Source organism: Shewanella alkalitolerans (genome assembly GCF_019457575.1).
Lineage (GTDB): Bacteria > Pseudomonadota > Gammaproteobacteria > Enterobacterales > Shewanellaceae > Shewanella > Shewanella loihica.
The window spans coordinates 4,086,838-4,144,508 of record NZ_CP080422.1; the positions used below are offsets into that span (position 1 = coordinate 4,086,838).

The window sequence follows — 57,671 nt, forward strand, 5'->3', positions numbered from 1 at the left end:
CTCTAGGCCGGCAATGTCCCACAGCTCTTCAACCGATTGTGGTGGAATGTACTGATCGATAAGACCGTTAACCACATCAGCCTGGATGTTCACGATAGTGTCTTGAATACTTTCGGCATCCATCAACTCGTTACGCTGAGCATAAACTACCTGACGCTGATCGTTTGCCACGTCATCGAATTCAAGCAGCTGCTTACGAATATCGAAGTTACGTGCCTCAACCTTACGCTGAGCATTCTCGATAGCACGTGATACCCAAGGGTGCTCGATAGCCTCGCCTTTCTCCATACCAAGCTTCTTCATCATAGATGAAACACGCTCAGAGGCGAAAATACGCATCAGGCTGTCTTCCATCGACAGATAGAAGCGTGATGAACCGGCATCACCCTGACGACCTGAACGGCCACGCAGCTGGTTATCGATACGACGCGACTCATGACGCTCGGTACCGAGGATATGCAGACCGCCTGCGGCAACCACTTCGTCGTGTCGCACTTGCCAATCGGCCTTAATCTTAGCCTTCTGTTCGGCGGTTGGATTGTCGAGCGCGTCGATCTCCATGTTCCAGTTACCGCCTAACACGATATCGGTACCACGACCGGCCATGTTAGTTGCGATGGTCACCGCGCCACTGCGACCCGCTTGGGCAACGATCTCGGCTTCACGCTCGTGGAACTTAGCGTTAAGTACCTCGTGAGGGATCTTCGCCTTCTTGAGCATGCTATGGAGCAGCTCAGATTGTTCGATAGAGACAGTACCTACCAGTACTGGCTGGCCACGATCACGACAATCTATGATGTCTTTGATGATGGCATCGTATTTCTCTTCCGCCGTCAGGTAGACCAGATCCGCATGGTCCTTACGTACCATAGGACGGTTGGTCGGGATAACTACGGTATCCAGGCCATAGATGTGTTGGAATTCGAACGCTTCGGTATCGGCAGTACCTGTCATACCGGCCAATTTTTCATACTGACGGAAGAAGTTCTGGAAGGTGATAGACGCCAGCGTCTGGTTTTCATTTTGAATATGAACCCCTTCCTTGGCTTCTACTGCCTGGTGCAGACCTTCCGACCAGCGACGACCCGGCATAGTACGACCCGTGTGCTCATCGACGATGATCACTTCGTTGTCTTGTACTATGTAGTCGACATCTTTTTCAAACAGGGTATGGGCACGTAGCGCCGCGTTGACATGATGCAGCAGTGAGATATTAGCCGCAGAGTAGAGCGAATCGCCTTCGGCCAGCATGCCACGTTCTGTCAGCAGGACTTCTACCTTCTCCTGACCACGCTCCGTCATATGAACCTGCTTGGCCTTCTCGTCGATAGAGTAATCGCCATCACCGATCTCTTCCTCGGTATCTTCCTTGTCCTGACGGATAAGGTGAGGGATCAGGGTGTTGATCTTGATATAAAGCTCAGAGCTGTCTTCTGCGGCGCCCGAGATGATCAGTGGCGTACGCGCCTCATCGATCAGAATCGAGTCGACCTCATCGATCAGTGCATAATGCAATGGGCGCTGCACGCGCTCGTTTGGCGAAAATGCCATGTTGTCGCGCAGGTAATCGAAGCCAAATTCGTTGTTAGTACCATAGGTAATATCAGACGCGTAGGCCATCTTCTTCTCGGCCTGACCCATACCAGCGATGTTTACGCCGACAGTCATACCCAGGAATTCAAATAGAGGGCGGTTGTTTTCCGCGTCGCGACGGGCAAGGTAGTCGTTCACTGTGATCACGTGAACCCCTTTGCCGGTCAGGGCATTCAAATAGGCAGGGAGAGTTGCGGTCAGCGTCTTACCTTCACCGGTACGCATCTCGGCGATACGGTTACTGTCCAGTACCATACCACCCAGTAGCTGCACGTCGAAGTGACGCATCTCAAACACACGCTTAGAGGCTTCGCGCACTACGGCAAAGGCTTCCGGCATGACGTCGTCCAGCGTCTGGCCCGATTCCAATCGCTGCTTAAACTCGGCCGTCTTGGCCTTGAGTTCCTCGTCGGAAAACTTCTCAAAATCCGCTTCGAGGGCATTAATCTTTGTGACAATCTTACCGAGAGTTTTTAGGGTGCGATCGTTACGACTACCAAATATTTTTGTCAGTAATTTACCAAACATCTGAACCACTTTTATGTTGTTGGCTAAGTCCCTGTCGAGTCTAAAAGCCTATTTTAGTTTAACCTGCCTTGCGGTAGACATACTTCTTAGGATCTATCTGCTGTCCACCACGCAACACTTCATAATGCACATGGGGACCGGTCGAACGACCCGTACTCCCCATTTTGGCAATACTTTCGCCTTTTGCGACCACATCACCTACAGCTACTGACAAAGACTTATTGTGTCCATAGCGAGTTCGCAGACCATTGCCATGATCTATCTCGACCAACTCACCATAACCAAACATATTGCCTGCCCATGTTACGACGCCGCCCGCGGTGGCGACAACATCGGCTCCCTCTTTGCCAGCAAAGTCTATGCCTTTATGCATGGTTCTGCGGCCGTTAAAGGGATCATTGCGTAAACCGTAGGGCGAAGACAACCAACCTTTCTGGATGGGACGCCCTGAGATATAACGTTCTTCATCTATATGGAGATTAGATGTCACCGTTTCAAGTAGTGATAATTGAACATTATTGTTATCTATTCGTGACACTAGCCTATCCATGTCCTGGATAAGCTGATCGAGTTCGATGTTGCTGCCCAGTTCGCTCAGGCCACCAACACCGACTTCAGAAGAGAAATCGAATTGATCTTCGAGTTTGTAGTCTTTTGCAACTTGCTGGCCCAGGGCCTCGAGACGTGCAAGCTTGGCCTGCATCTTAGCCACGTGGGTAACCAAGATCGCCAATTGCGATTCGGTCGCGCCTTTAAGCTCGATAAGCTCGTTTTTCTGCTCTTCACGAGCAACACGTTCGTTATCGACGCTGGCCTGCTGTTGCTGAATTTGTTTGGCGTTATGCTGATATAAGCCAGTGCCTGCGGCAATAAGCAAAACCGGTAATAATAGCCAACGCTTACCCGGCTGCCAGCGCGTCGCACCATTCCGACCTTGAATAAAAACTGTTACACTCATAGCCTCATTAAGCCATTTTATTATGTTATGAAAAAGCCCCCGCAGGACCTCAGTCAATTACTGCTTCAGCAGGGTCAATTGCCCTCTATCGCCGAAAAAGCAGAACTACTGCTTCACCTGGATCACTATGTAAAACAGGTGATCACCGGTCCTGTCTCGGAACAACTAAAAGTCGCCAACTTCCGTCAAGGTGTGCTCGTTATCGAAACCAGTACCGCCGCATGGGCCGCGAGAATAAACTTTCAAAAACCCAAACTTTTACAGCAGTTACAAGCCGAAACGCTCCCCATGCTGTCCGCTATCGAGGTTAAAGTCAACCCAAGCCTGAAAATGTATGAGACAAAATCAAAGCAGGCTCACAACCAGATAAGCGAAACCGCTGCGGCGCATATCGACGCCTTGGCCGAGCATATAGAAGGTTCCCTAGGCCAAAAACTAAAACGGCTGGCTGCTTTAGCCAGCCGTTCAAGGCAATCCAAATAGGCGTTACGCCATTACCGCACCCGCAGGTACGGCGAAACTGACTGGTACCTCTTCTTCTTTCTCGAAGCTTACCAATTCCCAAGCATCTTGCTCGGCTAACAGGGCACGAACCAGCTGATTGTTCAGCGCGTGGCCTGTCTTGAACGCACGGAATTCACCGACGATAGCGTGACCGGCGACATAGAGATCACCGAACGCATCGAGAATTTTGTGCTTAACAAACTCGTCCTCATAACGCAGACCATCGGGGTTGAGGACGCGATATTCATCAAGCACAACGGCATTTTCCATGCTGCCACCTAATGCTAGGTTATTAGCACGCAGATATTCGATGTCGCGCATAAACCCAAAGGTTCTGGCGCGGCTGATATCGCGAACGAAGGCAGAAGAGGAAAAATCCATCACCATATGCTGCTGACTTCTGGCGATCTCAGGGTGATTGAAATCGATCGCGAAATCGACTCGAAAACCCTTGAATGGACGCAGTTCGGCCCACTTATCACCATCTTCAACACGCACAGGGCGCTTGATTCTTAGATATTTCTTTGCTGCGCTTTGCTCCTGAATGCCGACAGATTGCAGCAGGAAGACCCATGGGCTGGCGCTGCCATCCATAATGGGGATCTCTGGGGCGTCGACTTCGATTGTCGCGTTGTCTATGCCTAAACCTGCCAGGGCGGCAAACAGATGCTCAATCGTTGAGATACGAACACCTTCGTCATTCACAAGCGCCGTACACATGGTCGTCTCACGCACTTGATCCGCCTTGGCGGCAATCGCCACGCTTGGCGTCAAGTCGGTACGAACCAACACGATCCCTGTATTAACTGGCGCGGGTTTGATCGTCAAAGTCACCTTGTTACCGGAATGCAATCCGACACCGGTGGTCTTAACCATTTCTTTAACAGTTCTTTGAAAAATCATTTAGTTACCCGTTATATCACAACCAAAAAGCGTTTATTTCTGCACAGCAAAGCGGCGCACAAAGGCGCAGCAGGTCGGACATGCTAGCATATCTTTGCCAATTCACCAAAATTTACCGACGAAAATCGTCGTACCACATTCAGGTATATGGCGCCGACTAGCACGCTCCGTCCTGAAACTAGTCAGCTTGCTTGCGCAAAAATGCCGGTATATCTAAGTAATCAAGGTCACTCTTAGGCGCGGCGGCCGCGGCTGGTTGTGCTACCTGCACAACATTACCCGCCCCCATTGCCTGTGGGACAGCTTCTTCCACTGGAAGTTCAATCTTGACCTCAGGTGCTGGCATCGGCTCTGGACGCGGCGCAGGCTTAGAAACCAGTTGAATATCAGGCTTCTTCTCGGCGCCGATACCGGTTGCAACCACGGTTACACGCAGCTCGTCGCTCATCTCTGGATCAATAACCGCACCCACAACCACAGTCGCGTTGTCTGATGCATAAGCCTTAACATGGTTACCCACTGTCTCGAACTCTTCGATGCTCATGTCCATACCGGCGGTGATGTTCACCAATACGCCACGGGCACCCGCCAGATCGATATCTTCCAGCAGCGGGCTGGCCACGGCAGCTTCGGCCGCTTCTTCGGCGCGATCTTCACCGCTGGCGACGCCTGTACCCATCATGGCGTTACCCATCTCAGACATCACAGTCTTAACGTCGGCGAAGTCGACGTTAATCAGACCCGGACGGGTGATCAGCTCGGCAATACCTTGTACTGCGCCGAGCAGCACGTTGTTAGCTGCTGCGAAGGCGTCGAGCAATGAGGTGCCACGGCCTAAAACCTTGAGCAGCTTCTCGTTAGGAATAGTGATCAGCGAGTCCACATGCTTGGCCAGCATCTCGATACCCTGGTCGGCATAAGCCATACGCTTCTTGCCTTCGAATGGGAACGGCTTGGTCACCACGGCAACAGTCAGGATCCCCTCTTCACGGGCGATCTCGGCCACGACAGGTGCGGCACCTGTACCCGTACCACCACCCATGCCGGCGGCGATAAAGATCATGTCCGAGCCCTTGATTGCGCTGCGAATGTTCTCTCTGTCTTCTTCGGCCGCCAGACGGCCGATCTCTGGGTTGGCGCCCGCGCCAAGCCCCTTGGTGACATCGCGACCCAACTGAATGGTCGTACCCGCCGCCGACTTACGTAGCGCCTGGGCATCGGTATTGGTTGCAACGAACTCAACACCCTCGATATTGTGTTTCACCATATGCTCGACGGCGTTACCACCACCGCCACCGACGCCGATGACCTTGATCACCGCCTCATCGGAATGACTATCCATGATCTCAAACATGGTCTTTTCTCCGTTTTAGTCTGCGTTATTAACCTTAAAACTCACCCTTAAACCAGCTCTGGACCCGATTCCAAAGACTGGTCACCCCTTGGCGCTCGGGGCGCTCGAACTGTCGCTCGAGCACACGTCTTGCACCATAATGTAACAACCCAACACCCGTGGAGTAGATGGGCTGGTTCACATATTCAAATAATCCTTTCACCGGCAACGGCTCGGCCACCCTAACCGGCATGCCAAAGGTCGCCTCGGCGACATCTACCGCGCCTTCAATCGATGCGGTACCGCCCGTGAGTACGATACCTGCTGCAACCTGATCTTCCAGGCCGCAGTCGCGCAACTCTTTACGCACCAGCTCGAACAGCTCCTGATATCTTGGCTCGACTACCTCGGCCAAGGTATGGCGCGACATGGTGCGCGACGGACGTCCGCCGACCGATGGCACCTCTATGCTGTCTTCGCGGCTCACCATGGCGCTTCTGGCGCTGGCGTACTGCACCTTAATCTGCTCAGCATGTGACAGCGGCGTACGGAAGATCTTGGCGATATCGCTGGTCACCTGGTTACCGGCCACAGGCACCACGGCGCAGTGACGCAGGGCGCCATTGGTGTAGATGGTGATATCTGTGGTGCCGCCGCCCATATCCACCAGGCAGACGCCAAGGTCTTTCTCATCGTCGGTGAGCACAGCATCAGCCGAGGCGATGGCCGAAAACACCAGGTCATCCACCTTCAAACCGCAACGCTCGACACTCTTGGTAATATTCTTGGCCATGTCGTTGGCGCAGGTAACGATATGCACCTTGGCTTCCATACGCATACCCGACATGCCGATTGGGCTGCGGATACCATCTTGTACGTCGATGGCATATTCCTGTGGCAAGACGTGCAGAATACGACGCTCGGTAGGGATCTTCACCGAACGCGCGGTGTGGATGACGTTGTCTACATCTTCCTGGGTCACCTCTTCGTCGTTAATCGACACCATGCCGTTTTCGTTCTGACACTGGATATGCTTACCCGAGATGCCCAGGTATACCGAGGCTACCTGACAGTCGGCCATCAACTCGGCCTGATCCAGCGCGCGCTGCACACTACGCACGATAGAGTCGAGATCGTTTACCCCGCCCTTATCCATGCCGCGGGAGGGGTGACTGCCGAGGCCGACCACACTGATCTCACCATCGGGTAGTACCTCACCGATGATCACAGCAACTTTGGACGTTCCTATGTCTAATCCAACGATCAGATTTCTATCTTGATTCTTGGTCATTAATTAACGGCTCTCATCTTGTGCTTCATCCCAACCTACGGCCAATCCGGTATCGTAGCGCAAATCGACTCGGGCAACGGGCTTATCCTGTTTCACCAATGTGGGATACACATGGATAAAGCGCTGCACCCTTGCCATCTTATCTTCCCTTCCCAGCTTCAACTCTATGCCATTGGCCAGCACGGCTAACCAGGCATGTCTGGGGCTTAACTCTAAACGGGCCAAATCAAACCCGTTGATCTTCAATAATTCACTTACCTGGCGATAGTTAGTCAACACAGACTTCGCCTGATCTTCCGGGCCGACCAGATTGGGTAACTGGCCTATGCCCTCACGATGGGGCGCCTTAAACACCTGCCCCTGCTCGTTGAGCCAATCTGTCTCGTTCCAGTGGGCGACCGGCGTCTGCTCCACCAGATATACCTTTAACTTTGCCGGCCACTCGCGCCTCACCGAGGCGTGGTAGACCCAGGGCAGATTTTCCAGCGCCTGCTGCACCTGGTTCACATCCGCCGAGAAGAAGCTTCTCTGCATCAGATCCTGCAGCGCACTGCGTATCTCGGCGTCACTGGTAAACTGCCTGTCACCCTTGATCGCCACCGCCTCAATCGGCAGCGCATCGGCGTCGTTTAGTACTAGGTGAAGCTTCCAGCCTCCCATGGATAAACCACAGATCACCAGGAACAGAAAAATCAAGCCGAAACACAGGTACCAATCGACCTGTCCCAACCTGCTTTTCCAACCGCTACCTAGCTCTCTTAAGGACACTGCTTATCGCCCTAACGCATCATTAAATGTATAAAAATCAATCAATTTATTGCCAGAGGGCAGTCCTAAGGAACCGGCCATTATAACTACCTCACCTCTAGCGTCAAAAGCTTCATCGAGGCCAGGGCAAGATGCCCTCAACCTCATTGGTTTTCCGACTCAAACTGCAAACCGGCATCGGCCAGCTGACGACTCAGGGCGCCGATATTGCCGGCCCCTTGGGTCAACAGCAGATCGCCCCCCTGCAACACCCCAGGCAGTATCGTCTGTAGCTGCTCGGGCTCGGCCACGAAGATAGGATCTATCTGGCCACGCTGACGAATCGAGCGGCACAGGGCGCGGCTATCTGCACCAGGTACCGGCGCCTCGCCGGCGCTATAAACATCGAGCAGTAACAGGCAGTCCACCTGGGCCAGCACCTCGACGAAATCGTCATAGAGATCCCGGGTGCGGCTGTATCTGTGTGGCTGATAGATCATCACCAGACGCTTGTCTGGCCAGCCGGAACGCGCCGCCTTGATGGTTGCCGCCACCTCACTGGGGTGATGACCATAGTCATCGACCAGCATCACCTCGCCCGCTGTGGTGGTGAACTCACCCAGCTGCTGGAAGCGACGACCTATGCCCTGGAACTCATCCAGGGCGCGGATGATCGCCTCATCTTCAATCTCATCTTCTGTGGCCACGGCTATGGCCGCCAGGGCATTGAGCACATTGTGACGACCCGGCAGATTAACCCTCAGGTCCAGATCTGCCATCCCTTCACGGCGCACGGTAAAGCGTGAGCTATAACCCTGCTGCTCGAAGTTAAGCGCCTGCACGTCGGCATCTTCGCTAAAACCATAGGTCACTACCTTACGGCCGATGCGGGGCAGTATCTCTCTCACCACGGGATCGTCGATACAGGCCACGGCCACGCCGTAGAACGGCAGGTTATGCAGGAAATCGACGAAAGTGGATTTCAACTTCTCGAAATCCCCCTCATAGGTATCCATATGGTCGGCTTCTATGTTAGTAACCACACTCACCATGGGCTGCAGATGCAGGAAGCTGGCATCGCTCTCGTCGGCCTCGGCGATCAGGTAACGGCTCTTACCCAAACGGGCATTGGTGCCGGCACTGTTCAGCAGGCCGCCGATCACGAAGGTCGGATCCCGCTCAGCCTGACCATAGACGCTGGCGATCAGACTCGTGGTGGTCGTCTTGCCATGGGTACCGGCCACCGCCACACCGTGGCGATAACGCATCAGCTCGGCCAACATCTCTGCCCGGCGAACGATAGGAATGCGTCGCTCCTGGGCCGCTAAAATCTCTGGGTTACTGGCATCGATGGCCGTCGAGACCACCACCACATCGGCGCCCTCGACCTGATCGGCGCTGTGACCTATGAAGATCGCCGCGCCGAGTCGCTTAAGGCGCGCCGTCACGGCATTCTCGGCGATATCGGAACCGCTAAGACGATAACCTTCGTTTACCAAGACCTCGGCAATACCGCCCATACCCGCGCCGCCGATCCCCACAAAGTGGATCCGCTTGACGCGACGCATCTCTGGAATGATGGTTCTTAATTGGGCGTACTTCTCTTCGGTTTTAATCATCTTTTTCCTTACCTGCCAGCGCGATACACACGGCGGCGACCCGCTCTGTGGCATCTAATACGGCAACACTCTTGGCCAGCTGCCCCATCTCGATGAGGGCCTTACGATCTGATGCCAAGATCTGCAGCTTGCTGATCAATTTCTCACTATCTAATACTGTCTGCGGCAGCAAAAATGCGCCGCCCGCTTCCACCAAGACCTGGGCGTTCTTGGTCTGGTGATCGTCTACCGCATGGGGGTAAGGCACCAAGAGACTCGGTAGCCCCACCGCCGCTACCTCTGACACAGTCAAGGCGCCCGCACGGCACAGAATCACATCGGCCCAGCGATAGGCCGCTTCCATATCATCAATAAACTCGGCCACCTTGACGCTGCCGGACTGCCCCAGCTGCAGATATTCCGCCTCCACCTGCGCCTGATTGCCCTTGCCCACCTGATGCCATACCGTCATCGAATGGTGCTGGGCCACGGCCGCCGTCACGCTCGGCATCAGGTCGTTAAATATCTTGGCACCCAAGCTGCCACCGACCACCAACACCCTAAGGGCATCGTCCGGAACGATTGGCTGCTCGCTGCGCCCCAAGGCGATCAACTCGCTGCGGATCGGGTTGCCCACCACCTCGGCATTGCCCTCAAAGGTGTTTTCGAAGGCGCACAGCACTCGGGTAGCGATGCGCGACAACAACTTGTTGGTCATGCCTGGTATGGCATTTTGCTCATGAAGCACCAAGGGAATACCGCTCAGCTTGGCCGCAACCCCACCCGGGCCGCTGGCGAATCCGCCCATGCCGAGCACCACATCGGGTTTAAACTCTTTGATCACCTCACGCGCCTGCATGATGGAACGTAAGATCTTAAAGGGCGCCGCGAGCTTACGGATCAAGCCATTGCCGCGCACCCCCTTGATATCGATAAAATCGATATCGAAACCATGTTGAGGCACCAGACGAGCCTCCATACGATCGGCGGTGCCAAGCCAGCGCACCTGCCAGCCCTGTTTGGCTAACGCTTTGGCCACGGCAAGCGCCGGGAACACGTGTCCGCCCGTGCCGCCCGCCATGATCAAAATACGTTTCTCTGACGCCATCTATTTCACCTTGCCTTGTACTGCCTGGATCAGGCTTAATCTTCTCTCATGATCGATACGGATCAATATCATTGCCGCTGCCGTCATCACCCACAGGCTACTGCCGCCATAACTGATGAAGGGCAGTGTCAGCCCCTTGGTGGGTAGCATGCCTATGCTGGCGCCCACGTTGACCACAGTCTGGAAACAGATCCAGATGCCTATGCCATAGGCCAGATAGCCCTCGAAGGCCCGATCGCCAAGCAGGCACAGGTTACCCAGCTTTATCGCTCTCAGGGCGACAAACAGCAGTACCGACAACACTGCGATAATGCCGAGAAATCCTAGCTCTTCGCCGATCACGGCAAAGATAAAATCTGTGTGGGCCTCGGGCAGGTATTCCAGCTTTTGAATGCTGTTGCCTAAGCCCTGTCCCAGCCAATCGCCGCGGCCGTAGGCCATCAGCGATTGGGTCAGCTGATAACCGCTACCGAAGGGATCCTGCCAAGGGTCCAGAAACGAGGTCACCCGTCGCATACGGTAAGGCTCCAGCAATACCAGACCGACGAAGGCCATGGCCCCGGTCAAGATCAGCGCAAAAAAGTCGAGCAATCTTGCACCGGCTAAAAACAATAAACCTACGGTGCCGACAAACAACACCACCACGGTACCGAGGTCTGGCTGTAGCAAAATCAGAAAGGCATACACGGCAAACACGGCAATCGGCTTATAGAAGCCCTTGGCGTTTTCCCGCACCTCCTGATGACGCCGCACCAGATAACCCGCCATATAGATGGCAAAGGCAAACTTGGCGATCTCGGCCACCTGAATACGAATCGGGCCCACCGATAACCAACGGGTCGCCCCGTTTACCGTGGTGCCCACGATCGGCACAGCCACCAACATGATGCCGACGACCAGCAGCAAGATAGGACTCAGCTGCTGCCAGCTATGCATCTCTATCTGCAACACCACCGCGGCGATCAGGGCGCACCCCATCAGGTAGGCCACATGGCGCCACACGAAGTGGTAGGGGTTGCCCGTCAAACTCGTGGCCTCCGGCATAGAGGCCGACATCACCATGATGAAGCCGAAACTTATCAGGGAGATGATCGCAAACAGCAAAGCTCTGTCATAGAGCTGCATGCCCGGCGCTTCGCGTTGACTAAACAGGTTCGGCAGCGACCAGCTAAGGGAGCTGCCAAACAGGCTTAGTTGACGCTCGTCGCTACGCATGCATCACCTCTTGGGCCAAGGCATTCACCTGGGCACGAAAATCATCGCCCCTGGCCATGAAGTTGGCGTACATATCCAGGCTGGCACAGGCAGGCGACAGCAGGACCAGATCGCCCGGCTTAGCCAGCTGAGCCGCCTGAGCGACTGCCTCTTGCATCGACTCGACGCGAATGGCACCCTCGAACTGCTCGGCAATTTTGTCGCCATCCTGCCCCAGGGTGATCACCTGAGCAACGCCCAGCAGTGAGCCGCGTAGCGCCGAAAAATCGGCGCCCTTGCCGTCACCACCGGCGATTAAAATAATCTGCCCCTCATGGTCGCTCAGCCCCTGCAGGGCCGCTATGGTGGCGCCCACATTGGTCGCCTTGGAATCGTTCACATAGCTCACGCCCTGATGCTTACCCACGAGTTCGCATCTATGGGCCAGCCCCTTGAACTGCTTCGCCACCTCGACCATGGCCGCCTTATCGACACCGGCGCTATCGGCCAGCGCCATGGCAACCAGCAAGTTGGCCTGGTTGTGACTGCCCACCAGTGAAACCTGAGCGCCGGCGACATATTCGGTCGTGCCATGCACCAGGACGCCGTGGTTAACGCCCCACTCGTCTCCCTCAGGAAGAGAGAGGCCAAAGCTGTTCTGGTTCATCGGCTCATTCGGGCGAGTCAGCAGATCGTCGCGGTTGAAGATTGCCAGCTTGGTCTGGTCATACAAACGCAGCTTAGCCTGACGATAACTCTCGAGATCCGAATACCTGTCCATGTGATCTTCACTGATGTTGAGGCAGGTGGCGCTGATGCAGTTGAGGCTGGATGTGGTCTCCAGCTGGAAGCTAGATAGCTCCAGCACAAACAGCTCATGGTCACCATCCAGCAGGTCAAGCACGGGCACGCCGATATTGCCGCCCACGGCCACCTTGAGGCCCGCCTTAGCGGCCATCTCACCCACTAGGGTAGTCACGGTCGACTTACCGTTAGATCCCGTGATGCCGATGACGCAGGCGGGGCGATCTGCCAGCGCTCTGGCGAACAGCTCGACATCGCCGACGATATCTATGCCCATATCCACCGCGGCGCGCACCTCGGCGGTATCCAGCGGGATCCCGGGGCTGACGACGATCTGACTGGCCTGCACCAGGTAGCGGCAATCGAAACCGCCGGTGAGCAACAGCACCTCGGGAAACTCCTGGCTCAGGGTCTCACGACCCGGCGGGTTCTCGCGGCTGTCCATCACCAGTGGCGTGATCCCCTGCTTAATGAGATAACGCACCACAGAGAGCCCTGTGGCCCCCAATCCTAATACTATGTGCGTGTACTGACTCGCCATGGCGTCTTACCTTAACTTTAAGGTTGCTAAGCCTAGCAACACCAGGAAGAGGGAGATGATCCAAAAACGCACAATCACCCTGGGCTCGGGCCAACCTTTCAGCTCGTAGTGGTGATGGATAGGTGCCATCCTGAATATACGTTGGCCGCGTAACTTATAAGAGCCGACCTGCAGGATCACAGAAACCGTCTCCATCACGAATACACCGCCCATGATCACCAAGAGGATCTCCTGACGCACCAACACGGCTATGGTGCCCAGTGCCGCGCCCAGAGAAAGGGATCCCACGTCACCCATGAAAACCTGGGCCGGATAGGTGTTGAACCACAAAAAGCCCAATCCCGCACCGACGATGGCGGTACAGACGATCACTAGCTCGCCCGAGCCAGGCAAATAAGGTATATGCAGATAGTTGGCAAACTGCACGTGGCCAGACAGATAGGCGATCAGCGCAAAAGCAGCCGCCACCATCACGGTCGGCATAATCGCCAGACCATCCAGACCATCGGTCAGGTTCACCGCGTTGCTCGAGCCCACTATAGTGAAGTAGGCCAGCAGGATGAAGAAGGCGCCCAGCTGTGGCATCACATCCTTAAAGAAGGGCAGGACCAGTTGGGTTTCACCTTCACTGCCCGCCGAGGCGTACAGATAGAAGGCGATGGCCAAGGCCGCCAGGGACTGCAAGATATACTTCCAGCGCGCGATAAGTCCCTTGGTGTCCTTGCGCACCACCTTGCGATAATCGTCGATGAAGCCGATAAGGCCAAAGGCGCCCAGCACGAAAAGCATGACCCACACGTAGCGGCTACCCAGATCGCCCCACAGCAATACGCTGATGAAGACGCCGGCCAAGATCAACAGGCCACCCATGGTCGGTGTGCCGCGCTTGGCAAAATGCGACTCGGGTCCTTCGTTACGGACCACCTGACCTATCTGCAGCAGTTGCAGACGCTCGATCATCTTAGGCCCCCACCACAGGCTAAACACCATGGCGGTCAACAGCCCCAGGATCGCCCTGAAGGTCACATATGAGAAAACGTTAAACCCGGTATAAAACTGGGTTAGATACTCAGCCAGATAAACCAGCATTAAAACAACTCCTTGCGCTCAAAAGCGGCAATGAGGGCCTCGACAACCCGCTCCATTCTGGCGCTTCGAGACCCCTTAACTAACACAGTCACCTTGCCGGTTAACTGGTTAAAATAACTAACTAAATCAACAACCAATGCATCTAAGTCGGTGAAATGCTTGCCGGCGAAAGCCTCGCTACTCGCCCGACTCAACTCTCCCAGTGAATACAAGGCATCGATCCCCTGCTGCTTGGCCTTCTCGCCCAGCTGCCGATGTAAAAGGGACGCATTGTCACCTAATTCGCCCAAATCGCCCAGCACTAAACAGCGATTTCCTTCAATTTCTTGAAGCCAGTCGATTGCCGCTCCCACCGAGGCCGGATTGGCGTTATAGGTGTCGTCGATCAGCAAGAAACGTCCCAGACGTGTCGGCTGCATACGCCCCTTCACGGGTTGCAACCGCATAAGCCCTTGAACTATCTCATCCAGCGACAATCCCAGCGCCAGGCAGATGCTGGTCGCCGCCAGGGCGTTACTCACCTGATGACGGCCCGACAGCGGCAGGCTGACGGTACGTTGCTCATCCCGATACGCGATTCGAAAGCGATAACAGCCCAAGGCGTCGGCGCTGAGCTCATCGGCGCTGACATCTGCAGGATTCCCCTGGGATGAAAAACTCAACTGGGTATGGCTAGCGGCCGCGCGGCGCATCACATCGGCAAATGCGTCGTCGGCATTGATCACGGCGACGCCATCCTTAGCCAGGTGGAGGAAGATCTCAGACTTAGCCTTAGCCACGCCTTCGAGCGAGCCAAAACCCTCTAAATGCGCCGAGGCGACATTATTAACCATCGCCACATCGGGTTGCACTAAAGATGAAGTGTAATTAATCTCGCCGAGATGATTGGCACCCAGTTCGAACACGCCATATTCGTGTTGCGGCTCGAGGCGCAGCAGGGTCAAAGGCACGCCCACTTCGTTGTTGAAATTGCCCGCGGTATAGAGCACCTGATGCTGGGTCGACAATATGGTCGCTACCATCTCCTTGACGCTGGTCTTGCCGTTCGAGCCGGTCAGGGCCACGCTCTTGGGCGCGACGCACTGCTTCACATGAGCACCAATCTGGCCCATGGCTTTCTGGCTGTTAGCCACTATGAGTTGCGGCGCGGCAATCGGTAGTTCACGCTCAACCAGCAGGGCGCTGGCGCCATCCATCACCGCCTTGGCGGCAAAATCATGGGCATCGAAACGTTCACCTTTTAAGGCGACAAACAGAGTCTGCGCATCCACCACCCGGCTATCGCTCGATACCTTGCTGACGCTTAAATCGTCGCCGATATGCTTGGCATTCAGTACCTTGGCGAGCTCTGACAGTTTAAGTGGGATCATTTGCCGCCCCTCGCAATTGCTGCCGCCAGGGCGCGTTCATCATAATCCAGGCGTTTGCCGGCGATCTCCTGATAGGTCTCATGGCCCTTACCGGCCAGCAAAATGAGGTCGCCACTGGAGGCCAGGGTCACCACCTCGCGGATCGCCTGTTGTCTATCGACCTGAGTCAGGGCGATCTGCGGCTTGTTGAGCCCGGCCAATACATCTTGAATGATCGTCATGGGATCTTCGCTGCGAGCATTGTCGCTGGTCACCATGACGCAGTCGGCATTCTCCTCGGCGGCGCGGGCCATCAGTGGGCGTTTACCCTTGTCACGATCGCCACCACAACCAAAGACGCACCATAGCTTGCCGCGGCAATGACCACGCAGGGCTCGTAGCGCCTGCTCAATGGCGTCCGGCGTATGGGCGTAATCCACAACCAGGGTGACGCCTTCTTGCGTGGTGAAACGCTCCATGCGTCCCGCCACAGGCTTGAGGCTGGACACCTGAGTCAACAGCTGCGCCATGGCGTAGCCGCTCAGATAGAGGGCGCCCAAGGCCGCCACCAGGTTAGACAGATTAAAGATACCCAGCAGGGGCGAGTCGATCTTCGCCTCGCCTTCGGGCCAGACTAAGGTCGCGCTGACGCCCTGGCTATGCTGCTTCACCTCTTTGGTATAGATAGCGGCTCCTTCCTGGCCTTGAATACTAAAGCCCACCAAGCCCTTACAGCGTTTATCCTGGATCCACTGACGCCCAACAGGATCGTCAAGGTTGATCAGGCCATGACTCAACGAGCTGAATCTAAACAGGCGCTGCTTGGCCGCACCATAGGCATCCATAGAGCCGTGATAATCCAGATGATCCCGACTCAGGTTAGTAAACACGGCCACATCGAAGGGCACGGCGTCAACCCGTCCCTGTACCAGGCCATGACTGGACACCTCCATGGCGCACACGGCGGTGCCCTGGCGGTCAAAATCTTCTAGCTGGCGCATCACGGTAATGGGATCCGCCGTGGTGTTACCGCTGTCGACCAGCTGGCCCCACAGGCCATTACCTAGGGTGCCCATGACGGCGGCGGGCTTACCCAGGCCGTCGCTTAGCTGAGCAATCAACTGGGTCACGGACGTCTTACCATTGGTGCCGGTTACGCCGATCAGCTTGATCCTATCCCGTCCCAGCACGTAGAGCTGAGAGGCGAGCGCCGACAGCTGACGCTGCAACTGAAAGAAATAGATACGCAGGCCGTTATCCTGACTCACCTTGCCATGCTCTGCCGGGTCGTCGGTATGAATAAGTGCCGCTACGGCTCCTTGCGACAGGGCGGTATCGACATAGTCTCTACCATCAACCCTGTGACCGGGGACGGCGACAAACACGCTGCCCTGGCCTATCTCGCGACTATCCAGCGTCAGATGGCTGAGGGACTCACCACCGGCATAATGAAACCAGGGGGCTAGGAGATCGCATAGCTGCATTATTCGCCCCTCCTGACATTACCGGCCAATTGAACTTTTTCTCGAGCGCTAATCGGCTCAACATTTAACATCTGTAGTGCCCCTGACATCACTTTGGCAAACACGGGAGCGGCCACATCGCCGCCATAATAACGATCGCCCTTGGGCTCATTGACTACCACCACCATGGCGAGTCTCGGATTGTGTACCGGTGCGACCCCGGCAAACAGGGCGACATAATCTTCACCATAGCCACCGGCCACGGCCTTACGGGCGGTCCCCGTCTTACCCGCAACCGGGTAGCCGTCGATATGGGCCTTCTTGGCGGTGCCGCCAGGCTCGGTCACCCCGATCAGCATCTGCATCACGCTGCGGGCCACCTCGGGTGAGATCACCTGCTCGCCCTCGGGTTCCTTCTTCAGCTTGAGGATCGAAGAGGGATAGAGCACGCCGCCGCTACCCAACATGGCGTACATGCGGGCGATCTGCAGTGGTGTTACGGTCAGGGCATAACCGAAGGAGAGAGTTGCCCGCTCAAAATCGGACCAACGACGACGGTCATGAATAAGACCGGCGCTCTCGCCCGGCAGGTTGATGCCAGAATAATTACCCAGCCCCATGGCCTGGTAGTAACCCAGCAGCTCCTGTACCGGCATAGACAAGGCGATCTGTGTCATCCCCACGTTACTGGAGTGCACCAAGACATCGGCCAGCGACATGTCGCCATAGTTGCGACCGTCACGCACTATCTTGCCGCCGATACGCACGCGGCCCGGATGTGTCTTGAAGATCTGATCTTCCTTGATGGTGCCGGCCTCGAGCGCCGCGGCGACCACGAAGGGCTTGATGGTGGAACCCGGCTCATAGGCGTCGGTCAGGGCGCGGTTCCGCATGCGATAGCTTTGCAGGTTATCGCGGGAGTTAGGGTTGTAGCTAGGGGTGTTCGCCATGGCCAACACCTCGCCGGTGTGCACGTCGAGCACCACGATAGAGGCCGAGGTAGCCTGGTTGATCTCGGTAGCGCGCTTGATCTCGCGGTAGGCCAGCTGCTGAATGCGCTGATCGATACTGAGCACCAGATCGTTAGAGCTCTCGCCGGTCTGCACCGTGTCCAGACGCTCCACCACGTGGCCGTCGCGGGACTTACGCACCTTGTGCTTGGTGGGGGTACCCGTCAGCCAATCGTTGTAGGTGCTCTCAATCCCTTCGATACCCTTATCGTCGATATTGGTCAGGCCCACCAGCTGCGCGCTGATCTCACTGGTAGGATAGTAGCGGCGTGATTCGGCCTTAAGGTAGACACCGGGCAGCTTGAGCTGCTTAATATACTCGGCCACCGCAGGTGTGACCTGACGCTTGAGGTAAGTAAAACGTTTCTTAGGGTTGGTCTGCACCCGCGCCAGGATCTCCTCCTTGGGCTCATGCAGCACGTCGGCCAGCGCCTGCCAGCGGCGCATATCGGCGAAGCCGTTACGATCATGCACCACCTTAGGATCGGCGTAGACCGCCTTGACCGGCACGCTCACCGCCAGCATCTCACCGTTGCGGTCGGTGATCATGCCACGGTGCACCTCGTTACTCGTGGTACGCAGGGTGCGCATGTCACTCTCGTGACGCAGTTTTTCCGGCTCGATGATCTGAATATAGGCGGCGCGGCCCACCAGGCTGGTAAACAGCAGACACACGAAACCGACCACGACGTAGAGACGCCAGTGGATCAGCTGTGGTTTCTGTTTACGTTTCGCCTGCTTGCTCATGGTACTCTCACCACCACTTCTTCGTTGGGTAACGGCCGCTTCATCTCCAGCTCTTTCGTGGCAATCCGTGTCACCCTGCTATGTTCCGACTGCGACTGCTCTTCCAGCAACAGGTTGCGCCATTCGATATCCAAGCGGTCACGCTCCTGCAGCAACTGATCCCACTGGCTAGTGTACTTGCGACTGGAATGGCTGGTGTAAACCACCAAAATGGCATTCGCAATCACAATAAAAGCCATCAAAAGCACCCACTTGTGGTGCCAAAGATCGAGTAATACGATACGAGTCAGGTTAAGTTGTGACTTACTCACTAGCGTTCCCCTAGTCTCTTACGTCTGCTCGACAGGATTAGTAGTCTAATCGCTCGGCAACCCGCAACACTGAGCTACGCGCCCTGGCATTGCGGTCAATCTCTTCGGCCGACGGCTTAATCGCCTTACCCACGGCCTTGAGTAATCGTGTCTTATTTATTTCGGCCTCGGTCAGCGGTAACCCGTGGGGCACTGACTCACCTTGGCTATGGCGGCGAATAAAACGCTTCACCATACGGTCTTCCAGCGAATGGAAGCTGATCACCGACAGACGTCCCTGGGGCGCCAATACGGTAACCGCTCCTTCCAGCGCCTGATCGATCTGCTCCAGCTCGCTGTTGATATAGATACGGATCGCCTGGAATACACGGGTCGCCGGGTGCTTGTTGCGCTCCTTGCTCTTGCTCACACGGGCGATCAGATCCGCCAGCTCCTTGGTACGCAAGAAAGGCGTCTTGTCTCGATCGGCGGCGATACAACGGGCGATATGGCGGGCGTTCTTCTCCTCGCCATAGGTCTTAAATACCCAGGCCATATCTTCTATCTCGGCGCGGGCCAGCCACTCGGCGGCGGTCTCCCCCTGGGAGTTGTCCATGCGCATATCCAGCGGACCGTCACGCAGGAAACTAAAGCCGCGCTCGGCATCGTCTAGCTGAGGGGAAGAGACCCCAAAATCGAACAGAATGCCGTCGATCTTGCCTCTGAGGCCGAGATCGTCGACATATTGGGCCAGCTGGCCAAAACCACCGTGTACGATAGAGAAACGCGCATCATCAGCAAATTGCTCTGCGGCGGCGATCGCCTGAGGATCTCGGTCGATGGCAACCAGGCGACCATTAGGGCCCAATTGCTTGAGCACTTCGCGAGAGTGTCCGCCGCGGCCGAAGGTGCCATCGATATAGATGCCCTCTGGCTTGATGTTGAGTCCGGCTACCGTTTCCGTCAGCAGCACGGATAAATGCGCAAATTCTTGAGTCATCGCTCTCTTCTTTAACTTATGGTTATTCTCTTATCACAAAGAGAAGTCCGCCAAACGCTCACTATTGGCAAAGGCATCGCTTTGAATCGTTTCACGGCTAAGTTCAATCTGTTGCTGCCAGGCCGCCTCATCCCACAGCTCAAACTTGTTCAATTGCCCCACCAGCATGGCGTGCTTATCCAGGTTGGCATATTGGCGTAGCGGTGGGGGCAGTAGCAGGCGACCATTGCTGTCTAACTCGCACTCATGGGCATAACCGAGTAACAAGCGCTTCATCGCGCGTTCCGGGCCCTGGGTATCTGACAGCAGTAACAGCTTGGCTTCTATCGCTTTCCAAGCCTCGAGTGGATAGATGAGCAAACAGGCGGCATCGAAATCGACCGTGATCACCAGCTGGCTGTTAAAATCGACGTGCAGGCGCTCGCGGTATCGCTTTGGGATCGCGATCCGGCCTTTGGCGTCAAGATTAATAGCACTCGCTCCACGAAACACGTTAGCTCGTCCTTGTTTTTCTGGTTAATAGATCCACAAATATCCACAATTTCCCACAAATGCTAAGTTTAGAGATAGTGTGCAAGCATTGTCAAGGGATGCCACCATTTATAAAGCCAGTATTCAAGCGGGTTCGCAGCCAGTTTGTAAATTTGTAACTACAGCCAAACCAGGGACAATTTGTGGGAATTTCAGGGTCAAATATGTTGAAAAAACAAACAGAAGTGGAGGGCCTACAGGCTTTGGTGGATCGATAAGTGGATCGCCGTCCCAAATTCAGGCCATGATCTGTGGGATCGACGCGAGCAGATGAAACCGACCCGTCTGTTCGACCCTAAGCAGTTGGAGTCACGCCCATTATGCCTTGCCCAAAGGCGGCTTGATCCCTATGATGGCCAATAAAAACACAAAATCATGCTGACACCCAAACAGAGCCGCTGGCTTCGAAAATCACACAAATGGTTGACCCTGTTTCTGGGGGCACAACTCCTCATCTGGTTAATTTCCGGCCTTTATATGGTGATCATGGATATCGACTATATCCATGGCGATCATCTCGTTGACGAGTCCAGACTCACGTTGGACGCTAGTCAGCTAACCATATCGCCCGAGACGATCTTCTCACGTTATCCCGATGCCACCAGACTAGAGTTGCTCCCGACGGCGCTCGGCCCGGTCTATAAACTCAGGCTCGACGGCAAAGCTCTCTATCTCTCGGGCCAAGATGGCAAGCCGCTCGAGCCGCTAAGCCAGCAGGATGCGATGCAGCTTGCTGGCTTGCTTCATCCCGGCGACCTATCAAACGCCAGCAGTGAACTGTTAACCGAATCGGCACCGGCCGAGATAGGCGGACGAGGCCTACCCCTGTGGCAGATAAACCTTAACGATGCCTTCGACTCACGCCTCTACATCTCGGCCAGCACCGGCGAGTTGGTGGCCAAGCGCCACGACTTCTGGCGCCTATTCGACTTCATGTGGATGCTGCACATCATGGACTATGACACAAGGGAAGATGTGCACAATCCGCTATTGACCGGCTTTAGTCTGCTCGCCCTACTGACGGCGCTTTCCGGCGCCCTGCTACTGCTCATCGCCTTTAAACGGGGCGAGGAGGAGCCGGCATGAGACTTAGTATGATTAGCGCGAGAAGTTTACACCGCATCCTAGGACTCATAGTCGGTGCCCAGCTTCTCATCTGGACCCTGACCGGCCTGGCCTTTAACCTAATCGACGAGCAGCTGTTAGATGCCAATTCCATGCGCGCCAAGCCTGGTAACCAAGCGCAAAACAGCGTCAGGTTAATTCAACCGACGGTGACGCTAGTAGAAATTACAAACCAACTGACAAATAGGAACGCTGAGCAATTAAGCCTTAAGCGTGTCGAGCTGGCCACGCTGCTGGAGCGCCCCATCTATCGTCTGAGGACGAGCGCCGGCACCCTCGCCTTTTGGGGCGATACCGGCGAAGCGGTGAATTTGAATAACGAGCAGTTGATAAGGCTCGCCCAGGAGAGTTATATAGGGGAAGCAAGGCTCTCTTCGCCCATTGTCGATAAAGAAGCAGCGCAGCGCTATGGCGGCAACTCGGCCTTCTACCGCTTCGATACCCAGGATGAGCATGGCACGCAGATCTTCATCGATGGCCAGAGCGGTGAGGTCAAGGCCCACGAAAACCAGGGCTCGCGATTCAAGCAGCTGCTCTTCATGCTGCACTTTATCGACTATTTCCCGAATAATGGCGTGAGCTTCAATCACCTGGCGACCCAGCTGATTGCCTTTGCCGCCCTGCTGCTCGGCCTCAGCGGCGCCTGGGTGCTGGTGCGCAAATTGGCCGCCGGTGACTATTTTAGCTGGCAGGTAAATAGAAGCGCAGACAAGGGAGAGCGACAATTAACCATACTCTCCCCGGACGGTGAGCCACTTGAAAGCCTCATACTGTCGCCGGGTAATCTGCTAGATAATCTTAATCACGACAGAATTCGCATCCCCAGCCAGTGTGGCGGTGGGGGTCAGTGCGGCATGTGCCGTGTCCGCTTCCTGGAGCTGGCGCCGCAGGCGACCGTCGAAGAGCAAGCCCGCCTCAAGCAGGAACATTTAGCCCAGGGCATTCGCCTCAGCTGTCAGCATAATTGCCACCAAGGCAAGATAGCGCTTACCAGCCGTGCACAGCTCAGGTTCTGGCAGAAGGCACAGAGTGATGCCGAGCAGGCAGTGAGTCCGGCTAAGGCCTCCTCGTAAACGAAGGCAGCCTCTTGATCGAAAGCCGCCCTCCTGAACGAAACGGCCACTTTGAACGAATATAGCGAACAAGATGTCTAAATTTTAAGCAGAAGCAGCCGATAAATAGGTTAGAGGAGTTACACCTAACCTAAAGAGGAGGAGAGATGGTTGCCCTAGATAGCCTGTACGCCATGTTAGCCAGACCGGTACAACGTGCGATAACACGTAAACGCGTGGTGGATCAGACTGAGCACATAGATGCCATCCATGCCGACAGTCATGAGGCGCCCCAGTCGCAGCTGCCGCCCCATCTGGAGCGTCGTCGCCAGACTGACAGGCGCATCAATCCCAGACCCGGACGCGACGATCGCCGCGGCCAGGCGAGACGCCTACAGGCGCAGAAACAGGCCGAAGAAGAGGCCGAAAAGGAAGCGCTGGATTCACCACTGCCCCGCATCGATATCGACGTCTAGTATCGACGTCTAGTATCGACTGCTAATATCAACACCTAATATCAGCGTCTGGCAATTAGCCCACTGATTCGCTGGTCACCTGAGCGACCGCGCGTTTCCATCCAAGATACAAGGCTTCACGTTCATCGTCGGCGATGGCTGGCTTAAAGCAGCGCTCCACACCCGCCTTGTGTTTCAATTCGGCCGTCGATTGCCAGAAGCCTACCGCGAGTCCCGCCAGGAAGGCCGCCCCCATCGCCGTGGTTTCCGTCACCTTAGGTCGCTGCACCTCGACATCGGTAATATCCGCCTGGAACTGCATCAGAAAATCGTTGGCGACCGCGCCACCATCCACCTTGAGCTGTTTCAGCTGCACGCCACTGTCTTTGGTCATGGCATCGAGCAGATCCCGGCTCTGATAAGCAATCGCCTCGAGGGCTGCACGGATGATATGGTTGCGATTCGCGCCCCTGGAGAGGCCGACCAAGGCACCGCGGGCACTGGCATCCCAGTAAGGCGCCCCCAGTCCCACGAACGCCGGCACCAGATACACGCCGTTGTTGTCATTGACCTTGAGGGCAAAATATTCCGTGTCCTGGGCGTCGCGGATCAGCCCCAGCTCATCCCGCAGCCACTGAATGGTGGCACCGCCCATGAAGACCGAGCCCTCCAGGGCATAGTTAACCTCGCCCTTTGGCCCCACGGCTATGGTGGTCAACAGGCCATGGTTAGACTGCACCGCCTGCAGACCTGTATTCATCAACAGGAAACAGCCTGTGCCATAGGTGTTCTTGGCCATCCCCTCGTCGATACACAGCTGACCGAAGAGGGCCGATTGTTGATCCCCCGCCATGCCCGCTACTGGGATCTCGCCCCCCTCCCCGGCGATACGTGTCTTGCCATACACGGCGCAGGAGGGCTTCACCTCGGGCAGGATACTCGCGGGAATATCCAGCGCCTCGAGCAGCACAGGATCCCAGGCCTGTTGGTGAATGTTGTACAGCATGGTGCGTGAAGCATTGGTAGGGTCGGTCACATGCACCTTACCCTCGGTAAGTTTCCACACCAGCCAGGTATCTATGGTGCCAAACAGCAGCTCGCCGGCCTCGGCCTTCTCTCTGGCGCCCTCGACATTGTCGAGGATCCAACGGATCTTGGTGGCCGAGAAATAGGGGTCTAACACCAAGCCGGTATTCTGCCTGATGTAATCCTCATAGCCCGCCTCCCTCAGAGATTCACACAGGGGTTGGCTGCGGCGACACTGCCAGACGATGGCGTTGTAGATGGGTTTACCCGTGCTTTTGTCCCACAGAACAGTGGTTTCACGCTGATTGGTGATGCCGATGCTGGCAACCTCGTCGCTGTGGATCCCCGCCCTAGCGAGGGCCTCGATTAGGGTCGAGCTCTGGGAGGCCCAGATCTCCATGGGATCGTGTTCCACCCACCCCGCCTTAGGATAGATCTGGGAAAACTCTCGCTGGGAGATGGCGACGACATTGGCGTCGTGATCGAAGATGATGGTACGCGAACTAGTCGTGCCCTGATCGAGCGCGATGACATACTTCTGCTGCACGAACGCCTCCGCTACTGCTGGTTAGGCTGGTTCGGATCGAGCTCTGGCTCTGGCTCAGACTCGACTTGCTCGGCGGCCTCTAACTGCTCGTCACAGGCGTGGGCGGGCAGATACCAAAACTCGGCTATCTTACCGTCCTGCACGCGGAAATTACCTATGCTGCACTGGCTGAGTTGCTCACCATCGTTCTCCCAGGTCACACGCTCTACCGTGCTGACATAGTGAGAAGAGTCGATCAGCTCGAGTATGGTGGCCTGGGCGCCGGTGAGGGTCTCGAAATAGTCTGTCATGGCGGCGCCAAATTGCGCCTTATCCGAGGTTTCAACCTCTATCTTGCTGCCAGAGATATGCATCCAGCGCACATCGTCCGACACATGGGTCAGCATTTTCTCGACACTGTGCTGGTTATAGGCGTCGATAAACCCTTTCACCACTTGCGTCGCACTCGGGTCGGCGAAGGCCGATATCGGCAGTAATGCTATGCTTGCAGCCAGAAGATAGGGTTTCATGGGACACCTCTTATTGTTGGTTCATCGCGCCTATCGCCCCGCTCTGTTGGCTGTGGGGCAATAGTGGATCGATTAGCGCTAAAAATATGTTGATAATTAGACGAATATAATCCGATGAAGTTCAGATAGCCAACAAATATTCAGATAAAAAAATGCCCCACATAGGTGAGGCATTTTCGTTTAACTTAACTAGCCCTTGGGCTTTAAGTTGCACTAGGGCATTAAGTTACATCTTGTAGCTTAACTGAGCGCCCAGCAACCAGACATCGCCACCCGCTTCACCGTTAAAGCTCACCTGAGCCAGGTTCATCAGGTTCATGGTCTCGTTGATCGGCGCATCACCGTGGGCCTTGATGTAAGTCACGGCAAAGTCCAAAGTCAGGTTCTTAGAGGCTTGATAGCCAGCACCCGCACTGAACCACAGACGGTCTGAATCGGGGATAGTGATGGTGCGATACTCATCTTCTACCGCCGTCTTATCCAGCGCCACACCACCTCGTACCAGCCACTTATCGCTTAGCTGATAGCTGGTGCCTAGGGCGAAACGCCAGTTGTCTTTAAAGTTCTCAACCTTCACCAGGTCCGACTCCAGGCCGCCAACAGGCTTCTGCTCGCCTGGGAAGTAAGCCACCAGTTGATCGAACACGCTCCACTGGGTCCAGTTAATGCTGGCATGCATCGCCCAGTTGTCGGTGAGCTGATGGTAAGAGGCCAACTCGGCAAAGGCTGGTAGCTCGAGTGGCATATAACCCTCGATCTCCACATCCTGACCACCGTTGTAGATCAGGCCAGAGGCATGACCGTCGAGTTCCAGCTCGACGCCACTGTGATAGGCCAGACCGATACGGTGCGCCGGGTTGATCTGCCAGCTGGCACCCAGCTGCCAACCGTAGCCAATATCATCGCCTTCCATCGATTTCAGGCTAGTGCCACCTGGTGGTAGTGCGCCTGCGATCTCGGCAGGCAGAGTAGGGATCGCCTTGATGCCATCGACCCAAGCCGGCGTAGAGGCGCCAATCTTACCTTCGCCATAGACGATACGCAGGCCCGCACCGACAGAAACGGCCTCAGACACCTTGTAAGCCAGATTTGGATTAAACTCCACAGTGGTCACTGAGGTTTCTTTACCAAAGATAGCGGTAGGATGGGTGCTCGGCACCTCGGTCGCCAGACCATAGTTAGAGTTGACCGCTAAACCCCAGGTCCACTGGTCGTTAAGCTGGTTTGAGTAGTAAAAGTTAGGCACCAGGGCGTCGTCAGCCACATCCAGGGCATCAGCGTTCATGGTCACGCCCTGAGGCCCCAACACAGGTGAAGCCAGAGTCACGTCCCCCTCTACATCGACGTTTGGCATCACATAGATACCACCCAGCGACAGCTGACGTCCCTCGAGGTAGGTCAACATAGCAGGGTTGCGCGCCTGAGCGGCGGCGTTGTCGGCCATGGCCGCCTCACCCGCAAAGGCACGGCCTAGACCCGTGGCAGAATATTCGGCAAGTTGAAATCCAGCGGCCTGAACTTGAGATAGCGGCGTGGCGATGGCAGCAACTACAGCTAAAGATAAAATATGCTTCTTCATCATGGCTCTCTTGTTATTATGACAACCTAGAGCAAAGGCTCCAGATATTGAGTGAGCCGCAGTCTACTGATGCAGAATATCTTTACAAGCAAATAATGAATTTAAGCGAATAATGCTGGCCAAAACGCCTAAATAGCATACAAAAACCAGCTAAAACCGACTTTTAAACGCCAACCAAAGTACAAAAATGTGATCCACGTTCACTTAATGGAGTTTGCAAAAATCAACAACTCCAAATAAAAACCAATAATATCAACCAATTAAAATAAAGACATTTAATTAACACCTGTACGCCTGAAAACAGTAAACCCACCAGCATAAATCACTAGCTAATTGTGCATATGACTAGCTAACGGCTGGAGACCACAATAAACAACTGAAAAATATAGACTTAACAAGATTCATTGCCACTAATGTAAACAAAAAGCCGACCACAGCAAATTGCGATCGGCTCTATTCGATAACCCTAAGGTACAGATGTACGCCTAATTTCTAGTACGTCAAACTCCTAAAGCGTCTAATCCCTAAAACATGTATCGGGCGCAATGAGTTAGGCCTTCTTAGCATTAGGTGCGCCAGCTGGGGATTTCAGTTTCATAAGCCGCTATCGCCTCGCCGTAACCCAAGCTTATGCCTATGGCATCCAGGCCGTTTAGCAGGTTATGGCGTGCCGACGGGGCGATTTCGAAGCTAAAGCTTGCGCCCGAAGGAGAGGTCACAGTCTGGGCCTGCAGATCCACGCTCACCTGAGCACCCTCTTCTGCTTCAACCTCTCGCATCAACTGCACCACCTCCGCCTCGGTAAGACGAACCGGCAACAGGCCGTTGTTGATGGCATTGCCATAGAAGATATCGGCAAAACTTGGCGCTATGACCACCTTGAGGCCAAAATCGGCCAGAGCCCAGGGCGCATGTTCGCGGCTCGAGCCACAGCCAAAGTTCTCCTTAGCCAGCAAGATAGAGGCTCCCTGGTAACGGGGCTGGTTCAGGCTGAACTCAGGGTTCGGTTGATCGCCGGCATCGTCCAGATAACGCCAGTCGTGGAACAGGTGAACCCCAAAGCCATCACGGGTGACCTTAGAGAGAAACTGCTTAGGGATGATCTGATCCGTATCGATATTGGCACTGTCGATGATCACCGCAAGCCCTGTGTGTGTGGTAAATGGTTGCATCGCTCCCTCCTAGTATGGCTTGCGAATATCGACGAAATGACCGGCAATCGCCGCTGCGGCGGCCATGGCAGGGCTCACCAGATGAGTGCGGCTACCGCGACCCTGACGACCCTCGAAGTTACGGTTACTGGTCGAGGCGCAGCGATCCCCCGCCTCTAGCCTGTCATCGTTCATCGCCAGACACATGGAGCAACCCGGCAGACGCCATTCAAACCCGGCGTCGATGAAGATCTTATCCAGGCCTTCCGCCTCCGCCTGCTCCTTCACCAAGCCTGAGCCCGGCACCACGATAGCCGTGACACCGGTGGCCACCTTACGTCCCTTGGCCTGCTGGGCCGCCGAGCGCAGATCTTCGATGCGCGAGTTGGTACAGGAGCCGATAAACACCTTGTTGATACTCACATCTGTCATCTGAGTGCCAGGGGTGAGCGCCACATAGTCCAGCGCCTTCTCGATACTCGCCTTCACCGTCGGGTTTGTCTCATCTTCTGGGTTAGGCACACACTGATCGATCGCCACCACCTGACCCGGGTTGGTCCCCCAGGTCAGCTGAGGCGCGATATCGCTCGCCTCCAGCACCACATGGGCATCGAACACGGCATCCTCGTCCGACTTCAGCGCCTTCCAGGCGGCGACCGCCTGCTGCCAAGCTTCGCCCTTTGGCGCAAATTCACGGCCTTCTAGGTAATCAATGGTGGTCTGATCCGGCGCTATCATGCCCGCCTTGGCGCCCATCTCGATCGCCATGTTACAGACTGTCATGCGTCCTTCCATCGACAGGGCGGCAATCGCCTCGCCGCAGAACTCCACCACATAACCCGTGCCGCCATCCATGCCTATCTTGCCTATGATGGCCAGCACGATATCTTTGGCGGTGATCCCATCGGCCACCTGGCCGCGCACCTCGATCTTCATGGTCTTGGCTTTCAGCTGGCGCAGGGTTTGGGTGGCCATCACATGCTCCACCTCAGAGGTGCCAATGCCGAAGGCCAGGGCACCGAAGGCGCCATGGGTCGCCGTGTGCGAGTCGCCGCATACAATCACAGTGCCCGGCAGGGTGATACCAAGCTCGGGGCCCATAACGTGGACAATCCCCTGATTCTTATGATGAATATCGTATAGACGCACGCCAAACTCTTTACAGTTTTGTGCCAGAGTCTCCACCTGAGTGCGCGCCATGGGGCTGAGTGCATCCAGGCTGGCGCTCTTGGTCGAGGTGTTGTGATCCATGGTGGCAAAGGTCTTCTCTGGCGCCCTTAATTTACGTCCGGCGACTTTCAGGCCGCTGAAGGCCTGAGGCGAGGTCACCTCATGCACCAGATGGCGATCCACATAGATAAGCGGCGCCTCCCCTTCGGGGGCTGCTACGATATGGCTGTCCCATACCTTTTCATACAGTGTCTTCGCCATTAGTTTGCCTCTCTGACTGCTTGGGCTATATAGTCGCCCATCTCGCGGGTTGATTTTGCCTTGTCACGCTGATCCGCGCTCAAGAGTTCTCCAGTTAAATAGCCATCGCTCAACGCCTTGGCGACCGCATCTTCAATCGCCTTGGCCGCCGCTTCCTCCTTGAGGCTATGACGCAGCAGCAGCGCCGCAGACAGGATCTGTGCGATCGGGTTGGCAATGCCCTGGCCGGCGATATCCGGCGCGCTGCCACCAGCTGGTTCATACAGACCAAAGCCATCGCTGTTGAGACTCACCGAAGAAAGCAAGCCCATGGAGCCAGTCAACATGGCGATCTCATCTGAGATGATGTCGCCAAACAGGTTAGAGCAGAGCATCACATCGAAATCGAAGGGGCGACGCAGCAGCTGCATAGTGGCGTTGTCGATATAGATATGCTCCAGCTCCACATCCGGGAACTCCTTGGCCACCTCTTCGACCACTTCACGCCACAACACAGAGCAAGCCAGTACGTTGGCCTTATCCACAGAGGTCACCTTCTTACGACGACCTCGGGCTGCCTCGAAGGCGATCTTGGCGATGCGACGCACCTCGCGGCGGCTATAGCGCATGGTGTCGAAGGCCTCTTCCTGCTCGCCCTCACCCTGGCGCCCCTTGGGCTTACCGAAGTAGATGCCACCGGTCAGCTCGCGCACGCAAAGCACGTCGAAGCCCTGGGCCGAGATATCGCTACGCAGCGGCGACATATGCTCCAGGCCAACATGTAGCTTGGCCGGACGCATATTACAAAACAGCTCGAAGTGTCCCCGTAGCGGCAGCAAGGCGCCGCGCTCTGGCTGATCGTTTGGGGGTAGATGCTCCCACTTAGGGCCTCCTACCGAGCCGAACAAGATAGCGTCGGCCGCCTCGCAGCCCTTCAGGGTAGACTCGGGTAGCGGACAACCATGATTGTCTATGGCCGCGCCTCCCACATCATATTCGCTATACTCGATATCCAACGAGAAACGCTCTTCCACCGCCTTAAGCACCTTGCGTGCTTCGACCATAACCTCGGGGCCGATCCCATCACCGGCCAATACCGCGACTTGATAACTCATACCTCAAGAGACTCCCTGCAATTAATTGTCTTTATGCTGTTTAATTCGAAATTGGTTATACGCCGCCTAACTCGGTGCGCGCCTGTTTTAACTTATGCTTGTTCTCGGCCACCTTGTCGGCGCGCCAGGTCAGATTCATCACGTGGATCAGCGCCGCTGCCGAGGCCTCGACCACATCGGTCGCCAGGCCCACACCATGGAAGCTCTGATCATGATACTTGGCGGTGATATCCACCTGTCCCAGGGCGTCTTGCCCCTGCCCCTTGGCGCTAAGTTGGTAGCTGCTGATGTTGATCTCACAGCCGCTGGCGCGGGCAATCGCCTTGTAGGCCGCATCGACCGGTCCGTTACCCGTTGCCGCCTCGGTCACCGCCTTGCCGTCTATGCTTAGGGTTACTGTTGCGGTGGCCTGTCCCTGAGTCGAATCTGAGTGCACCACCAGCTGCTGCAAACCATAGTGGTTTTCATCTTCCGCCTGGGCCTCTACATACACCAAGGCCTCCAGGTCATAGTCGAACACCTGCCCCTTCTTGTCTGCCAGCTTCAGGAAGGCCTCGTACAGTGTGTCCATGTCGTAGTCTTGCTCGCCATAGCCCATCTCTTCCATGCGATGTTTGATCACGTGGCGGCCGGAGCGGGAGGTCATATTCAGGTTGTTGCGGTTCAAACCGATACTCTCTGGCGTCATGATCTCGTAAGTGTTTTGCGACTTCAGCACACCATCCTGATGGATACCCGAGGAGTGGGTAAAGGCGTTGGCGCCGACGATCGCCTTGTTTGCCTGTACCGGCATGTTACACAGCTGGCTCACCAGATTAGAGGTGCGGTGGATCTCTTTGGCATTGATCCCCGTCTCTAGCCCCAGGCTGGCCTTTCGGGTGGCGATGATCATGGCGATCTCTTCCAGGGAGCAGTTACCGGCGCGCTCGCCGATGCCATTGACGGTACACTCGATCTGACGCGCCCCATGCTGCACCGCGGTGATAGAGTTTGCCACCGACAAGCCCAAGTCGTCGTGACAGTGCACTGAGATCACCGCCTGATCGATATTCGGTACCCTGTCAAACAGATTTTGAATGATGCCGCCAAATTCGCTCGGCACCGTATAACCTACTGTGTCGGGAATGTTAATGGTCTTGGCGCCCGCCTTGATGGCTGCCTCGACCATGCGGCACAGGTTATCTATTGGGGTACGACCGGCATCCTCACAGGAGAACTCCACATCGTCGGTGAAGCGGCGGGCATATTTCACCGCGCCAACCGCCATATCCAACACCTGGTCAAAGGAGCGCTTAAGCTTGCTTTCCACGTGTATGGTCGAGGTCGAGATAAAGGTATGGATACGGAACTGCTCCGCCACCGACAAGGACTGGGCCGCGGCGTCGATATCTTTCTCAAGCGCCCTGGCAAGCGCACAGACCCGGCTATTCTTGATAGTACGGGCAATGGTCTGCACCGATTCGAAATCCCCCGGCGATGAGACGGGAAACCCCACCTCCATGACATCCACTCCCAGACGCTCAAGTGACAGTGCTATCTGTAGCTTTTCCTTAACCGTTAAACTCGCCGCTAATGCTTGCTCACCATCTCGTAAGGTCGTATCAAATATTATCACTCGGTTAGACATCTGGTTTCTCCATGGTACGTCTAGGCTCTAATTTTGGGTGTTCGTCGAATCCATAAACAAAAAAACCCCGCGTTGTTGGGCGCGGGGTTTATGAATGCTGAATGTGTTATTAAGCGTGCAACACTACATTCTCCGCGCAGGACCTGCGAGAATGAGAATAAGGAGGCTGAGGAGTGCACGGTTAATAGTCGTCATTGTATTCAGTAAAAGTAATTAATTATTCGTTTCGCTTCGAAAGATTGATTAATATTTAACGTGTGTCTGTTCAATAGTCAACCCCATATTTTTCATGTTTGCCACATTAGACCAGATAAAAATCTTGATTAACTGCGCAAATCTAACCATTTATTTGCTCACAAGAGTGACTAAGTGATTAAATTCAGCATACTAGGTCATTTGCCGAGCAATCCCTCTGATTCCAATCGCAGGCGCTATTTTTTATGCAATTGCTGATGAAAAATCAGTATAATGCCGCCAAAGGAAACAGAAACAGCACACTCGTTCCGGAGCTTTTAAAAATGGATTTTCGTCTCATAGTGTTAAGTCTCAGCCTCTGGCTGATCCCAGCTTATGGGGACACTATGACAGAGTTAGATGAGTTGGCCCAAACCGTCTACCAATATCCCAACAAGACACTGACACAGATCTCGGCGCTGGAACAACGCCTGGATCAGGAAGCCACGTCTGAAGAAAATCGTCTGCGCCTCTCGCTGCTCAAGTGCGAGGCCTTCGTGCAGCTGGGTGAAAACGAGGCCGCCATCAATCTGGGCCGCATGAGTGAGGCCAAGGCCAAGTCGCTCAAGCTCAATCAGCTCAGCCCCTACTTTCTCAACTGTATGGCCGCGGCCTATATCGATTATGGTGACCTCAGACAGGCGCTGACCCTACTGGACTCGGCCATCTACCTCTCTCGCGAGCAACAGCAGCCCCAGTCCTTAGTCAACGGCCTGATGCTGCGCGGCAAGATAGATACCCATATCGAGAGCCAGAGCAGCGCGCTGGAAGATCTACGCCTCGCTCAAGATATCTACCCGGATACCGAGAAGCAGAGACCTCAATGGCTCACCCCGCCGAGGCCCTATGTGCAACTGGCCATGGCCGAGCTGCTGCGAACCAAGGGCCTCTACAACCAGGCGTTCAACAATGCCAAGGGCGCGCTGGATAGCGAGCAAACCACGGGAAAGGTGAGGCTAACAGTGCTACTCACCCTGGCCAAGATCGCCCACTACAACCAAGAAGTGAAGTTCAGGGACGACATGGTGCTCGAGGCCAAGATCCTGCTACCCGAACTCGCCACGGCGACCGAGCTAGCCGAGAGTTATACCCAGCTGGCGGAAATCGAGTTTCTAAGGGGAAATGATAAGAGCGCCATCCAGCTGCTCAATATCGCCCTCAACACCTTCGACAAGCAGAAGAAGATCAACGACAGCCTGAGGGCCAATCGTCTACTGGCCAATATTCAATTGGCGAACGGCGAGCAGGCCCTGGGGACAGAGCTGATGCAGAAGGCGATCGCCATCGGCGAGCGCACCAATCAGTTTGACGAACTCGTCTATTGCTATGGCATCCTGAGCCGCTACTTTGCCGACATAGGCCAATACAAGGACGCCTATCAGTATCAGCTGAAACGCTTCGAGATGGCCCAGCGCAGCTATGAGTTTCTCAAAGACACACGACTGCTGCAGATCAAGGCCCAGCTGGGGCGCTATCAGCAGCTGGCCCAGGACAATCAGCCTAAGCCCATCAAGCTCGATGCCCACATCAGCGACAGCTATGGTCTTATCGGCATCCTTGTGCTCTTCCTGCTGCTGACGCTGTTTATTCTGCTCAACCGTATAAGAATGCCTAAGACGCCGCTGCAGGTGAGCCAGAGAGATGAGCCGATGAGCACCCAGGAGAAGATGGAGGCCCTGCTGACCAGCGCCAAGCAGATAGGTTTTCCTATCACCATCTTGCTGATCAACCCCAGTCATCTGGCCAAGGCCGATGTCGACAGGCTACTGACCCGTTTGTCACAGAAGATCCGCCAGCAGGATATCTTGCTGAGCACCAGCGCCGATCAGATATTGATCATGCTGCCCTTCACCTCGCTGGCGGGCGCCCAGCTTATCGCCCGCCAGCTGAGCGCCATCATAGAACCGCTACAAAATGGCGCCCGGGTTAACATGGGGATGGCGGTGATGCAGCATCACGACACCCTCTCATCTCTGGTTAAAAGGGCCAGTGTCGATCAGCTGAGTAAATACAGCGGTCAGCAGGCACACTAAGTCTGGTAGTAAGCAGCACCTGAATTTACAGAGTCTTGGTAAGCAGAGCCTTAGTTAGCGAAATATTGGCTAGCTACGGGTGAGGTAGTCGTTGATCTCGTCGAGAAACTCGCCGCCGAAACGATTCAGCTTAGTCTCGCCCACGCCGTTCACCGCCAGCATCTCGCCGGGGCTGGTCGGCAGCATGGCGGCCATCTCCGCCAATGTGGCGTCGTTAAACACCAGATAGGGCGGCACATCCAACTCTTCTGCCAGGCTGCGACGCAGCTGCTTCAGACGGGCAAACAACTTCCTGTCGTAGTTAATCGGTGCCCGGCTACTGCTGCGACGCTTCACATGTGTGGTGATGCTGATACGCGGCTCGGCGAGCTGCAACGGCAGCTCCCCCTTGAGCACGGCCCGCGCCTGGGGATTGAGCTTAATGGCCGAGCCTCTGGTGATATCCTGACTGGCGAAACCCAGATGAATGATCTGACGTATGATACTGAGCCAGAACTCATGGCTCTTCTCCTTGCCTATGCCCCAGGTCGACAGCTTGTCATGGCCACGGTCGACCACAGAGGCCGCCTTGGAGCCGCGCAGCACCTCGATAAGATGATTCACACCAAACTTCTGCTGCAGGCGGAAGATGCAGGAGAGCACCTTCTGGGCATCCTCGACACCGTCGTACCGTTTAGGAGGGTCTAAGCAGATATCACAGTTACCGCAGGGCTCGGACGCACTCTCATCGAAATAATGCAGTAGCACCTGACGGCGACAGGTTTGCGCTTCTGCAAAGGCCGCCATGGTGTTGAGCTTGTGGTATTCCACCTGCTGCTGCGGACCTGGCTCCTGCTGCTCGATGAGATGGCGCACCCGGCCGATGTCTGCCGGGTCGAACAGCATAAAGGCCTCGGCATCCAAACCATCACGGCCGGCACGGCCCGTCTCCTGGTAATAGGCCTCGACGCTCTTGGGAATATCGTAATGCACCACGAAGCGCACGTTGGATTTGTTGATCCCCATGCCAAAAGCCACGGTGGCCACCACGATATCTAATTGATCTTTTAGGAAACGCTCCTGAATATCGGCGCGCTCCTCCTGGGTCTTGCCCGCGTGGTAGGCGTCGGCATGATAGCCCTGCATACGCAGACGCTCAGCCACCTCATCCACCCGGCGGCGACTACTACAGTAGATGATGCCACTGTTGCCGTTCTGCGCCTGAATGAACTGCCTGAGCTGATTGGCGGCGTTGAGCTTCTCCGCCACGGTATAACGAATGTTGGGGCGATCGAAGCTGGTGAGCAGCTCAAAGGGCGTTATACCTAGGCGCTGGCAGATATCCTCTCGCGTCGCCTTGTCGGCGGTAGCCGTCAGCGCCATCATGGGCACCTGAGGAAACAGCTGCTTCAGCTGACCCAGGGCCGCATATTCTGGCCTGAAATCATGACCCCACTGAGAGATACAGTGGGCCTCGTCGATGGCAAACAGGGAGAGCGGCAGGTTGTGCAGACGCTCGATGAAACTGTCGGTCAGCAGACGTTCGGGTGACACATACAAGAGCTTGAGCTCACCGTTATGCAGCTGGCGATAGATGGTCATGGCCTCTTCCCGCGACTGCGACGAGTTGAGGTAGGCCGCAGCGACGCCCATCTGTTTCAGGCTATCGACCTGATCTTTCATTAAAGAGATCAGCGGCGATACCACCAGGGTCAGTCCGGGTAAGACGAGTGCCGGCAGCTGATAACACAGGCTCTTACCACCGCCGGTAGGCATGATAACCAGGGCATCCTGGTCGCCACAGACCTGCTCTATCACCTCACGCTGACCCATCCTGAAGGTACGATAACCAAACACCGTCTGCAGGCAGGCGGCAAGTGGATCGCTTTCGGTCACGTCGGGAGAGGTTATGGCTAAGTCCATGGCACTCAGTAATCTTTAATTTGGCCGCTTATTCTAATCAAGCCGGCTCGGCTTGTCTCATCTATCCGGGTATTAATTACCCCTCGCGCCCATAGATTGATGAAATTTTATTCGCAGGCTTGCCTCGCCCCTTGTATTAGCGATAGATTAAATGCTCTAACCATTAGGCTAACGAATGCCCAAACTTTACCCGCTTGTCTCCAGCAAGCAGCGTAGGACAAAACAAGGAGTGCCCCTATGACGACGCCCATACAAGCGCAGACCCTGGCCAGCGTAGCCGATATCTTCGATACCAAGGTACCCTTTCATAACCTCTTGGGGATGGATATCAAGCGTTACGACCTGCAGGGCGTCGAGGTCGAGGTGAAGATGAAGAAAGACCTCATCGGCAACATTCACCAGCAGATCCTCCACGGCGGCGTGACCGCTACCGTGCTGGATGTGGTGGGCGGCCTGACGGCCTTCTCTGGCCTGGTAGCCAGCCGGGACGATTGGTGCTTAGAAGATCTGCAGCAGCGCCTAAAAACCTTAGGCACCATAGATCTGCGTATCGATTATCTCAGACCGGGGCGCGGCGAGATCTTTACCGGCACGGGCACAGTGATCAGGGCCGGTAACCGGGTCTCCGTCTGCCGCATGGAGCTGCACAACGAGAAGGGCTCGCATATCGCCTTCGGCACTGGCACCTACATGGTGGGCTAGCCAGCTAATCCCCCTGTAAAATACCGTCAATTTAGTGAGACGCGCTGGCAAGAGACTGCTCCAGCGCGAGGCGCAAAAAGAATGCTTATGGCCGCTTGAGTCACGCGGCTTAGGCGCCTACAATGCCACTCCCGCACTTTTTCTAAATCCTAAGCTATGGCCGATATTGAGTATCGTAAAGGGGTAGCGCTCGCCATCTGCGCCTACTGCCTCTGGGGCTTTGCTCCCCTCTATTTTAAGCTGCTAAACCATGTGTCGGCGACCGAGATCCTGCTGCATCGCGTGATCTGGTCCTTCGTCTTCATGTTGATCTTGATGCAATTTATCGGTGGTTTCGCCAAGCTGCGCGCCCTTTTCCGGCAGCCCAAACAGCTTGGCGTGTTAGCGCTCACCTCGGTTCTGATCGCCGGCAACTGGTTGCTGTTCATCTGGGCGATCAACAATGACCATATGCTCGACGCCAGCCTGGGCTACTTCATCAACCCCCTCATCAACGTATTGCTGGGCATGGTGTTCCTGCAGGAACGTCTACGTAAGCTACAGTGGGCAGCCGTCTCCTTGGCCTGCGCCGGCGTGTTGATCCAGTTAATCTCTTTTGGCTCGATTCCTGTGGTATCTCTGGGGCTTGCTGCCTCATTCGGCGTTTACGGCTTGCTGCGCAAGAAGGTCAATGTCGACGCCAAGACGGGACTGCTGGTAGAGACGGCCATCTTAGTGCCTGTGGCCCTGCTCTATCTGGCGATGAATCTCGATAGCACCAGCATCCTGGAAAACAGCTGGCAGATGAACCTGCTGCTGATGGCGGCCGGGATTGTCACCTCTATTCCCCTGCTCTGCTTTGCCGGCGCGGCCACACGTATCCCATTGTCTATGCTGGGCTTCTTTCAATATATCGGCCCCAGCATCATGTTTATCATGGCCGTCAGCCTGTTTAACGAGCCCTTCGATCTCGAAAAGGGGATCACCTTCGCCTTCATCTGGAGTGCGCTGGTGATCTTTACCCTGGACCTGGCGTTAAAGAGTCGGCGTAAGCAGGCTGGCTAACAAAGCCTCCGGCTGCTCCAGACTCAAGATCAACAGATAGCCCTCGGTCGTCGGCAAAACCAATACCTGGCCGTCGCCGGTGACCGACAGTAGGGCCTTATCTGTCCTGTCGCTGGCATCTGCCAGCGTAAACCACCCCAGCGAATAACCCGGCATGCCCACACCGTTGCTGCGATAGCTCAGCTTAGGCGCATCATCTTCTCCCAAGCTGACGATTTTAGCCTCAGCCGGCACTAGGCTTTGACGCGGTAACTCGACCCGGTAGAGGGGAATATCCACCAGCATAGTGCTTGAAGTAAGGCGAACGCTGGTATCATGGGCCTTGTAGAACACCCAGGAGAGCAGGCCCAATACGGCGATCACCATCCCCGCAGAGGCATATTTCGCCTTCTTAGGTAAGGGCTTCACCATCAGCAGCACTAGCACCAAGGCGACACCCAGCAGCATAGACAGGAAGATCCCGCTGGTTGCAGAATCTAAGGTTGTGAGTTGAAAGACTTGAGTATCCATCTCTAAATATCCTCTTGAAACATTTGGGCATGCAAGCAGATCATCCCTGAGCCCACCCCTAACATGAACCGATAGCTTGAGTGTGGCGCTCTCGACATATTATGTCAATAAATGTTAAGGTGAGTTAACTTGGACCCAAACAAAAAAGACCACCCCAAGGGTGGCCTCTTTCATCGGACGCGTTTAGCCTTATTGAAGATCTAAGGCGAGAATCTTCGACTTGCGCTGGTAGTTATACAGCTGCTTCTTCTTGTTTGGCAGGGCATCGACCTCGACGATCTGAAAGCCATGCTCGAGGAACCAGTGAATGCTACGGGTCGTCAGCGCAAACAGGCGAGCATAACCACGCACCTTGGCCTGACCTATGATGTTCTTCAGCAAGATGCTGCCACGGTCGGCATCACGATAATCAGGATGCACCACCAGGCAGGCAAACTCTCCGGCGTTGTCCTCCTCGAAGGGATAGAGGGCCGCACAGCCGATCACCAAGCCATCACGCTCGATCAGCATAAACTGCTCTATCTCCATCTCCAGCTGCTCACGGGAGCGGCGCACCAAGACCCCTGCTTGCTCCAGCGGACGGATGAGATCCAAGACACCACCGATATCGGCAATGGTGGCTCTGCGCAGGCGCTCGGCGCTCTCGGTCACTATCTGGGTACCGATACCGTCGCGGGAGAACAGCTCCTGCAGCAGGGCGCCATCATCGAGATAGCTGACGAAGTGGCAGCGGGCCACGCCATTACGGCATGCATCTATGCTGGCCTGTAAGAAGGCCCGTGTGCCCACACACCAGTTGTCTTCATCGGTCAGCTCAGACAAGATGCGCTGGGCATCGGTCGGCATCAGCTCGGCAATCACCTCGCCGTTACTGTCGAGTATCCCCTCCTTGGCACTGAAGCCTATCATCTTATCGGCCTTGAGCTTCACCGCGATCTGGGTCGCGACCTCTTCGGCGGTCAGGTTAAAACACTCGCCGGTCACAGAGGCCGCCACAGGTCCCAGGAGCACTATGCCGTGGTTGTCCAGCTGACGTCTGAGGCCCGCCACGTCGATACGTCTCACCTTGCCACTCAAGCAGTAGTCGACGCCGTTATCGACCCCTAAGGGCTGGGCTATCACGAAGTTACCGCTGACCACGTTGATCTGCGCCCCTTGCATCGGGGTATTGCTCAGGCTCATCGACAGACGTGCGGTGATGTCCAGCTGCAGACCGCCCACAACCTGTTTGATCACCCTAAAGGACTCTTCATCGCTGATGCGCACCCCGTTGTAATACTCAGGGGAGAGATTATGCGCGGCCAAGGCCTCATCGATTTGCGGCCTGGCGCCATGCACCAGAACTATCTTGATCCCCAGGCTGTGAAGCAGGGCAATATCGTTGATGATGGAGCGAAACTGACTCTGCGCCAGCGCCTCACCGCCCAACATGACCACAAATGTCTTGCCCCTATGTGCATTCACATAGGAAGCAGAATGACGAAACCCCTCGACTAACTCAGTAGTGCGCACCCGCGTAACCTCAACAATAAATATGTGACAATATCGCCACCTGGCGAATAACAAGCCGATTTTATTGCATTTAAATTCACATTAAAAGCATTTGTTGTCATCGAAAGCGATATTTTTTCATCACAAAGAGACAATCTGATTAAGCATAGCAGAACAGATTAAGATCAGAGGCTTAGGTAAAGGCCGGAATCCGTCGGCGCGCAGGGTTATCACCTGGGAACTTATCTAAAAAATAGAAATGAGCTGGCCAACGCCATGGGGAAATTTAGGGCAAAAAAAAGCCCCTGCAATGAGGGGCTTTTTCCAAAAAACGTGAATCAAGAATTACTTGATTTTCGCTTCTTTGTAGATAACGTGCTGACGGATAACGGGATCAAATTTCTTGATCTCCATCTTTTCAGGCATGTTACGCTTGTTTTTCTCAGTCGTGTAGAAGTGACCTGTTTTAGCGCTAGAAACTAGCTTGATCTTCTCACGGTTACCTTTAGCTTTAGCCATGGCTTATTACACCTTCTCGCCGCGGGCACGAAGTTCAGCAACAACAACTTCGATACCTTTCTTATCGATAATACGCATACCTTTAGTAGATACACGTAGCTGTACGAAACGCTTTTCGTCTTCTAACCAGAAACGGTGGTTCTGTAGGTTAGGTAAAAAACGACGACGAGTCGCGTTCTTAGCGTGCGAACGGTTGTTACCAACCATCGGCTTCTTGCCAGTAACTTGGCATACTCTTGACATGTCAATCTTCTCCAAAAACAATTTAACGCTCGAGCATTAATGTACCTCGAATATGGCCGTCGCCCGAGGCACACAAAGAGGGCGCATTTTATACAGGATCTAAAATCAAAGATCAAGGGATATTCAATCTATCCATCCCCTCTCTGCAAACGAAACTATCTCACGATCGCCTACAACCATATGGTCTAGCAGCGAAACATCTATAGTCGCCAACGCGTATTTCAATCGCTCAGTAATTCGCCGATCAGCATGACTGGGCTCAGCCACCCCGGAGGGATGGTTGTGGCACACAATTACCGCTGCGGCTTTTTTCTCAAGCACTAGGCTTACCACTTCTCGTGGATAAACCGAGGCTGAATCTATGGTGCCACGGAACAATTCGACGAACTGAATCACCCTATGCTGGCTATCGAGCAATAAGATGGCAAACACTTCGTAGGCACGATCCGCCAATTGTCTCATTAAATAGTCCCGAGTTAAATCAGGATCTGACAAAATCTTTCCTCTTTGTAGATTTTCTTGCGCGATCCGCTTGCTTAACTCGATGGCAGCCTGCAATTGAGCATACTTTACTGGGCCGATCCCCTGAATATCACACAGCTCACTCAAGGAGGCGCTAAACAGCGCTCTGAGGCCACCGAAGTGGGTTAACATGACTCTGGCCAGGGACACGGCGCTTTGTCCCTTGAGGCCGTTTCTGAGCAGCACCGCCAGCAACTCGGCATCGGAGAGCTGAGCGACACCACTGCGCAGCAGTTTTTCTCTGGGCCCCTCTCCCTGAGGCCAATCTTTGATTGCCATAAACACTCCTTGTCTCGGCGCCATCTGCACACCTAGGCTTTAGAGTATGGTCTAGTTTTTAAAAACTTGTATCCTCAACCTCAGCAGGATTGTGGTATGGTTAGCGGGCAAAATTAAACGCGATTAGTGATCAACATGAGTCTAACCAATAAAAAGATATTGCTGGGAATTGGCGGCGGCATTGCTGCCTATAAGTCTGCCGATCTGGTCCGCCGCCTGAAAGAACGCGGCGCCGATGTGCGTGTCGTCATGAGCCAAAGCGCGCAGGAATTTATCACGCCGCTGACCCTGCAGGCACTGTCGGGCCATCCCATTGCCACCGACCTGTTAGACCCGGCGGCCGAAGCCGCCATGGGGCATATCGAACTCGCCCGCTGGGCCGACTTAGTGTTGATAGCCCCGGCAACCGCCAACCTGATCGCCCGCATTAATGCCGGCATGGCCGATGAGTTGATCACCACCACCTGCCTGGCCACAGAAGCGCCAGTGGTGCTCTGCCCGGCGATGAATCAGCAGATGTATCGCAACGTCGCCACCCAGGACAATCTGGATAACCTGAGAAAGCGCGGCCTCACCATCTGGGGACCTGCTTCGGGTAGTCAGGCCTGCGGCGAAGTCGGCCCAGGCCGCATGGAAGAGCCCCTGGTGATCGCCGAGCGCGTCGAACACTTCTTTGCGCCAAAGCTGCTTCAGGGAATATCGATACTGCTGACGGCGGGCCCGACCCGCGAGGCGATCGATCCCGTGCGTTACATCTCTAACCACAGCTCGGGCAAGATGGGCTTTGCCCTGGCACGCGCGGCGGCCGAGATGGGCGCTAAGGTGACGCTGGTCTCCGGCCCGGTCAATCTTGAGACGCCGATGAATGTCAATCGCCTCAACGTCGCCTCGACCCAAGAGATGCTCGACGCCGTGATGCAGCAGGTACACCACAGCGATATCTTCATCGGCTGCGCCGCGGTCTGCGACTATCGCACCGCGGATATTGCCGACGAGAAAATTAAGAAATCTGCCACAGAGATGTCACTTGCGCTTGTACGCAATCCTGATATCTTAGCCACGGTCGCGGCCCATGAGGCACGTCCCTTCACGGTAGGATTTGCCGCCGAGACGCAGGATGTAGACCATTACGCCAAAGACAAGTTGACCCGCAAGAAACTGGATATGATCGCCGCCAATGACGTATCCGACCCGGCCATCGGCTTCAACAGCGATAGCAATGCCTTGAAGGTCTTCTGGCAAGGAGGCGAGCACGCCCTGCCTGCCACAGATAAATATACCCTGGCGAAGCAACTACTCACCCTAATCGCACAGCAGATGAAGACAGCATGAAGACGCCCATAGAACTCAAGATCCTCGATTCTCGCATCGGCTCACAGTTTCCGCTTCCCGCCTATGCGACCCCGGGCAGTGCCGGCATGGATCTGCGTGCCATGATAGAGACCACCATGGTGATTCAACCGGGCGAAACCCAGCTGATCCCAACCGGGATCGCCGTACATGTTGCCGATCCCAGCCTGGCGGCCGTCATCCTGCCGCGCTCCGGCATGGGCCACAAACATGGCATAGTGCTGGGCAACCTAGTCGGTCTTATCGACTCTGACTATCAGGGTCCCCTGATGGTCTCTTGCTGGAACCGCAGCAACGAGCCTTTCACCTTGGAGATTGGCGATCGCCTGGCGCAACTCGTGTTTGTGCCTGTGGTACAAGCCGAATTTAAATTGGTCGACGAATTCGACACCTCAGATCGAGGCGAAGGCGGTTTCGGCCACTCGGGTACTCGATAATTAGGTACCTATTAGCCAAATTCTCGATAACACGGCACTCACAACCTAGACACGCCGCATAGAATAATTAGAGAGTCATGGGCAGCGCCTGCCCATCGGCTCCTGTAGTAATTAAGTAAAGGATACTTAGATGGCTGCAAGCCCTAAAATCAACCGACGCGAACATATTCTTCAATGTCTGGCTACCATGCTAGAAACCAGTCCCGGTCAACGAATCACCACGGCAAAACTTGCCGCCGAGGTGGGCGTGTCTGAGGCGGCGCTCTATCGCCACTTTCCCAGCAAGGCGAGAATGTTCGAGGGGCTGATCGACTTTATCGAAGAATCGCTGCTATCGCGCATCAACCTCATCATGGATGAAGAGAAAGACACCATGAGACGCTGTCAGTTGCTGCTGCAACTATTGCTGGTATTTGCCGAGCGCAACCCAGGGATCTCACGCGTACTCAACGGTGACGCCCTATTGGGAGAGAATGAGCGACTGCGTAACCGTACCGGCCAGATCTTCTCTAAGGTTGAGACTCACCTGAAACAGATCCTCAGAGAGAAAACCCTGAGAGAAGGCAAAGGCTTTAACCTGGACGAGGCAATCCTGGCTAACCTGCTGCTGGCCGTGGCCGAAGGCCGCATCGCCCAATTCGTGCGCAGCGACTTCAAAAACAAGCCCACAGAACACTTCGCCGAACAGTGGCAGTTTATTCAGCAGCAGCTACTTCAGAGTTAACTAATATCAATAAAAACAGCGACCTGTCATACACGGGTCGCCATGCTTTTCTAGACAAAAGTATTGCACTAGTAGATCCATTGCTTTACCCTCCTTGACGCAACAAAAAAATAAAATCTATATAACAATTTACGCGCACAAGGATGTTATATGAAACTAATTCAGTCGTTTAGTTTAGCCTGCCTCTGCCTTCTCGCTAGCCAGGTCACAGCCGCAACTAAAGATACAGCAGAACTTTTTAGCCGTTCGGCAGAGTTTTCCAACGTGAAAATCTCCCCCGACGGAGATTACCTCAGCGCCATCACCTCCCATGATGGTAAACATATGCTGATGATTCTCGATGCCAAAACCAAGAAAGCAATCCACGTGGTGCGCTTTCCTGACAACGCGCAGGTCGGCGCTTATGAATGGGTCAACAAAGATCGAATCGTCCTCGCTAAGGAATACCTAAAGGGCTGGAGCGACCATCCCATCTATTATGGTGAGCTGATGGCAGTCAATGCCGACGGTTCTAAACCAATTTATCTTATTGGTTATAAAGGTAGCGGCCGTCAGACGGGATCACGCATTAGCAAGAATACGCCTATCAGAGCGACTGCCTATATTCTCGACCCGCTAGCAGAAGATGAGCAATATATGCTGGTTAAGGCACTACCTTGGGGCTCGGGAGGCAGTAACACTGAGGAAAACCTACAGCAAGTCTACCGCGTCGATGTCTACTCGGGGGCTCGCAGAAAAGTGGCTACCGCGCCAATCTCCTACGCAAATTTCTTACCCGACCATGATGGCGATATCCGCTTCGTCAGCGGTACACGCGACTACATCACATCAAAACTTTACTATCGAAAAGATGGCGAGTGGGTCGACACCGAAAAGCTAAATCTTAATCTCAATGACATGAGTCCAATCGCGTTCGGCGGTGACGAGAACAGCGTCTATGTGCTCGGCAGCGAAAACGGCCAGCCTAAAGGGGTCTATTTAGTCGACATCAAGAGTGGTACTAAGCAGCTTATCAGCCAAGACAAGGTTGTCGATCCCAGCAATGTGTGGATCAATCGCATCAATAAGCAACTCTACGCGGTCGAATATGAAAACGGCTATCCTACCTATGAGTTTGTCGACAAAGGCGAAAAACTCGCCGCCACGCTCAAGCAGTTGATTGCAGCATTGCCAGGCCATCAGGTTCATCTGGTCAGCCAGACCAACGATATGAGTAAATTGGTCATCAAGGCCTTCAATGACAGAAATCCTGGCGACTACTACATATTCGATGCCACCAATAAGAAGCTCGAATATTTAGCGTCACAGAAAAAGTGGTTAGATCCCGATAAGATGGCCGAGATGAAGCCTATCAGCTTTACCGCCAGAGACGGTAAGGTGATCAGCGGCTATCTCACACTGCCCTATGGCAAAGAGGCCAAGAATCTGCCGCTCGTGGTCAATCCTCACGGTGGTCCTCATGGTCCAAGAGACTGGTGGGGCTTTGACGACCAGAACCAGTTGATCGCCAGTCAAGGCGCTGCCGTACTGCAGGTAAACTTCCGCGGTTCGGGTGGCTATGGGACTGCATTTGAACATGCTGGTCACCAGAAATGGGGCACAGAGATCCAGTACGATATTATCGATGCCACCAAATATGTCATCGAACAAGGCTTTGTGGACAAAGAGCGAATCTGTATTGTCGGCGGCAGCTTTGGCGGCTACTCGGCGCTACAAAGCCCAATCCTGGCACCGGATCTCTTTAAGTGCGCCATCGGCTTCGCCGGCGTCTACGATCTCGAGCTGATGTTCAGTGAAGGGGACGTACAGGGCCGCCGCGCGGGTGAGCGTTACCTGAAGCAGGTACTAGGCGAGAACGAAGCCATGCTTGAGCAGATGTCGCCTAGCAAGAACGTCGACAAACTCAAGGTTAACTTGCTACTGGTTCACGGTGGTGAAGATGAGCGAGCGCCAATCGAACAGCTCGAAGCGCTGGAAGAGGGACTCAAGAAGAACAACTACCCTTATGAGAAACTGGTTATGGACGATGAGGGCCACGGCTTCTATAACGACGAACATAGGGCGAAATACTACCGTCAGATGATGAGCTTCCTCAAAGACAACCTGAAGCTCTAAACCCCTTAAAAACCCCAAAAGCCGATTGCCACAATCGGCTTTTTTGTTAATCCCCTAGTAATTCTGGGTATAAATTACCCGCAATTCAGGGTATCCTCCCTGACCCGCCGCCCTATGTTTGCTGGCGCCGGACAGGCTATAATGAATATCTTAAAGGTTAATTTGTTAAAAACATTAGTAAATTAACCTTACTGAAATAGACCACTATCTGATGGTGGAGGACACGATGGCATTAAGTGAAGCAGCACAGCAGGTGCAAACTGCATTATTAGAGCGTGGTCTCGAGACGCCCATGGTCCCCTGCGGACTGAGCAGCGAGGCGCGCAAAGAGAAAATTGAGCACCATATGCGCGAGATCTTAACCTTAATGTCACTGGATCTGCGCGACGACAGCCTGGTCGAGACCCCTAAGCGTATCGCCAAGATGTATGTGGATGAGATCTTCTCGGGCCTGGACTACGAGAACTTCCCCAAAATCACGGTTATCGAAAACAAGATGGGCTTCGATGAGATGGTCAAGGTCAACGACATCAGCCTCACCAGCACCTGTGAACACCACCTGGTGACCATAGATGGCGTCGCTACCGTGGCCTACCTGCCACGCAAGAACATCATAGGCCTGTCTAAGATCAACCGTATCGTGCGCTTCTTTGCCCAGCGCCCTCAGGTGCAAGAGCGCCTGACACAACAGGTATTGGTGGCGCTACAGACACTGCTTGAGACCAAAGATGTGGCGGTCAAGATGGATGCGGTGCACTACTGCGTTAAATCCCGCGGCGTGATGGACTCTACCAGCACCACAACCACCACGGCCCTGGGCGGCATCTTCAAGTCAAATCCGGCCACCCGCGCCGAGTTCCTAAGCAATTAAGCCAATGGCTTTGAGCGAACTCCACTCAATAAAAAACGCTGCCTAGGCAGCGTTTTTTTGTATCACAACAATTGATACCGATTAGATACCGTATTGGTCGCGATAGGCACTTACCGACGCCAACTGATCTTCCATGCCAGGCTTTTCCGACAGGTAGTTGATCAGATCTTCCAGCTTGATGATAGAGACGATGTTGCAGCCGAAATCGCGCTCGACTTCCTGGATCGCCGACAGCTCGCCCTTGCCTTTCTCTTGACGATCCAGCGCAATCAACACGCCCGCCAACTCGGCATTGTGGGCCTCGATGATCTCCATAGATTCGCGAATCGCGGTGCCTGCGGTGATCACATCATCCACCAGCATCACACGGCCCTTAAGCTCGCTGCCCACCAGGCTGCCACCCTCACCGTGATCTTTTTTCTCCTTACGATTAAAGCAGTAAGGCATGTCGATATCATGGTGATCGCACAGAGCCACCGCTGTGGTGGTCGCGATAGGAATCCCTTTGTAGGCCGGGCCAAATAGCAGGTCATACTCGATACCCGAATCCACCAGCGCCGCCGCATAGAAGCGACCCAGACGCGCCAGATCACGCCCGGTGTTAAACAGGCCGGCATTAAAGAAGTAAGGGCTAGTGCGGCCTGACTTTAACGTAAATTCGCCAAAACGTAATACCTGACGCTCAAGGGCAAACTCAATAAACTCACGTTGATAGGCTTTCACAATCTCTCCTTTTTAAAATGTAGGGGTACGCTCAATTCGATTTAAAAAAAGGACCCCGTAGGGTCCTGATCAACAAAATAATGATTAACTCAATGCCGCCTTCTGCACATCGACGATCTCGCGAATGCCGTGCTTGGCCAGATCCAGCAGGCTGAGTAATTCTTCATGGCTAAAGGGTTCGCCCTCGGCAGTGCCCTGTATCTCGATGATCTTACCTGTCTCTGTCATCACCACGTTCATGTCTGTCTCGGCGGCGCTATCTTCCACATACTCGAGATCGCAGATAGGCTCGCCCTTGTAGATGCCTACGCTGACGGCGGCAATCAAAAACTTAAGTGGGTTGGTCTTAATCAGTCCCTTACCACGAGCCCAGTTGAGCGCATCAACTAGGGCTACACAGGCACCGGTAATGGCTGCGGTGCGGGTGCCACCATCGGCCTGGATCACGTCACAGTCAATCACGATAGTGTTCTCACCCAGCGCCTTCATGTCTACCGCAGCGCGTAGGGCGCGGCCGATTAGACGCTGGATCTCCTGGGTACGACCAGACTGCTTGCCACGGGCAGCCTCACGATCCATACGGCTGTGAGTCGAACGCGGTAACATACCATATTCGGCGGTTACCCAACCTTGGCCCTGACCTTTCAGGAAACGTGGCACCCCTTCGGTGAAGCTCGCGGTGCACAGCACCTTAGTTTCGCCAAATTCGATTAATACAGAACCTTCTGCATGGGCAGTGAACTGTCGCGTAATGGTTACCGGACGAGATTGAGCTGGGGTTCTGTCACTTGGGCGCATTGGCATTTCCTGTTTGAAATAGAGATAAGCAGATTTGGCTGCATATTATAGGGGCTTGCGCGCTTCGATGCCATGTTAATCATGACCCAAAGCGTAAAGGGAGGAGAGTTTGCTTTAACCCTGCATCTCATCAGACTATAATCCAAGGTCACTAAATCGATTTAAACTATTGGAATTACCCATGATCCAAAGCATGACAGCCTATGCTCGCATCGAGCACAAAGCACAATGGGGCACCGCCTCCTGGGAGATCCGCTCGGTCAATCAACGTTACCTGGAAACCTACCTGCGACTGCCAGAACAGCTGCGCAGCCTGGAGCCTGTCCTCAGAGACCGTCTGCGTAAACGTTTAAATCGCGGCAAGATCGAGGTCAACCTGCGCTACGATCTTGGCGAAGAAAAGAATAACGACCTGCAACTCAATCAGGCGCTGGCCAGCCAGATCATTCAGGCAGCCAACTGGGTCAAGCAGGAAGCCGGTCAAGGCGAGATCAACATTGTCGACGTGCTGCGCTGGCCGGGCGTGATGTCAGGCAGCGAGCAGGACATGGATGCCATCGGCAAGGAGCTACTGTCCGCCTTCGACAGCGCGGTCGATCAGTTTATCGAGGCCCGTGGCCGCGAAGGCGACGCCATCAAGACCATGCTGGAAACCCGCCTGCTGGCCATCGAGGGCCAGGTCGCCATTGTCCGCGAACACATGCCTACTGTGATGCAGTGGCAGCGCGACAAGCTCACCAACCGTTTAGCCGAGATCCAGGGCGAACTGGATCCCGCTCGTCTAGAGCAGGAGATGGTTCTGCTGGCGCAGAAGATGGACGTCGCCGAAGAGATGGACAGACTCGACGCCCACGTCGCCGAGACCCGCCGCATCCTCAAGAAAGGCGGCGCCCAGGGCCGACGACTCGACTTCATGATGCAGGAGTTTAACCGCGAGTCCAACACCCTGGCCTCCAAGTCCATCAGCTCAGAAGTCACCGCTGCTGCAGTAGAACTAAAAGTGCTTATCGAGCAGATGAGAGAGCAGATCCAGAACGTGGAATAAGCTCAATAAAATTCAAGCTCTAGCTTTAATTCCGGCTAGAGCTCTTCTCCTTCCCCCGAAATAAATCGTGTCACATCCTCGATACGAACGCTTCAAGTTGTGACTTATAGTCCGTAGACCGATAAGTCACACCGATTCAAGATACAAATCATATCCCTCTGATATTTAGGCATAATCATGAATGTGATTTTGAGCCGTTTCGGACAAAGACTAAAACAAATACGAACTCAACAAAGATTAAGCCAAGAACAGCTGGCTGAAATCTGCGAACTAGATCGAACATATATCAGTGGTATAGAACGTGGCGTTCGTAATGTTGCACTAATCAATATCGTAAAATTAGCCAATGGTTTAAAGGTAAGCGCCTCATCTCTACTTGAATTTGATGTTGAGACCAAACATGACTAGGCGTGCTTTTTATTCAGCTCCACTTGATGAATTTCTTTTAGAAAATCCCCAAGCCATTTTGGGCAAAATATCGCAACCCCATACCCAAGACATTAAGCATCAACAAACCTCCGCATGGACAGTGCAAATTACTGCAATTCAGACAGCTCTGGTCAATATTCCATCAGATAAAGGCTGGATATTCTTTGAGTTTCTTATCCCTCGCATGGGTCGTCGTGCAGATGTTGTCCTCATTTATTCTGGCATTATATTTGTGCTGGAATTTAAAATTGGTGCATCTAATTATTTATCCCAAGATCTCCGCCAAACTCATGGCTACGCATTAGATCTAAAAAACTTTCACAGAGGAAGTCATGGTAAATGTATTATTCCTATTCTGGTAGCAACCGCGACAGAAAGCTCATTTAGCGATATCTGCTTCGCAGCAGATCATGTTGCTTCGCCAATATGCATTAATATTGATCAACTACATCCAACCATTACCCAAATATCCATTCAGTACAAACAACCTGATTTTAGGGGAGATGAATGGGCTAAAACGGGGTATATGCCAACACCAACAATTGTCGAAGCAGCTCAAGCTTTATATGCATCTCACAATGTAGGAGACATTGCTCGGAATGAAGCCGACAATCAGAACTTAGGCAAAACTTGCAATGAATTAATCCAACTAATTCACCAGTCACGAACACAAAAATCAAAAGTTATCTGCTTTGTAACAGGAGTTCCAGGCGCAGGGAAAACATTGATAGGTGTTAATCTTGCCAACGCTCATTCTATTCCTGAAGAAGATGAGTATTCGGTTTTCTTAAGCGGTAATGGCCCTCTAGTGACTGTATTACAAGAAGCATTGGCTAATGATGCATCCAAAAGAACAAACTCTACAAAAGCCCGAGAGCGGCAGAAAACCAGTCAGTTTATTCAAAATATTCATCGTTTTAGAGATGAGGCTCTCGATGGCTCAATCCCCCCAGAAAAAGTAGTTATCTTTGATGAAGCACAACGAGCATGGAATCTAGAGCAAACCTCCAAATTTATGCAAACTAAACGCGGTCATCTCAACTTCAATCAGTCAGAACCTGAATTTCTCATATCAGTCATGGATAGACATCAAGATTGGGCTGTGATTATTGCGCTTATTGGAGGTGGGCAAGAGATAAACACTGGTGAAGCTGGGTTGAGAGGCTGGCTAGACGCTCTTGAAAACCACTTCACTAACTGGGATGTATACTGCTCACCGAACATTCTTACGGGTAATTATGTATCTACAGGTGTTTCGTCTGATCACTTAGAAAACGTGAACATACGACAAAACCTACATTTAGCAACTTCAATGCGATCTTTCAGAGCTGAGAAACTATCTGACTTCGTACACCATGTTATCGCTGGTGATGGAAAGAAAGCTAAGGAATTAAGCGACCAATTGCAGCAGGTATACCCACTAAAAATCACCCGAGACTTAAATGAAGCCAAAAAATGGCTACGAGCTCAAACACGAGCCAATGAAAGCAAAGGGCTTCTCGCGTCCTCCAATGCTATTCGTCTAAAAGCCGAAGGAATACATGTTAAAAATCGCTTTGATCCAGCAGCATGGTATTTAAATCCTCAAGAGGATATCCGCTCATGCCATTTTCTCGAGGAGTGCGCGACTGAGTTTGATATCCAAGGCCTAGAACTGGATTGGTGCTTAGTAGGTTGGGATGCCGATTACCGTCATAACGGTAGTAAGTTTGAACATTGGAAATTTAAAGGAACAAAATGGCAACATCGCAACAAGGATGAGGATAAACGCTACCTTGAGAATGCTTATCGAGTTCTATTAACTAGAGCAAGACAAGGAATGGTAGTATTTATTCCAGAAGGAAGCGATATAGATTCAACAAGAAAAAAATCATTCTATTTACACACATATCAGTATCTTCTGGATTGTGGCTTTAGAACGATTTAACCAGAACCTCACCATTCCACAAATTACTGGATATCGTTCAGCCTTTAGCTTTGCTAAGTTAAAGGCTCAAAAAAGTCATCGATTGAAGATTTATTTAAACTTAATCCCAGTAGTGCAAAATTAACTTCAGCAAAGATGGAGACCCCATGTCACAACGGAGTAAATGGCCTCAATTACTGGTGATTCTGATCGCCCTGGCGCTGCTTATCCCTGGACTCAGCCTACCTATGCTGAGCCTAGATGGCCAGGCGGACAAATCTAAATTTGCCCAGACAAGCATAGAACTGATGACAGAAGACGGTGAGATGCGTGGACTACTGGGGTCGGTATCCGCCTTTCTCGGCTTTAACGAGCTTGAGGGGCAGGTGGAAATTTATCGTAAGCACCGCAGCATACTGGGGACGGTGCAAGATCTGATGCAGAGCGGTAACCTGCTGGTTGGCATCATGATAGCCACCTTCTCGGTGATCATTCCCACCCTCAAGCTACTGGCGCAGGCGGTACTGGTTTTTGCACGGGGCAGCACGGCTACCCTGCTCACACGCCTTATCGATGCCATAGGTAAATGGAGCATGGCCGATGTATTTGTGGTGGCCATCATAATCAGCTACCTCGCCGGTAACGCCGAGGATCAGATGGGCGAACTGATCATAATGCACGCCCAACTCGAAATCGGCTTCTGGTTTTTCACCGGTTACTGTCTGTTTGCCATCGCTTCCAACATCATGATGAGCAAACCTAAAACCACCTCGGCCTAACCCGGCATCTAGCGCACTCTATTGAGAAAAATGAAGTCTGAGCCAAGAAATACTCAAGAGATCTAACGCAATAAAAAAGCCCCCATATTGTTATAACGCAATAGGGGGCTTGATTCGTTATAGGCAGGCTAGACCCTTAACCCCCACATATCGAAGGTCTCCTGACAGAGCTGCTCCCTAAAATCGGGGTGGGCGATATCGATCAAAGCCCGTGCGCGCTCTCGCAATGACTTGCCGCGCAAGTTAGCCGCACCATATTCGGTGACTATGTAGTGCACATGGGCTCGAGTGGTGACCACACCAGCACCGGGTGAGAGTACCGAGGCGATTCTCGACACCTTGCCGCCCGCCGCCGTACTGGGCAGGGCGATCACCGAGCGCCCTCCTTCCGAGAGACCGGCGCCGCGGATAAAATCCATCTGGCCACCGACGCCGGAATAGATGCGGGTACCGAGAGAGTCGGCGCAGATCTGCCCCGAGATATCCACCTGCAACGCCGAGTTAATCGCCATCACATTAGGGTTCTTGCGAATGATCGAGGTGTCGTTGACCTGTTCGATATCCATGAAAACCACGGAAGGGTTATCGTCCACATAGTCATACAGTCGCTGACTGCCCAGGGCGAAACCTGTGACCAGCTTGCCTGGATGCACCTTCTTGCGACTGTTGTTGATCACCCCCTGCTCGACCAGATTCAACACACCATCGGAAAACAGCTCGGTATGCACCCCAAGGTCTTTATGCTCAGTGAGGCAGGAGAGTACCGCATCTGGGATGGCGCCTATGCCCATCTGCAGGCAGTCGCCGTCACGCACCAACTTGGCGACGTGCCGACCGATTGCCAAGCTGGTCTCGTCGCTGGCCGCCAGCGGATGTTGCGGCAGCGGCATGCTCTGCTCGAACACGGCGGCAAACTTGTCGTAATGGATGAAGCCATCACCATGAGTGCGTGGCATGCAGGGGTTGATATGGGCGATGACCTTGCCCGCCACCTGACAGGCCGCCAACGTCGCCTCCACAGATATTCCGAGCGAACAGATACCATGCTTATCCGGCGGCGATACCTGAACGATCGCCGTGTCTATGGGCTGCTCGCCGGAGCGGAACAGCTTAGGCACCTCGGAGAGAAAGATGGGCACATAATCGGCGTCTCCCTGCTGCAACAGCAGGCGGGTCGGCAAGCCGCCGAAGAAACAGCGATGACGCAGATGCCCTTTTAGCCTAGGGTCGCTGAGGGACTCGGCGCACTCGGTATGCAGTTGCAACAGGGTCAAGTCTTGCCGGGTCAAGGCATGCTCAGCCAAGGCATCAAGTAAAAGCTTGGGGGTGGCGCCCATGGAGTGGGTCCAAAGGGTCTCACCGCTCTGGATCAGGGCAACGGCTTCTCGCGCAGTATTACAGATAATGGGTGGCATCTATCTCACCTATAGTCGGAAAACTGAGTGCAGTGTACGAACTAACTTAACGCTTTGATAGCAAACTTATCAATGAGTTCACCTTAAGTTGATCTTAAGCAAGAGAGTATCGACTCGACGCGAAATATCGGTGCGAAATAAATGCATCGGCGGCACAAAAAGGGGCCGAACGGCCCCCTTTATCACGCACTATTTTAGGTAAGCCTTGAGGCTATCCCCTTGGGTCAACAGACTCTTATAGAGGGTAAACTGGTTGGCCGCACGCTCGAGATTATGATTCTCATGGTGAATATGAAAATAGACATCGCCATTGAGGTGATCCGTTAAGAAACGTACCCCTATCATCAGGCAGATCACCCTGGCGCCCAGCCAGAGGCTTTGACGCTCGACATCGCTCAGCACCTCACCCAGCTCGCTCAAATAACCGCGGCAGATGGCGGCAAAGATAGGCTCCCGCACCTCGACCCTGGTGAGATTGGTGGAGTCCTCGGCCTCTGGCGAGGTAAAGGTACGCACCATGTCGCCGAAGTCATACATCAGGTGTCCCTGCATGCAGGTATCGAGATCGATGATCGCCATGCTGCTCATGTCGCGCTTATCAAACAGCATGTTATTGATCTTAGTATCGTTATGGCAGACACGTGGCGGCAGCTGCGCCTCGACTTCGCTAAGCTCGCTCAGAAGCTCATCTTGAGAAAGAGCAAAGTCCACCCAGGCCTGACACTCTTTGAGACGCCCCTGACTGTCTTTGGCGACCGCCGCTTGCAGCTGGGCGATACGCCCGGGCAGGTGATGAAACTTGGCAATCACATCCTCAAGCTGACGGGCATCGAGATCGCTCAGTGCGCGGGAGAAGTGACCGAAGGCCTTGGCCGCTGATTCTGCCTGGTCCGCGTCGGCGACCACCTCTATGCTATGGCTGAAGGGCAGATAGGTTATGGCGCGCCAAAAACCGTGCTCGCCTAAGTCCAGCGCCAGCTCGCCCTGTGAGTCTATCACCGGCTTCACCACACTCAAGCGATACTCGCCAGCCTCATGTTTCGCGAGCAGATGCTCTGCCACCTTCTGGGCGTTGCTCACCAGTGCGTGGGGTTGAGTAAAGACTTCCGTGTTGAGGCGCTGCAGCACAAACTCGCCCTCTGGCCAGCGCACGAGAAAAGTATCATTGATATGACCGTTCCCAAGGGGACTCACTTTGGCCGAAGCGGTTACGCCAAAGTGCGGCAACACCTGCTGCCTTATAAAATCAATCACCCAGTAACTCCATTAATTTTTGTTTTACCCAATCAATATCTTGCGGATAGGTCACCCCTAACCAGGTGTCCAAGGTTTGACTCACGAATACCTTTTTAGCCTTCGCCTTATCGGTTAAGGCGGCTTGCACCACGGCGGGAAGATAACATTCACTGTCAGCCTTATGCCCCTGCTGGGTCACAAATTCCACCAAGGCCTCACCCAAAAGATCGAAGATGTCCGGGGTAAAGCCCCAACAGGTCATCGAGGCCATCGCCTCGAGCGCCAGATTGCCCTGTCGTCCCTGATGCGAGCCCACCAGATTATCACCTTGCCAAGCAATATTCAGCCACTCTTCGACAGAAATCAGCAGATTATCCTGGGTAACACAGATGCCGCGATTAACGCCGCCATGATCCGACAGCGTCTCCTTGAGGGGATAGGCGACCATCTGCCACTGATTCGGCCGCAGCTTAAAGCCCTGAGCGAGCAGGGCGAAGGCCTGATCGCCATAGTAATCGTCGGCATTGATCACCGCCATGGGACCGGATACAAATTTACGAGCACTCCACAGGGCATGAGCCGTGCCCCAGGGCTTAGTTCTGCTACTGACCAACTCGGCGAGGTTAGCGCCGTTCGCAGACGCGCCACCGAACTCAGGCAGATCTGTCAGCTGCTGCACACAGAAATGCAGCGCAAAATGAGACGGCAAGCCTGCCAGGCGCGCCTGAATACTCGGGATCAGCTCGGCGCGGGTCACTATCACGGCCGCCGAGAAGCCCGCCTGAATGGCGCTGGCGATCGACAGCTGCAACATGGTCTCACCCTTGGGCCCTAGCTCAGCGAGCTGTTTGTCGCCGCCGAAACGACTCCCCAGGCCCGCCGCCATGATCACTAAGGTCAGGGATAGATTGTCATCATCCCCATTGGACACTGCATCAGTTAACTTCATCGACATCAAACCACACGAGCCCATTGGCTCGTCTTAAAAAAGAAGACAGGGGCGGCTGTGTCACCGCCCATGTCATAACTCATAGATTAAGGGAATCAGAGATAAGGCCTGAAGGCCGGCTCCTTGGCCAGCGCCGCCTGACTGCCCTTGAGGCTAAACTCGTAGCCGCACAGGGTCAGGCTGCCGCGCATGGCAATATCATTGATGATGGCGGGCGTATCCAGCGGTGAGAAGCGCGCCTGGGTCGAGGTGTCGGCCAGCAGACTTACCATCATTGGTCGATAGCTCACGCCATTATTAAAGGTCAGGTTCTTACAACTGCTGTCACCCTCGGCGCTGGCGAGGGACCAGATGGTGCCGGGCTCGCCCCGCTCACCCAGCCAGCTGAGCATCAATACCTTGCCCTCGAGTTGCACCTTAAAGCCATCTGGCATCGCCACCTGCTTGATGTTTGTCGCAGGCCCCTGGGCTATCTGCGTCTCAGGCTCTGACTCTGCTGCGACTTGTTCGGTAGCATCATCGCCCCCAAGCCAGAACAGGCTGCCAAGCAACAGCGACAGGCAACCGAAGCCTAGCAGGGCGCCGCGAGGATGGCCCTTGATGGCGATTAAGGTTGTACCAAACAGCTTAGCCAGCTGCGCCCCGAGCGTATTAACTCCTTGCGCCAACCTGTCCTGGGGTTGGCTATCTTGGGACTGGCTAGCTTGGAAATAATTATCTTTTGGGCCGTCACTTCGATAGACCTGCTGCGCATCGAGATCAGACGCTATGGCCGATGCCTGCTCAAACCCAGGCTCATTGTCCTGCGCCAGTTCTTGCCCTAATGCGTGTTCTGGAGCATGAGCAAACGCAGGCGAATCCCCCGCCAGGGTCGGCTCAACCCGGGTGCGGCGCTGATTACTCGCCATCAAGGGGCCACTGTAGCCCAGGCTATCGAAGGGGGCAGATGTCTTAGGCTGAGGACGAGAAACGATAAAGCCCACCGCTAAAACACTCAAGATGAGGGCGACCCAGTTCGGCCAGGCCTGCTCGGCAAAGACCAGACTGGCGGCCAGCAGCAGTGGCCCGGGGACGACCGCCAATGCCAGCAGACGCTGGGCGGTTATCAGGCGACGACTAGCGCTAAGTAGCGAGACGGCAATTAATGGCAGGGCCAACAGCAACAAGATGCCATGACCGGCAAACAGCAGGGAGAAGAGGTAGATGAGACAGAGTGAGGCACCACTAATGACAAGAAA

At 54.3% G+C, this 57,671-nt stretch carries 52 protein-coding genes (2 of these 52 only partly in view); 16 read left to right on the plus strand and 36 right to left on the minus strand.

Features of this window, described 5'->3' with window-relative positions:
- A protein-coding gene (gene secA / locus K0J45_RS17685) for a preprotein translocase subunit SecA (RefSeq protein ID WP_220043501.1) crosses the window boundary here: on the minus strand, positions 1 to 2,121 show its 5' portion. Its footprint begins 603 nt before the window's first position; only the first 2,121 of its 2,724 coding nucleotides appear in the window; the start codon lies at positions 2,119 to 2,121; its stop codon lies beyond the left edge, outside the window.
- A gap of 58 nt (positions 2,122 to 2,179) precedes the next feature.
- Positions 2,180 to 3,079 carry a M23 family metallopeptidase gene (locus K0J45_RS17690; protein ID WP_011867242.1) on the minus strand — a complete coding sequence of 300 codons (900 nt, stop codon included), beginning with the start codon at positions 3,077 to 3,079 and terminating at the stop codon, positions 2,180 to 2,182.
- Positions 3,080 to 3,106: 27 nt separating this feature from the next.
- Between K0J45_RS17690 and K0J45_RS17695 the strand changes: the two genes are divergently transcribed.
- The gene (locus K0J45_RS17695; RefSeq protein ID WP_144201747.1) at positions 3,107 to 3,562 is read left to right on the plus strand and encodes a DUF721 domain-containing protein; all 456 of its coding nucleotides are present in this window, start codon (positions 3,107 to 3,109) and stop codon (positions 3,560 to 3,562) included.
- Positions 3,563 to 3,565: 3 nt separating this feature from the next.
- Here the strand turns inward: K0J45_RS17695 and lpxC are convergent, their stop codons facing one another.
- The 15 genes from lpxC to mraZ form a co-directional block, all read right to left on the minus strand.
- Complete coding sequence (gene lpxC / locus K0J45_RS17700; RefSeq protein ID WP_220043502.1) at positions 3,566 to 4,486, minus strand: UDP-3-O-acyl-N-acetylglucosamine deacetylase; 921 nt, start codon at positions 4,484 to 4,486, stop codon at positions 3,566 to 3,568.
- Between the two features lie 178 nt (positions 4,487 to 4,664).
- Positions 4,665 to 5,840, minus strand: a complete 1,176-nt coding sequence (gene ftsZ / locus K0J45_RS17705) for a cell division protein FtsZ (protein WP_011867245.1) — start codon at positions 5,838 to 5,840, stop codon at positions 4,665 to 4,667.
- A 34-nt stretch (positions 5,841 to 5,874) separates the two neighbouring features.
- Positions 5,875 to 7,110: a cell division protein FtsA gene (ftsA, locus tag K0J45_RS17710; protein WP_011867246.1), complete on the minus strand. Its 1,236-nt coding sequence runs from the start codon at positions 7,108 to 7,110 to the stop codon at positions 5,875 to 5,877.
- A 3-nt stretch (positions 7,111 to 7,113) separates the two neighbouring features.
- Complete coding sequence (locus tag K0J45_RS17715; protein WP_144201745.1) at positions 7,114 to 7,878, minus strand: cell division protein FtsQ/DivIB; 765 nt, start codon at positions 7,876 to 7,878, stop codon at positions 7,114 to 7,116.
- Between the two features lie 143 nt (positions 7,879 to 8,021).
- On the minus strand, positions 8,022 to 9,476 hold the full coding sequence (murC, locus tag K0J45_RS17720; protein WP_220043503.1) for a UDP-N-acetylmuramate--L-alanine ligase: 1,455 nt from the start codon (positions 9,474 to 9,476) through the stop codon (positions 8,022 to 8,024).
- Positions 9,469 to 10,563 carry an undecaprenyldiphospho-muramoylpentapeptide beta-N-acetylglucosaminyltransferase gene (gene murG, locus K0J45_RS17725; protein WP_220043504.1) on the minus strand — a complete coding sequence of 365 codons (1,095 nt, stop codon included), beginning with the start codon at positions 10,561 to 10,563 and terminating at the stop codon, positions 9,469 to 9,471. The genes murC and murG overlap by 8 nt, the downstream gene beginning before the upstream one ends.
- Entirely contained in the window at positions 10,564 to 11,778 is a 1,215-nt protein-coding gene (ftsW, locus tag K0J45_RS17730) for a cell division protein FtsW (protein WP_011867250.1), read from the minus strand.
- On the minus strand, positions 11,771 to 13,102 hold the full coding sequence (gene murD / locus K0J45_RS17735) for a UDP-N-acetylmuramoyl-L-alanine--D-glutamate ligase (RefSeq protein WP_220043505.1): 1,332 nt from the start codon (positions 13,100 to 13,102) through the stop codon (positions 11,771 to 11,773). Before murD ends, ftsW begins: the two co-directional genes overlap by 8 nt.
- Before the next feature lie 6 nt (positions 13,103 to 13,108).
- Positions 13,109 to 14,191 (minus strand): phospho-N-acetylmuramoyl-pentapeptide-transferase, encoded by a 1,083-nt coding sequence (mraY, locus tag K0J45_RS17740; protein ID WP_011867252.1) that lies wholly within the window; start codon positions 14,189 to 14,191, stop codon positions 13,109 to 13,111.
- Positions 14,191 to 15,561, minus strand: coding sequence for a UDP-N-acetylmuramoyl-tripeptide--D-alanyl-D-alanine ligase (locus K0J45_RS17745; RefSeq protein WP_220043506.1), 1,371 nt, complete (start codon positions 15,559 to 15,561; stop codon positions 14,191 to 14,193). The genes mraY and K0J45_RS17745 overlap by 1 nt, the downstream gene beginning before the upstream one ends.
- The gene (gene murE / locus K0J45_RS17750) at positions 15,558 to 17,027 is read right to left on the minus strand and encodes a UDP-N-acetylmuramoyl-L-alanyl-D-glutamate--2,6-diaminopimelate ligase (RefSeq protein WP_220045353.1); all 1,470 of its coding nucleotides are present in this window, start codon (positions 17,025 to 17,027) and stop codon (positions 15,558 to 15,560) included. The genes K0J45_RS17745 and murE overlap by 4 nt, the downstream gene beginning before the upstream one ends.
- Positions 17,024 to 18,760, minus strand: coding sequence for a peptidoglycan D,D-transpeptidase FtsI family protein (locus K0J45_RS17755; protein WP_220043507.1), 1,737 nt, complete (start codon positions 18,758 to 18,760; stop codon positions 17,024 to 17,026). The genes murE and K0J45_RS17755 overlap by 4 nt, the downstream gene beginning before the upstream one ends.
- Positions 18,757 to 19,071, minus strand: coding sequence for a cell division protein FtsL (ftsL, locus tag K0J45_RS17760; protein ID WP_011867256.1), 315 nt, complete (start codon positions 19,069 to 19,071; stop codon positions 18,757 to 18,759). The genes K0J45_RS17755 and ftsL overlap by 4 nt, the downstream gene beginning before the upstream one ends.
- A gap of 37 nt (positions 19,072 to 19,108) precedes the next feature.
- The gene (gene rsmH, locus K0J45_RS17765) at positions 19,109 to 20,050 is read right to left on the minus strand and encodes a 16S rRNA (cytosine(1402)-N(4))-methyltransferase RsmH (protein WP_220043508.1); all 942 of its coding nucleotides are present in this window, start codon (positions 20,048 to 20,050) and stop codon (positions 19,109 to 19,111) included.
- A gap of 33 nt (positions 20,051 to 20,083) precedes the next feature.
- On the minus strand, positions 20,084 to 20,542 hold the full coding sequence (gene mraZ / locus K0J45_RS17770) for a division/cell wall cluster transcriptional repressor MraZ (protein WP_011867258.1): 459 nt from the start codon (positions 20,540 to 20,542) through the stop codon (positions 20,084 to 20,086).
- Between the two features lie 414 nt (positions 20,543 to 20,956).
- On the opposite strand from mraZ, the gene K0J45_RS17775 reads away from it, so the two are divergent.
- From K0J45_RS17775 to K0J45_RS17785, 3 genes are all read left to right on the plus strand, one after another.
- Positions 20,957 to 21,667 carry a peptidase gene (locus tag K0J45_RS17775; RefSeq protein WP_220043509.1) on the plus strand — a complete coding sequence of 237 codons (711 nt, stop codon included), beginning with the start codon at positions 20,957 to 20,959 and terminating at the stop codon, positions 21,665 to 21,667.
- The gene (locus tag K0J45_RS17780; protein WP_220043510.1) at positions 21,664 to 22,779 is read left to right on the plus strand and encodes a PepSY domain-containing protein; all 1,116 of its coding nucleotides are present in this window, start codon (positions 21,664 to 21,666) and stop codon (positions 22,777 to 22,779) included. The genes K0J45_RS17775 and K0J45_RS17780 overlap by 4 nt, the downstream gene beginning before the upstream one ends.
- Before the next feature lie 146 nt (positions 22,780 to 22,925).
- Positions 22,926 to 23,234 carry a hypothetical protein gene (locus tag K0J45_RS17785; RefSeq protein ID WP_220043511.1) on the plus strand — a complete coding sequence of 103 codons (309 nt, stop codon included), beginning with the start codon at positions 22,926 to 22,928 and terminating at the stop codon, positions 23,232 to 23,234.
- Positions 23,235 to 23,289: 55 nt separating this feature from the next.
- On the opposite strand, the gene glpK is transcribed toward K0J45_RS17785, so the two are convergent.
- The 7 genes from glpK to leuA form a co-directional block, all read right to left on the minus strand.
- Positions 23,290 to 24,786 (minus strand): glycerol kinase GlpK, encoded by a 1,497-nt coding sequence (gene glpK, locus K0J45_RS17790; protein ID WP_220043512.1) that lies wholly within the window; start codon positions 24,784 to 24,786, stop codon positions 23,290 to 23,292.
- Between the two features lie 11 nt (positions 24,787 to 24,797).
- Positions 24,798 to 25,295 (minus strand): nuclear transport factor 2 family protein, encoded by a 498-nt coding sequence (locus tag K0J45_RS17795; RefSeq protein ID WP_144201722.1) that lies wholly within the window; start codon positions 25,293 to 25,295, stop codon positions 24,798 to 24,800.
- A gap of 226 nt (positions 25,296 to 25,521) precedes the next feature.
- Positions 25,522 to 26,874 (minus strand): outer membrane protein transport protein, encoded by a 1,353-nt coding sequence (locus K0J45_RS17800; protein ID WP_041406760.1) that lies wholly within the window; start codon positions 26,872 to 26,874, stop codon positions 25,522 to 25,524.
- Between the two features lie 566 nt (positions 26,875 to 27,440).
- Complete coding sequence (gene leuD / locus K0J45_RS17805; RefSeq protein WP_220043513.1) at positions 27,441 to 28,046, minus strand: 3-isopropylmalate dehydratase small subunit; 606 nt, start codon at positions 28,044 to 28,046, stop codon at positions 27,441 to 27,443.
- Positions 28,047 to 28,055: 9 nt separating this feature from the next.
- Complete coding sequence (leuC, locus tag K0J45_RS17810; RefSeq protein WP_220043514.1) at positions 28,056 to 29,456, minus strand: 3-isopropylmalate dehydratase large subunit; 1,401 nt, start codon at positions 29,454 to 29,456, stop codon at positions 28,056 to 28,058.
- Positions 29,456 to 30,550, minus strand: a complete 1,095-nt coding sequence (leuB, locus tag K0J45_RS17815; RefSeq protein ID WP_144201716.1) for a 3-isopropylmalate dehydrogenase — start codon at positions 30,548 to 30,550, stop codon at positions 29,456 to 29,458. The genes leuC and leuB overlap by 1 nt, the downstream gene beginning before the upstream one ends.
- A 55-nt stretch (positions 30,551 to 30,605) precedes the next feature.
- Entirely contained in the window at positions 30,606 to 32,177 is a 1,572-nt protein-coding gene (gene leuA, locus K0J45_RS17820; protein ID WP_011867268.1) for a 2-isopropylmalate synthase, read from the minus strand.
- Positions 32,178 to 32,758: 581 nt separating this feature from the next.
- Here leuA and K0J45_RS17825 point away from each other — a divergent pair.
- Complete coding sequence (locus tag K0J45_RS17825) at positions 32,759 to 34,444, plus strand: tetratricopeptide repeat protein (protein WP_220043515.1); 1,686 nt, start codon at positions 32,759 to 32,761, stop codon at positions 34,442 to 34,444.
- 69 nt (positions 34,445 to 34,513) lie between these two features.
- On the opposite strand, the gene recQ is transcribed toward K0J45_RS17825, so the two are convergent.
- A complete protein-coding gene (gene recQ, locus K0J45_RS17830) occupies positions 34,514 to 36,346 on the minus strand; it encodes a DNA helicase RecQ (RefSeq protein WP_220043516.1) in 1,833 nt (610 codons plus the stop codon).
- Positions 36,347 to 36,583: 237 nt separating this feature from the next.
- Here recQ and K0J45_RS17835 point away from each other — a divergent pair, with 237 nt between their 5' ends.
- Both K0J45_RS17835 and rarD read left to right on the plus strand, forming a co-directional pair.
- Positions 36,584 to 37,048: a thioesterase family protein gene (locus tag K0J45_RS17835; RefSeq protein WP_011867271.1), complete on the plus strand. Its 465-nt coding sequence runs from the start codon at positions 36,584 to 36,586 to the stop codon at positions 37,046 to 37,048.
- 156 nt (positions 37,049 to 37,204) lie between these two features.
- On the plus strand, positions 37,205 to 38,092 hold the full coding sequence (rarD, locus tag K0J45_RS17840; protein WP_220043517.1) for an EamA family transporter RarD: 888 nt from the start codon (positions 37,205 to 37,207) through the stop codon (positions 38,090 to 38,092).
- On the opposite strand, the gene K0J45_RS17845 is transcribed toward rarD, so the two are convergent.
- From K0J45_RS17845 to radC, 5 genes are all read right to left on the minus strand, one after another.
- Positions 38,063 to 38,602 (minus strand): hypothetical protein, encoded by a 540-nt coding sequence (locus tag K0J45_RS17845; RefSeq protein WP_220043518.1) that lies wholly within the window; start codon positions 38,600 to 38,602, stop codon positions 38,063 to 38,065. The two genes, rarD and K0J45_RS17845, sit on opposite strands and share 30 nt — an antisense overlap.
- A 189-nt stretch (positions 38,603 to 38,791) precedes the next feature.
- Positions 38,792 to 40,114: an amino-acid N-acetyltransferase gene (gene argA, locus K0J45_RS17850; RefSeq protein ID WP_144201702.1), complete on the minus strand. Its 1,323-nt coding sequence runs from the start codon at positions 40,112 to 40,114 to the stop codon at positions 38,792 to 38,794.
- 324 nt (positions 40,115 to 40,438) lie between these two features.
- The gene (gene rpmG / locus K0J45_RS17855; protein ID WP_007651290.1) at positions 40,439 to 40,612 is read right to left on the minus strand and encodes a 50S ribosomal protein L33; all 174 of its coding nucleotides are present in this window, start codon (positions 40,610 to 40,612) and stop codon (positions 40,439 to 40,441) included.
- A 6-nt stretch (positions 40,613 to 40,618) separates the two neighbouring features.
- Complete coding sequence (rpmB, locus tag K0J45_RS17860) at positions 40,619 to 40,855, minus strand: 50S ribosomal protein L28 (RefSeq protein ID WP_011867275.1); 237 nt, start codon at positions 40,853 to 40,855, stop codon at positions 40,619 to 40,621.
- Between the two features lie 123 nt (positions 40,856 to 40,978).
- A complete protein-coding gene (gene radC, locus K0J45_RS17865) occupies positions 40,979 to 41,656 on the minus strand; it encodes a RadC family protein (RefSeq protein WP_220043519.1) in 678 nt (225 codons plus the stop codon).
- A 135-nt stretch (positions 41,657 to 41,791) separates the two neighbouring features.
- Between radC and coaBC the strand changes: the two genes are divergently transcribed.
- From coaBC to folE, 5 genes are all read left to right on the plus strand, one after another.
- On the plus strand, positions 41,792 to 42,988 hold the full coding sequence (gene coaBC / locus K0J45_RS17870; protein ID WP_220043520.1) for a bifunctional phosphopantothenoylcysteine decarboxylase/phosphopantothenate--cysteine ligase CoaBC: 1,197 nt from the start codon (positions 41,792 to 41,794) through the stop codon (positions 42,986 to 42,988).
- Complete coding sequence (gene dut, locus K0J45_RS17875) at positions 42,985 to 43,443, plus strand: dUTP diphosphatase (RefSeq protein ID WP_220043521.1); 459 nt, start codon at positions 42,985 to 42,987, stop codon at positions 43,441 to 43,443. Before coaBC ends, dut begins: the two co-directional genes overlap by 4 nt.
- 130 nt (positions 43,444 to 43,573) lie before the next feature.
- On the plus strand, positions 43,574 to 44,167 hold the full coding sequence (gene slmA / locus K0J45_RS17880) for a nucleoid occlusion factor SlmA (protein WP_011867279.1): 594 nt from the start codon (positions 43,574 to 43,576) through the stop codon (positions 44,165 to 44,167).
- 150 nt (positions 44,168 to 44,317) lie between these two features.
- Positions 44,318 to 46,282, plus strand: a complete 1,965-nt coding sequence (locus K0J45_RS17885) for an alpha/beta hydrolase family protein (RefSeq protein ID WP_220043522.1) — start codon at positions 44,318 to 44,320, stop codon at positions 46,280 to 46,282.
- 226 nt (positions 46,283 to 46,508) lie between these two features.
- Positions 46,509 to 47,153, plus strand: coding sequence for a GTP cyclohydrolase I FolE (gene folE, locus K0J45_RS17890; RefSeq protein WP_041508989.1), 645 nt, complete (start codon positions 46,509 to 46,511; stop codon positions 47,151 to 47,153).
- An 81-nt stretch (positions 47,154 to 47,234) separates the two neighbouring features.
- Here folE and pyrE read toward each other — a convergent pair whose 3' ends face one another.
- Positions 47,235 to 47,876 carry an orotate phosphoribosyltransferase gene (gene pyrE / locus K0J45_RS17895; RefSeq protein ID WP_011867282.1) on the minus strand — a complete coding sequence of 214 codons (642 nt, stop codon included), beginning with the start codon at positions 47,874 to 47,876 and terminating at the stop codon, positions 47,235 to 47,237.
- 84 nt (positions 47,877 to 47,960) lie between these two features.
- Complete coding sequence (gene rph / locus K0J45_RS17900) at positions 47,961 to 48,674, minus strand: ribonuclease PH (RefSeq protein ID WP_011867283.1); 714 nt, start codon at positions 48,672 to 48,674, stop codon at positions 47,961 to 47,963.
- A gap of 181 nt (positions 48,675 to 48,855) precedes the next feature.
- Between rph and K0J45_RS17905 the strand changes: the two genes are divergently transcribed.
- The 4 genes from K0J45_RS17905 to K0J45_RS17920 all read left to right on the plus strand — a co-directional run bounded on the left by K0J45_RS17905 (position 48,856) and on the right by K0J45_RS17920 (position 52,833).
- Entirely contained in the window at positions 48,856 to 49,719 is an 864-nt protein-coding gene (locus tag K0J45_RS17905) for a YicC/YloC family endoribonuclease (RefSeq protein ID WP_220043523.1), read from the plus strand.
- Between the two features lie 177 nt (positions 49,720 to 49,896).
- Positions 49,897 to 50,127, plus strand: a complete 231-nt coding sequence (locus K0J45_RS17910) for a helix-turn-helix domain-containing protein (RefSeq protein WP_011867285.1) — start codon at positions 49,897 to 49,899, stop codon at positions 50,125 to 50,127.
- A complete protein-coding gene (locus K0J45_RS17915) occupies positions 50,120 to 52,075 on the plus strand; it encodes a DUF2075 domain-containing protein (RefSeq protein WP_220043524.1) in 1,956 nt (651 codons plus the stop codon). Before K0J45_RS17910 ends, K0J45_RS17915 begins: the two co-directional genes overlap by 8 nt.
- Before the next feature lie 146 nt (positions 52,076 to 52,221).
- Complete coding sequence (locus tag K0J45_RS17920) at positions 52,222 to 52,833, plus strand: paraquat-inducible protein A (RefSeq protein WP_220043525.1); 612 nt, start codon at positions 52,222 to 52,224, stop codon at positions 52,831 to 52,833.
- A 128-nt stretch (positions 52,834 to 52,961) separates the two neighbouring features.
- Here K0J45_RS17920 and K0J45_RS17925 read toward each other — a convergent pair whose 3' ends face one another.
- The 4 genes from K0J45_RS17925 to K0J45_RS17940 form a co-directional block, all read right to left on the minus strand.
- Positions 52,962 to 54,248, minus strand: a complete 1,287-nt coding sequence (locus K0J45_RS17925; protein WP_220043526.1) for an acetyl-CoA hydrolase/transferase family protein — start codon at positions 54,246 to 54,248, stop codon at positions 52,962 to 52,964.
- A gap of 189 nt (positions 54,249 to 54,437) precedes the next feature.
- On the minus strand, positions 54,438 to 55,502 hold the full coding sequence (locus K0J45_RS17930) for a phosphotransferase enzyme family protein (protein ID WP_220043527.1): 1,065 nt from the start codon (positions 55,500 to 55,502) through the stop codon (positions 54,438 to 54,440).
- Positions 55,495 to 56,439 carry an NTP transferase domain-containing protein gene (locus tag K0J45_RS17935; RefSeq protein WP_220043528.1) on the minus strand — a complete coding sequence of 315 codons (945 nt, stop codon included), beginning with the start codon at positions 56,437 to 56,439 and terminating at the stop codon, positions 55,495 to 55,497. The genes K0J45_RS17930 and K0J45_RS17935 overlap by 8 nt, the downstream gene beginning before the upstream one ends.
- An 89-nt stretch (positions 56,440 to 56,528) precedes the next feature.
- A protein-coding gene (locus K0J45_RS17940) for a hypothetical protein (RefSeq protein ID WP_220043529.1) crosses the window boundary here: on the minus strand, positions 56,529 to 57,671 show its 3' portion. The gene runs 51 nt beyond the window's last position; the window shows 1,143 of its 1,194 coding nt (coding positions 52-1,194); its start codon lies off the right edge, out of view; it ends in the stop codon at positions 56,529 to 56,531.

What these genes read in the sequence shown, in the direction of transcription:
- K0J45_RS17690 (WP_011867242.1), bottom strand. Translation starts at nt 3,079, where the DNA reads ATGAGTGTAACAGTTTTTATTCAAGGTCGGAATGGTGCGACGCGCTGG.
- K0J45_RS17695 (WP_144201747.1), top strand. Translation starts at nt 3,107, where the DNA reads ATGAAAAAGCCCCCGCAGGACCTCAGTCAATTACTGCTTCAGCAGGGT.
- lpxC (WP_220043502.1), bottom strand. Translation starts at nt 4,486, where the DNA reads ATGATTTTTCAAAGAACTGTTAAAGAAATGGTTAAGACCACCGGTGTC.
- ftsZ (WP_011867245.1), bottom strand. Translation starts at nt 5,840, where the DNA reads ATGTTTGAGATCATGGATAGTCATTCCGATGAGGCGGTGATCAAGGTC.
- ftsA (WP_011867246.1), bottom strand. Translation starts at nt 7,110, where the DNA reads ATGACCAAGAATCAAGATAGAAATCTGATCGTTGGATTAGACATAGGA.
- murC (WP_220043503.1), bottom strand. Translation starts at nt 9,476, where the DNA reads ATGATTAAAACCGAAGAGAAGTACGCCCAATTAAGAACCATCATTCCA.
- murG (WP_220043504.1), bottom strand. Translation starts at nt 10,563, where the DNA reads ATGGCGTCAGAGAAACGTATTTTGATCATGGCGGGCGGCACGGGCGGA.
- ftsW (WP_011867250.1), bottom strand. Translation starts at nt 11,778, where the DNA reads ATGCGTAGCGACGAGCGTCAACTAAGCCTGTTTGGCAGCTCCCTTAGC.
- murD (WP_220043505.1), bottom strand. Translation starts at nt 13,102, where the DNA reads ATGGCGAGTCAGTACACGCACATAGTATTAGGATTGGGGGCCACAGGG.
- mraY (WP_011867252.1), bottom strand. Translation starts at nt 14,191, where the DNA reads ATGCTGGTTTATCTGGCTGAGTATCTAACCCAGTTTTATACCGGGTTT.
- K0J45_RS17745 (WP_220043506.1), bottom strand. Translation starts at nt 15,561, where the DNA reads ATGATCCCACTTAAACTGTCAGAGCTCGCCAAGGTACTGAATGCCAAG.
- K0J45_RS17755 (WP_220043507.1), bottom strand. Translation starts at nt 18,760, where the DNA reads ATGAGCAAGCAGGCGAAACGTAAACAGAAACCACAGCTGATCCACTGG.
- rsmH (WP_220043508.1), bottom strand. Translation starts at nt 20,050, where the DNA reads ATGACTCAAGAATTTGCGCATTTATCCGTGCTGCTGACGGAAACGGTA.
- K0J45_RS17775 (WP_220043509.1), top strand. Translation starts at nt 20,957, where the DNA reads ATGCTGACACCCAAACAGAGCCGCTGGCTTCGAAAATCACACAAATGG.
- K0J45_RS17780 (WP_220043510.1), top strand. Translation starts at nt 21,664, where the DNA reads ATGAGACTTAGTATGATTAGCGCGAGAAGTTTACACCGCATCCTAGGA.
- K0J45_RS17785 (WP_220043511.1), top strand. Translation starts at nt 22,926, where the DNA reads ATGGTTGCCCTAGATAGCCTGTACGCCATGTTAGCCAGACCGGTACAA.
- K0J45_RS17795 (WP_144201722.1), bottom strand. Translation starts at nt 25,295, where the DNA reads ATGAAACCCTATCTTCTGGCTGCAAGCATAGCATTACTGCCGATATCG.
- K0J45_RS17800 (WP_041406760.1), bottom strand. Translation starts at nt 26,874, where the DNA reads ATGAAGAAGCATATTTTATCTTTAGCTGTAGTTGCTGCCATCGCCACG.
- leuD (WP_220043513.1), bottom strand. Translation starts at nt 28,046, where the DNA reads ATGCAACCATTTACCACACACACAGGGCTTGCGGTGATCATCGACAGT.
- leuC (WP_220043514.1), bottom strand. Translation starts at nt 29,456, where the DNA reads ATGGCGAAGACACTGTATGAAAAGGTATGGGACAGCCATATCGTAGCA.
- leuB (WP_144201716.1), bottom strand. Translation starts at nt 30,550, where the DNA reads ATGAGTTATCAAGTCGCGGTATTGGCCGGTGATGGGATCGGCCCCGAG.
- leuA (WP_011867268.1), bottom strand. Translation starts at nt 32,177, where the DNA reads ATGTCTAACCGAGTGATAATATTTGATACGACCTTACGAGATGGTGAG.
- K0J45_RS17825 (WP_220043515.1), top strand. Translation starts at nt 32,759, where the DNA reads ATGACAGAGTTAGATGAGTTGGCCCAAACCGTCTACCAATATCCCAAC.
- recQ (WP_220043516.1), bottom strand. Translation starts at nt 36,346, where the DNA reads ATGGACTTAGCCATAACCTCTCCCGACGTGACCGAAAGCGATCCACTT.
- K0J45_RS17835 (WP_011867271.1), top strand. Translation starts at nt 36,584, where the DNA reads ATGACGACGCCCATACAAGCGCAGACCCTGGCCAGCGTAGCCGATATC.
- rarD (WP_220043517.1), top strand. Translation starts at nt 37,205, where the DNA reads ATGGCCGATATTGAGTATCGTAAAGGGGTAGCGCTCGCCATCTGCGCC.
- K0J45_RS17845 (WP_220043518.1), bottom strand. Translation starts at nt 38,602, where the DNA reads ATGGATACTCAAGTCTTTCAACTCACAACCTTAGATTCTGCAACCAGC.
- rpmG (WP_007651290.1), bottom strand. Translation starts at nt 40,612, where the DNA reads ATGGCTAAAGCTAAAGGTAACCGTGAGAAGATCAAGCTAGTTTCTAGC.
- rpmB (WP_011867275.1), bottom strand. Translation starts at nt 40,855, where the DNA reads ATGTCAAGAGTATGCCAAGTTACTGGCAAGAAGCCGATGGTTGGTAAC.
- radC (WP_220043519.1), bottom strand. Translation starts at nt 41,656, where the DNA reads ATGGCAATCAAAGATTGGCCTCAGGGAGAGGGGCCCAGAGAAAAACTG.
- coaBC (WP_220043520.1), top strand. Translation starts at nt 41,792, where the DNA reads ATGAGTCTAACCAATAAAAAGATATTGCTGGGAATTGGCGGCGGCATT.
- dut (WP_220043521.1), top strand. Translation starts at nt 42,985, where the DNA reads ATGAAGACGCCCATAGAACTCAAGATCCTCGATTCTCGCATCGGCTCA.
- slmA (WP_011867279.1), top strand. Translation starts at nt 43,574, where the DNA reads ATGGCTGCAAGCCCTAAAATCAACCGACGCGAACATATTCTTCAATGT.
- K0J45_RS17885 (WP_220043522.1), top strand. Translation starts at nt 44,318, where the DNA reads ATGAAACTAATTCAGTCGTTTAGTTTAGCCTGCCTCTGCCTTCTCGCT.
- folE (WP_041508989.1), top strand. Translation starts at nt 46,509, where the DNA reads ATGGCATTAAGTGAAGCAGCACAGCAGGTGCAAACTGCATTATTAGAG.
- rph (WP_011867283.1), bottom strand. Translation starts at nt 48,674, where the DNA reads ATGCGCCCAAGTGACAGAACCCCAGCTCAATCTCGTCCGGTAACCATT.
- K0J45_RS17905 (WP_220043523.1), top strand. Translation starts at nt 48,856, where the DNA reads ATGATCCAAAGCATGACAGCCTATGCTCGCATCGAGCACAAAGCACAA.
- K0J45_RS17910 (WP_011867285.1), top strand. Translation starts at nt 49,897, where the DNA reads ATGAATGTGATTTTGAGCCGTTTCGGACAAAGACTAAAACAAATACGA.
- K0J45_RS17915 (WP_220043524.1), top strand. Translation starts at nt 50,120, where the DNA reads ATGACTAGGCGTGCTTTTTATTCAGCTCCACTTGATGAATTTCTTTTA.
- K0J45_RS17920 (WP_220043525.1), top strand. Translation starts at nt 52,222, where the DNA reads ATGTCACAACGGAGTAAATGGCCTCAATTACTGGTGATTCTGATCGCC.
- K0J45_RS17925 (WP_220043526.1), bottom strand. Translation starts at nt 54,248, where the DNA reads ATGCCACCCATTATCTGTAATACTGCGCGAGAAGCCGTTGCCCTGATC.
- K0J45_RS17935 (WP_220043528.1), bottom strand. Translation starts at nt 56,439, where the DNA reads ATGTCGATGAAGTTAACTGATGCAGTGTCCAATGGGGATGATGACAAT.